Origin of the sequence: Streptomyces sp. NPDC050564 (assembly GCF_044457265.1) — a bacterium.
GTDB lineage: Bacteria > Actinomycetota > Actinomycetes > Streptomycetales > Streptomycetaceae > Streptomyces.
Genome location: NZ_JBITGS010000023.1, coordinates 115,344 through 171,833 on the forward strand (window position 1 = coordinate 115,344; position 56,490 = coordinate 171,833).

The 56,490-nt window shown below is 69.9% G+C and carries 49 protein-coding genes and 1 pseudogene (2 of these 50 running past the window's edge); 29 read left to right on the forward strand and 21 right to left on the reverse strand.

The genetic code is table 11. The features are described 5' to 3' along the window. The 5 genes in view from ACIBK0_RS32295 to ACIBK0_RS32315 are tightly spaced (at most 20 nt apart) and all read left to right on the forward strand, a layout consistent with a single transcriptional unit that may run on beyond the window. On the forward strand, positions 1-665 hold the 3' portion of the coding sequence (locus tag ACIBK0_RS32295; protein WP_399087685.1) for an ABC transporter substrate-binding protein. Its footprint begins 598 nt before the window's first position; 665 of the gene's 1,263 nt are visible here — the last part of the coding sequence; the start codon falls outside the window, past its left edge; the stop codon is at positions 663-665. 20 nt (positions 666-685) lie between these two features. Beyond that, complete coding sequence (locus ACIBK0_RS32300; RefSeq protein ID WP_399087687.1) at positions 686-1,651, forward strand: carbohydrate ABC transporter permease; 966 nt, start codon at positions 686-688, stop codon at positions 1,649-1,651. Beyond that, complete coding sequence (locus ACIBK0_RS32305; protein ID WP_399087689.1) at positions 1,648-2,541, forward strand: carbohydrate ABC transporter permease; 894 nt, start codon at positions 1,648-1,650, stop codon at positions 2,539-2,541. Before ACIBK0_RS32300 ends, ACIBK0_RS32305 begins: the two co-directional genes overlap by 4 nt. Before the next feature lie 12 nt (positions 2,542-2,553). Continuing rightward, positions 2,554-5,460, forward strand: coding sequence for a glycoside hydrolase family 2 TIM barrel-domain containing protein (locus ACIBK0_RS32310; protein ID WP_399087691.1), 2,907 nt, complete (start codon positions 2,554-2,556; stop codon positions 5,458-5,460). Then, positions 5,453-6,622, forward strand: coding sequence for an MFS transporter (locus tag ACIBK0_RS32315; RefSeq protein ID WP_399087693.1), 1,170 nt, complete (start codon positions 5,453-5,455; stop codon positions 6,620-6,622). Before ACIBK0_RS32310 ends, ACIBK0_RS32315 begins: the two co-directional genes overlap by 8 nt. Before the next feature lie 214 nt (positions 6,623-6,836). Here ACIBK0_RS32315 and ACIBK0_RS32320 read toward each other — a convergent pair whose 3' ends face one another. After that, a complete protein-coding gene (locus ACIBK0_RS32320) occupies positions 6,837-8,825 on the reverse strand; it encodes a calcium-binding protein (RefSeq protein WP_399087695.1) in 1,989 nt (662 codons plus the stop codon). 397 nt (positions 8,826-9,222) lie between these two features. On the opposite strand from ACIBK0_RS32320, the gene ACIBK0_RS32325 reads away from it, so the two are divergent. Then, on the forward strand, positions 9,223-9,375 hold the full coding sequence (locus ACIBK0_RS32325; protein ID WP_399087697.1) for an endo-1,4-beta-xylanase: 153 nt from the start codon (positions 9,223-9,225) through the stop codon (positions 9,373-9,375). Here the strand turns inward: ACIBK0_RS32325 and ACIBK0_RS32330 are convergent. Together ACIBK0_RS32330 and ACIBK0_RS32335 are read right to left on the reverse strand one after the other, a co-directional pair. Continuing rightward, positions 9,359-10,303 (reverse strand): helix-turn-helix domain-containing protein, encoded by a 945-nt coding sequence (locus tag ACIBK0_RS32330; protein WP_399087699.1) that lies wholly within the window; start codon positions 10,301-10,303, stop codon positions 9,359-9,361. The genes ACIBK0_RS32325 and ACIBK0_RS32330 overlap by 17 nt on opposite strands. A gap of 393 nt (positions 10,304-10,696) precedes the next feature. Beyond that, the gene (locus tag ACIBK0_RS32335; RefSeq protein WP_399087701.1) at positions 10,697-11,098 is read right to left on the reverse strand and encodes a hypothetical protein; all 402 of its coding nucleotides are present in this window, start codon (positions 11,096-11,098) and stop codon (positions 10,697-10,699) included. 20 nt (positions 11,099-11,118) lie between these two features. Here ACIBK0_RS32335 and ACIBK0_RS32340 point away from each other — a divergent pair, with 20 nt between their 5' ends. Then, complete coding sequence (locus tag ACIBK0_RS32340; RefSeq protein WP_399087703.1) at positions 11,119-11,307, forward strand: hypothetical protein; 189 nt, start codon at positions 11,119-11,121, stop codon at positions 11,305-11,307. A 115-nt stretch (positions 11,308-11,422) separates the two neighbouring features. On the opposite strand, the gene ACIBK0_RS32345 is transcribed toward ACIBK0_RS32340, so the two are convergent. Then, positions 11,423-11,866, reverse strand: a complete 444-nt coding sequence (locus ACIBK0_RS32345; RefSeq protein WP_399087705.1) for an ATP-binding protein — start codon at positions 11,864-11,866, stop codon at positions 11,423-11,425. Between the two features lie 153 nt (positions 11,867-12,019). Here ACIBK0_RS32345 and ACIBK0_RS32350 point away from each other — a divergent pair, with 153 nt between their 5' ends. The 6 genes and pseudogenes from ACIBK0_RS32350 to ACIBK0_RS32375 all read left to right on the forward strand — a co-directional run bounded on the left by ACIBK0_RS32350 (position 12,020) and on the right by ACIBK0_RS32375 (position 15,136). Continuing rightward, positions 12,020-12,856, forward strand: a complete 837-nt coding sequence (locus ACIBK0_RS32350) for a helix-turn-helix domain-containing protein (protein WP_399087707.1) — start codon at positions 12,020-12,022, stop codon at positions 12,854-12,856. Further along, a complete protein-coding gene (locus ACIBK0_RS32355; RefSeq protein ID WP_399087709.1) occupies positions 12,853-13,038 on the forward strand; it encodes a DUF397 domain-containing protein in 186 nt (61 codons plus the stop codon). The genes ACIBK0_RS32350 and ACIBK0_RS32355 overlap by 4 nt, the downstream gene beginning before the upstream one ends. Before the next feature lie 97 nt (positions 13,039-13,135). Then, positions 13,136-13,549: pseudogene (locus ACIBK0_RS32360) on the forward strand (alpha/beta fold hydrolase); the annotation flags it as partial. Then, a complete protein-coding gene (locus ACIBK0_RS32365; protein ID WP_399087711.1) occupies positions 13,461-13,697 on the forward strand; it encodes an alpha/beta fold hydrolase in 237 nt (78 codons plus the stop codon). The pseudogene ACIBK0_RS32360 and the gene ACIBK0_RS32365, both read left to right, overlap by 89 nt. A gap of 66 nt (positions 13,698-13,763) precedes the next feature. After that, positions 13,764-14,345: a TetR/AcrR family transcriptional regulator gene (locus ACIBK0_RS32370; protein ID WP_399087713.1), complete on the forward strand. Its 582-nt coding sequence runs from the start codon at positions 13,764-13,766 to the stop codon at positions 14,343-14,345. Then, positions 14,342-15,136, forward strand: a complete 795-nt coding sequence (locus ACIBK0_RS32375) for an alpha/beta fold hydrolase (RefSeq protein ID WP_399087715.1) — start codon at positions 14,342-14,344, stop codon at positions 15,134-15,136. Before ACIBK0_RS32370 ends, ACIBK0_RS32375 begins: the two co-directional genes overlap by 4 nt. Before the next feature lie 107 nt (positions 15,137-15,243). Here ACIBK0_RS32375 and ACIBK0_RS32380 read toward each other — a convergent pair whose 3' ends face one another. Together ACIBK0_RS32380 and ACIBK0_RS32385 are read right to left on the reverse strand one after the other, a co-directional pair. Next, positions 15,244-16,011: an isocitrate lyase/phosphoenolpyruvate mutase family protein gene (locus tag ACIBK0_RS32380; protein ID WP_399087717.1), complete on the reverse strand. Its 768-nt coding sequence runs from the start codon at positions 16,009-16,011 to the stop codon at positions 15,244-15,246. Beyond that, positions 16,008-16,466 carry a hypothetical protein gene (locus ACIBK0_RS32385; RefSeq protein ID WP_399087719.1) on the reverse strand — a complete coding sequence of 153 codons (459 nt, stop codon included), beginning with the start codon at positions 16,464-16,466 and terminating at the stop codon, positions 16,008-16,010. The genes ACIBK0_RS32380 and ACIBK0_RS32385 overlap by 4 nt, the downstream gene beginning before the upstream one ends. A gap of 114 nt (positions 16,467-16,580) precedes the next feature. Here ACIBK0_RS32385 and ACIBK0_RS32390 point away from each other — a divergent pair, with 114 nt between their 5' ends. Beyond that, complete coding sequence (locus tag ACIBK0_RS32390; protein ID WP_399087721.1) at positions 16,581-17,969, forward strand: hypothetical protein; 1,389 nt, start codon at positions 16,581-16,583, stop codon at positions 17,967-17,969. On the opposite strand, the gene ACIBK0_RS32395 is transcribed toward ACIBK0_RS32390, so the two are convergent. Both ACIBK0_RS32395 and ACIBK0_RS32400 read right to left on the reverse strand, forming a co-directional pair. Further along, positions 17,914-19,614, reverse strand: a complete 1,701-nt coding sequence (locus ACIBK0_RS32395; RefSeq protein ID WP_399087723.1) for a DUF2264 domain-containing protein — start codon at positions 19,612-19,614, stop codon at positions 17,914-17,916. The two genes, ACIBK0_RS32390 and ACIBK0_RS32395, sit on opposite strands and share 56 nt — an antisense overlap. 82 nt (positions 19,615-19,696) lie before the next feature. Further along, positions 19,697-20,773, reverse strand: coding sequence for a rhamnogalacturonan acetylesterase (locus tag ACIBK0_RS32400; RefSeq protein WP_399087725.1), 1,077 nt, complete (start codon positions 20,771-20,773; stop codon positions 19,697-19,699). A gap of 190 nt (positions 20,774-20,963) precedes the next feature. Between ACIBK0_RS32400 and ACIBK0_RS32405 the strand changes: the two genes are divergently transcribed. Then, on the forward strand, positions 20,964-22,640 hold the full coding sequence (locus tag ACIBK0_RS32405; RefSeq protein ID WP_399087727.1) for a rhamnogalacturonan lyase B N-terminal domain-containing protein: 1,677 nt from the start codon (positions 20,964-20,966) through the stop codon (positions 22,638-22,640). A 206-nt stretch (positions 22,641-22,846) separates the two neighbouring features. Here ACIBK0_RS32405 and ACIBK0_RS32410 read toward each other — a convergent pair whose 3' ends face one another. After that, positions 22,847-24,412, reverse strand: coding sequence for an RICIN domain-containing protein (locus ACIBK0_RS32410; RefSeq protein ID WP_399087729.1), 1,566 nt, complete (start codon positions 24,410-24,412; stop codon positions 22,847-22,849). A 254-nt stretch (positions 24,413-24,666) separates the two neighbouring features. On the opposite strand from ACIBK0_RS32410, the gene nthB reads away from it, so the two are divergent. The 4 genes from nthB to ACIBK0_RS32430 all read left to right on the forward strand — a co-directional run bounded on the left by nthB (position 24,667) and on the right by ACIBK0_RS32430 (position 28,457). Continuing rightward, a complete protein-coding gene (gene nthB / locus ACIBK0_RS32415) occupies positions 24,667-25,338 on the forward strand; it encodes a nitrile hydratase subunit beta (protein WP_399087731.1) in 672 nt (223 codons plus the stop codon). Continuing rightward, on the forward strand, positions 25,335-25,937 hold the full coding sequence (gene nthA, locus ACIBK0_RS32420; protein WP_399087733.1) for a nitrile hydratase subunit alpha: 603 nt from the start codon (positions 25,335-25,337) through the stop codon (positions 25,935-25,937). The genes nthB and nthA overlap by 4 nt, the downstream gene beginning before the upstream one ends. Continuing rightward, a complete protein-coding gene (locus ACIBK0_RS32425; protein ID WP_399087735.1) occupies positions 25,934-26,320 on the forward strand; it encodes a nitrile hydratase accessory protein in 387 nt (128 codons plus the stop codon). Before nthA ends, ACIBK0_RS32425 begins: the two co-directional genes overlap by 4 nt. Before the next feature lie 106 nt (positions 26,321-26,426). Next, positions 26,427-28,457: an autotransporter gene (locus ACIBK0_RS32430; RefSeq protein ID WP_399087737.1), complete on the forward strand. Its 2,031-nt coding sequence runs from the start codon at positions 26,427-26,429 to the stop codon at positions 28,455-28,457. A gap of 144 nt (positions 28,458-28,601) precedes the next feature. Here ACIBK0_RS32430 and ACIBK0_RS32435 read toward each other — a convergent pair whose 3' ends face one another. Further along, the gene (locus ACIBK0_RS32435) at positions 28,602-30,062 is read right to left on the reverse strand and encodes an APC family permease (protein ID WP_399087739.1); all 1,461 of its coding nucleotides are present in this window, start codon (positions 30,060-30,062) and stop codon (positions 28,602-28,604) included. Positions 30,063-30,186: 124 nt separating this feature from the next. On the opposite strand from ACIBK0_RS32435, the gene mmuM reads away from it, so the two are divergent. After that, on the forward strand, positions 30,187-31,113 hold the full coding sequence (mmuM, locus tag ACIBK0_RS32440; protein ID WP_399087741.1) for a homocysteine S-methyltransferase: 927 nt from the start codon (positions 30,187-30,189) through the stop codon (positions 31,111-31,113). Between the two features lie 232 nt (positions 31,114-31,345). Here mmuM and ACIBK0_RS32445 read toward each other — a convergent pair whose 3' ends face one another. From ACIBK0_RS32445 to ACIBK0_RS32475, 7 genes are all read right to left on the reverse strand, one after another. Then, complete coding sequence (locus ACIBK0_RS32445; RefSeq protein ID WP_399087743.1) at positions 31,346-32,989, reverse strand: carboxylesterase/lipase family protein; 1,644 nt, start codon at positions 32,987-32,989, stop codon at positions 31,346-31,348. 116 nt (positions 32,990-33,105) lie between these two features. Further along, complete coding sequence (locus ACIBK0_RS32450; protein WP_399087745.1) at positions 33,106-34,350, reverse strand: alginate lyase family protein; 1,245 nt, start codon at positions 34,348-34,350, stop codon at positions 33,106-33,108. Positions 34,351-34,380: 30 nt separating this feature from the next. Continuing rightward, positions 34,381-37,806: an alginate lyase family protein gene (locus ACIBK0_RS32455; protein WP_399087747.1), complete on the reverse strand. Its 3,426-nt coding sequence runs from the start codon at positions 37,804-37,806 to the stop codon at positions 34,381-34,383. Next, positions 37,803-39,341, reverse strand: a complete 1,539-nt coding sequence (locus ACIBK0_RS32460) for a glycosyl hydrolase family 28 protein (protein WP_399087749.1) — start codon at positions 39,339-39,341, stop codon at positions 37,803-37,805. The genes ACIBK0_RS32455 and ACIBK0_RS32460 overlap by 4 nt, the downstream gene beginning before the upstream one ends. 38 nt (positions 39,342-39,379) lie before the next feature. Continuing rightward, the gene (locus tag ACIBK0_RS32465; RefSeq protein WP_399087751.1) at positions 39,380-40,252 is read right to left on the reverse strand and encodes a carbohydrate ABC transporter permease; all 873 of its coding nucleotides are present in this window, start codon (positions 40,250-40,252) and stop codon (positions 39,380-39,382) included. Next, entirely contained in the window at positions 40,249-41,247 is a 999-nt protein-coding gene (locus ACIBK0_RS32470) for a carbohydrate ABC transporter permease (protein WP_399087753.1), read from the reverse strand. The genes ACIBK0_RS32465 and ACIBK0_RS32470 overlap by 4 nt, the downstream gene beginning before the upstream one ends. Beyond that, positions 41,244-42,593: an extracellular solute-binding protein gene (locus ACIBK0_RS32475; protein ID WP_399087755.1), complete on the reverse strand. Its 1,350-nt coding sequence runs from the start codon at positions 42,591-42,593 to the stop codon at positions 41,244-41,246. The genes ACIBK0_RS32470 and ACIBK0_RS32475 overlap by 4 nt, the downstream gene beginning before the upstream one ends. Positions 42,594-43,060: 467 nt before the next feature. Here ACIBK0_RS32475 and ACIBK0_RS32480 point away from each other — a divergent pair, with 467 nt between their 5' ends. The 7 genes from ACIBK0_RS32480 to ACIBK0_RS32510 all read left to right on the forward strand — a co-directional run bounded on the left by ACIBK0_RS32480 (position 43,061) and on the right by ACIBK0_RS32510 (position 51,728). After that, positions 43,061-44,074, forward strand: a complete 1,014-nt coding sequence (locus tag ACIBK0_RS32480) for a hydroxyacid dehydrogenase (RefSeq protein WP_399087757.1) — start codon at positions 43,061-43,063, stop codon at positions 44,072-44,074. 119 nt (positions 44,075-44,193) lie between these two features. Further along, the gene (locus ACIBK0_RS32485) at positions 44,194-45,282 is read left to right on the forward strand and encodes a LacI family DNA-binding transcriptional regulator (RefSeq protein ID WP_399087759.1); all 1,089 of its coding nucleotides are present in this window, start codon (positions 44,194-44,196) and stop codon (positions 45,280-45,282) included. Between the two features lie 390 nt (positions 45,283-45,672). Continuing rightward, positions 45,673-47,013, forward strand: a complete 1,341-nt coding sequence (locus ACIBK0_RS32490) for an ABC transporter substrate-binding protein (RefSeq protein ID WP_399087761.1) — start codon at positions 45,673-45,675, stop codon at positions 47,011-47,013. A 10-nt stretch (positions 47,014-47,023) separates the two neighbouring features. Beyond that, positions 47,024-47,908 carry a carbohydrate ABC transporter permease gene (locus ACIBK0_RS32495; protein WP_399087763.1) on the forward strand — a complete coding sequence of 295 codons (885 nt, stop codon included), beginning with the start codon at positions 47,024-47,026 and terminating at the stop codon, positions 47,906-47,908. Further along, positions 47,908-48,834, forward strand: a complete 927-nt coding sequence (locus ACIBK0_RS32500; protein ID WP_399087765.1) for a carbohydrate ABC transporter permease — start codon at positions 47,908-47,910, stop codon at positions 48,832-48,834. Before ACIBK0_RS32495 ends, ACIBK0_RS32500 begins: the two co-directional genes overlap by 1 nt. Continuing rightward, the gene (locus tag ACIBK0_RS32505; RefSeq protein ID WP_399087767.1) at positions 48,831-50,474 is read left to right on the forward strand and encodes a family 43 glycosylhydrolase; all 1,644 of its coding nucleotides are present in this window, start codon (positions 48,831-48,833) and stop codon (positions 50,472-50,474) included. Before ACIBK0_RS32500 ends, ACIBK0_RS32505 begins: the two co-directional genes overlap by 4 nt. A 192-nt stretch (positions 50,475-50,666) precedes the next feature. Continuing rightward, positions 50,667-51,728, forward strand: a complete 1,062-nt coding sequence (locus ACIBK0_RS32510) for a LacI family DNA-binding transcriptional regulator (RefSeq protein WP_399087769.1) — start codon at positions 50,667-50,669, stop codon at positions 51,726-51,728. Here ACIBK0_RS32510 and ACIBK0_RS32515 read toward each other — a convergent pair. Continuing rightward, complete coding sequence (locus ACIBK0_RS32515; protein ID WP_399087771.1) at positions 51,706-52,350, reverse strand: ThuA domain-containing protein; 645 nt, start codon at positions 52,348-52,350, stop codon at positions 51,706-51,708. The two genes, ACIBK0_RS32510 and ACIBK0_RS32515, sit on opposite strands and share 23 nt — an antisense overlap. A gap of 251 nt (positions 52,351-52,601) precedes the next feature. Between ACIBK0_RS32515 and ACIBK0_RS32520 the strand changes: the two genes are divergently transcribed. Next, positions 52,602-53,003: a VOC family protein gene (locus ACIBK0_RS32520; RefSeq protein WP_399087773.1), complete on the forward strand. Its 402-nt coding sequence runs from the start codon at positions 52,602-52,604 to the stop codon at positions 53,001-53,003. Here ACIBK0_RS32520 and ACIBK0_RS32525 read toward each other — a convergent pair. Together ACIBK0_RS32525 and ACIBK0_RS32530 are read right to left on the reverse strand one after the other, a co-directional pair. Further along, positions 52,986-53,672 carry a helix-turn-helix domain-containing protein gene (locus tag ACIBK0_RS32525; protein ID WP_399087775.1) on the reverse strand — a complete coding sequence of 229 codons (687 nt, stop codon included), beginning with the start codon at positions 53,670-53,672 and terminating at the stop codon, positions 52,986-52,988. The genes ACIBK0_RS32520 and ACIBK0_RS32525 overlap by 18 nt on opposite strands. 10 nt (positions 53,673-53,682) lie before the next feature. Continuing rightward, a complete protein-coding gene (locus ACIBK0_RS32530; protein WP_399087777.1) occupies positions 53,683-54,618 on the reverse strand; it encodes an AraC family transcriptional regulator in 936 nt (311 codons plus the stop codon). Positions 54,619-54,722: 104 nt separating this feature from the next. On the opposite strand from ACIBK0_RS32530, the gene ACIBK0_RS32535 reads away from it, so the two are divergent. Next, on the forward strand, positions 54,723-55,565 hold the full coding sequence (locus tag ACIBK0_RS32535) for an NAD(P)H-binding protein (RefSeq protein WP_399087779.1): 843 nt from the start codon (positions 54,723-54,725) through the stop codon (positions 55,563-55,565). A gap of 131 nt (positions 55,566-55,696) precedes the next feature. Here the strand turns inward: ACIBK0_RS32535 and ACIBK0_RS32540 are convergent, their stop codons facing one another. Beyond that, positions 55,697-56,490, reverse strand: the 3' portion of a protein-coding gene (locus ACIBK0_RS32540) for a YihY/virulence factor BrkB family protein (RefSeq protein WP_399087781.1). It continues 376 nt past the right edge of the window; only the last 794 of its 1,170 coding nucleotides appear in the window; its start codon lies beyond the right edge, outside the window; its stop codon occupies positions 55,697-55,699.

Genomic DNA, 56,490 nt, shown 5'->3' on the forward strand with positions numbered 1-56,490 from the left:
TCAACCCGATGATCTGGTCGGCCGGCGCCGACACCCTCGACGAGAAGAACCAGATCGCCTACCACACCGACGGCGTCATCGACGGCATCAAGAAGATGCGCAAGCTGTTCACCAGCGGCGACCTGCTCCTCGACGCCCCCGCTGACTACTGGGACCCCTCCGCGCTCAACCAGGGGCTGTGTGCCATGCAGTTCTGCGGCATGTGGGCGATGCCGCAGTTCCAGCAGACGCTCGGCGACGACATCGGGATCTTCCCCTTCCCGAAGGTCACGGACGACGGCAAGCCCTCTGTCTACAACGGTGGTTGGTCGATGTTCGTCAACGCCAAGGGCGAGAACGTCGACCTGGCCAAGGAGTACGTGAAGTGGCTGTGGATCGATCAGAAGAAGTACCAGGAGGACTGGGCCACCTCGTACGGCTTCCACATCCCGCCCCGCACCTCCATCGCCCAGTCCGCCACCAAGCTCAAGTCGGGTCTGCCCGCCGAGGGCGTCAAGCTCTTCAACGAGTACGGCCACTTCGACAACATCGGCTGGACCCAGGCCATGATCACCGCCCTCGAGGACGTCTTCGCCGACTCCGTCCGCAAGGGCGGCGACCCGGGGGCCGCTCTCGACAAGGCCGACAAGACGGTCGACCGCGAGCTCAAGAAGCTCTTCGGATAGACCGCCGGACGGACCGAGACATGTCGACGACCACTACGCGCGACCTCGCGCGCCCCGCCCCGGCCAAAGCCTCCAAGGGCCGGCCGCGGCGGGGTCTGCGGGGCAGCCGCACCTTCAACTTCTGGCTCTTCACCAGCCCGTTCCTCATCGGCTTGGTGATCTTCGTCTACGTCCCCATCGGCTGGAGCATCTGGCTCAGCTTCTTCGAGGCGCGCTTCACCGTCACACCGGACAAGTTCGTCGGGTTCGACAACTACCGGTTCATGCTGGACAACAACAACTTCGTCGGAGCCCTCGGCACCTTCACCGTCTTCGCCGCGTTCATCGTGCCGACGACCTGGGCCCTTTCGCTGGGCCTGGCGATGCTGGTGAACCGGCTGCGCTTCATGCGCGCCTTCTTCCGCTCGGTCTTCTTCCTGCCGACCGCGTGCAGCTATGTCGCCGCCTCGCTGATCTGGAAGATGTCCATCTTCAATGGCGTCCGCTTCGGCCTGGCGAACACCGTCCTCGGCTGGTTCGGCGTGGAGAACACCGCCTGGCTCGCCAACCCCGACCCGCCCTGGTACTGGCTGGTCATCCTCACCGCGCGCCTGTGGCTGCAGTCCGGCTTCTACATGATCCTGTTCCTGGCCGCGCTGCAGAACATCCCGCAGGAGCTCTACGAGGCCGCCGCGATCGATGGCGCCAAGCCGGGCTGGCAGACCTTCCGCCACATCACGCTCCCCCAGCTGAGGGCGACCTCGACGGCCGTGGTCCTGCTGCTGCTCGTGGCCGCTTACCAGGCCTTCGACGAGTTCTTCAACCTCCTGTCGAAGACCACCTGGGGCCGGCCGCCGCTCGTCGAGCTGTACTACACCGCCCTGGGCCAGAACCAAGACTACGGCGCGGGCAGCGCGGGCGCGGTCATGCTGACGCTGCTGATCGTCGTCGTGACGCTGTTCCAGGGCAAGATCATGGGCCTCGGAAGGGGTGACGAGTCCAAGTGACCACGACCGCACCCGAGATGAGAAAGACCGGAACGTCGGCCACCCGGCCACGCCGCTCCGGGCGCGGCGGCGTCATGAGCTCCACCGGCCTGTACATCGGCACCGGCATCGCCGCCTTCCTCTTCCTGGTCCCCTTCTATCTGCTGGTCCGCAACGCCCTTTCCACCGACCCCGACATCACCGGCGAGAACTGGAAGTTCTTCCCCACGGACATCCAGTGGGGCAACATCACCGAGCCGTTCCACGACACGACGGTCGACTTCGGCCAGTCGATGGTGAACTCCCTGGTCGTCGGCACCCTGCACACCATCGGCACTCTGCTGGTGTGCTCGCTGGCCGGCTACGGCCTGGCCCGCATCCCCTACCGGCACGCCAACAAGATCTTCTACGCCGTCCTGTTCACCCTGATGGTGCCGGCCGCCGTCACCTTCGTCCCGAGCTTCGTGCTGGTCTCGTCCCTCGGCTGGGTGGACAGCTACCGAGGTCTCATCATTCCGGGCCTCTTCAGTGGTTTCACCTGCTTCCTCTTCCGGCAGTACTTCCTCGGGTTCCCGAGGGAGCTGGAGGAGGCGGCACGCGTGGACGGGCTCGGCTACTGGGGCGCGTACTGGCGGGTCGTCGTACCCAACTCGCTGAACTTCTTCGCCGCGATCGCGACGATCACGTTCATCAACGGCTGGAACGCCTTCCTGTGGCCGCTGGTCATCGGCCAGGACCCGAGCGCCTGGACCGTCCAGGTCGCGCTCTCCTCGTACATGACCAACCAGACCGTCAACTACCACCTGATCTTCATGGCGACCGCCATTTCCATCCTGCCCCTGTTGTTCGTGTTCCTCTTCCTCCAGCGCTGGCTGGTGCAGGGGATCGCGCAGACCGGCATCAAGGGCTGAGCTAGGAGACCGATGTCTTTCCGCACCTCCCCCAAGCTCTCGGCTTCGCTCGACCAGGGGGGACCCCCATCTTCCATCGATTACGTCGAGAACGTCTCGCCCGGCAGCGGCGCGCTGCCGCCGCGGGCCTGGTACGCGTCCTCGGAGGCCAAGTCACTGTCATTGAACGGCAGTTGGCGCTTCCGGCTGTCCATGACCGCGGACGCGGAGGACGACTCGTTCGCCGAGCAGGGCTACGACGCCGGGGACTGGGCGGAAGTCTCGGTCCCCGGGCACTGGGTGCTCCAAGGCCACGGTGCACCGATCTACACCAACCACCTCTACCCGTTCCCCGTCGACCCGCCGCGGGTGCCGACCGAGAACCCGACCGGAGATCATCTGCGGGTCTTCGACCTGCCGTCCGACTGGCCCTCGGACGGCGGCGCAGTCCTCCGCTTCGACGGTGTCGAGTCCTGCGCCCGCGTCTGGCTCAACGGGACGGACATCGGCGAGTTCAAGGGCTCCCGGCTGCCGCACGAGTTCGCGGTCGGGCACCTGCTGAAGCCGAGCGGCAACGTGCTCGCCGTCCGGGTCCACCAATGGTCGGCGGGCTCCTACCTGGAGGACCAGGACCAGTGGTGGCTACCGGGCATCTTCCGTGACGTGACGCTGCTGCACCGCCCGGCGGGCGGCGTCCTCGACTTCTTCGTGCACGCGTCGTACGACCACCTCACCGGCGAGGGCGTGCTGCGCGTCGACTCCGACGTCGACGGCCGGGTGACCGTGCCGGCCCTGGACATCGATGTCGCGACCGGCGAGTCGGTGACCGTCGCGGTCCGGCCGTGGACGGCCGAAGTCCCCCATCTGTACGACGGCGTGCTGGCCACGGAGGGCGAACGCGTCCCGCTGCGCATCGGCTTCCGCACGGTCGAGCTGGCCGACGGCCTCATCAAGGTGAACGGCAAGGCGGTCCTCTTCAAGGGCGTCAACCGCCACGAGTGGCATCCGGAGAAGGGCCGCGCCCTCGATCTGGAGACCATGCGCGAGGACGTGCTGCTGATGAAGCGGCACAACATCAACGCGGTCCGCACCTCGCACTACCCGCCGCACCCGGCCTTCCTGGACCTGTGCGACGAGTACGGCCTGTGGGTCATCGACGAGTGCGACCTGGAGACCCACGGCTTCACCGAACAGGCCTGGCGCGACAACCCCGTTGACGACGAGCGCTGGACCCCGGCGCTGCTCGACCGCGCCGCCCGTATGGTCGAGCGCGACAAGAACCACCCGTCCGTCGTCGTCTGGTCCCTCGGCAACGAGGCCGGCACCGGACGCGGGCTCACCGCCATGGCCGAGTGGATTCGCGGCCGGGACGGCTCCCGGCTGATCCACTACGAGGGCGACATCGACTGTCGTGACACGGACATGTACGCACGGATGTACGCGAGCCACGCCGAGGTCGAGCGGATCGGCCGGGGCCTGGACGGCGGCACACTGAAGCGGCGTCAACTGCCCCTCATCCTCTGCGAGTACGGGCACGCCATGGGCAACGGCCCCGGTGGCATCGCTGACTATCAGCGCCTCTTCGAGTCGTACGACCGCATCCAGGGCGGTTTCATCTGGGAGTGGATCGACCACGGCATCAAGGACGAGCGGTACGGTTTCGCGTACGGCGGCGACTTCGGCGAGGAGCTGCACGACGGGAACTTCGTCTGCGACGGGCTGGTGTTCCCGGACCGGACGCCGTCGCCGGGGCTCGCCGAGTACAAGAAGGTGATCGAACCGGTTCGCATCCTCGGTGACGGCGAGGACGGGACCGTGCGCGTGACGAACGCGTACGACTTCGCGGATCTCTCGGCGCTCGCCTTCGAGTGGTCCTACCAGGTCGACGGCGAGACGGTCGAGACGGGTGCACTGACGGTGCCCGCTCTCGGCCCCGGCGAGTCGGCCGAGGTGAAGCTGCCGACGCCGCCCGCCGACGCGCGCGGGTCCGAGACACAGTGGACGGTGCGCGCGGTGCTCGCCGCCGGGACGGCGTGGGCACCGCGGGGTCACGAGGTCGCCTGGGCTCAACTGCCGGTCGCTGAACGCGCCGTGACACGCGTGGCACAGTCCGACGGACCGGTGCTCGGCGGGCGGCAGATCACCCTCGGCCCGGCCGCCTTCGACACCCGCACCGGTGCGCTGCGGACGATCGGCGGGGTCGACGTCACCGGTCTGCGCCTGGACGTGTGGCGGGCGCCGACGGACAACGACAACGGCGCGCACTGGCAGCCGGACGAGCGCTACGGCCTGCTCTGGCGCAAGCTGGGCCTGCACCGGATGCGCCACCGGCTGGACGCCGTGGAGCTGGGCGACGACGCCTTGACCGTACGCACCCGGGTGGCGCCCGCCGCCTGGGAGGTGGGCCTGCGCACGGTGTACCGGTGGACGTCCGACGGGACGCGGCTGCGGCTGACCGTCTCCGTGGCGCCCGAGGGCGACTGGACGCTGCCACTGCCGCGGCTCGGGATCCGCCTGGGGCTCTCGGGCTCGGCGGACCGGGTGAAGTGGTTCGGTGGTGGCCCCGGTGAGGGATATCCGGACACCAAGTCGGCTTCCAAAGTGGCGCGTTGGGAGGCGACGGTCGACGAGCTTCAGACGCCGTACGTGCGTCCGCAGGAGAACGGCGCACGGGCCGATGTCCGCTGGGCCGAGATCGGTGGGCTGCGCGTCGAGGGCGATCCGTCCTTCTGGTTCACCGCGCGCCGCTGGACGACCGAGCAGCTCGACGCCGCCGAGCATCTGACGGACCTGACGCCCGGCGACACGGTCTGGGTCAACCTCGACCACGGCCAGCAGGGCATCGGCTCGCAGTCCTGCGGTCCCGGCGCGCTGCCCCAGTACCAACTGCGGGCCGCACCCGCGGAGTTCTCGTTCGTCTTCTCGGAGATCCATGACTGACACCGTCACCCGTATCGCGGCCGGCCGGCTCTTCAGCCGTCCGGCCGCGGTCGCGTCCTGCGTCGCATTCGTCCTCATCGGCATGCTACAAGCGCTCTACGGGCCCGCGGTGCCAGGCCTGCGGGAGGAGTTCGGCCTGTCTCCGTCCGGAGCCGGTCTTGGCCTGAGCCTGCACTTCACGGGAGGGGTCGCGGGCGTCCTGACCTTCAACGCGATCCACTCCCGGATCAGCAACAGAGCGCTGCTGGCGGCGAGTTACGCGCTGATGGCGGCGGGCGGCGCGGGCTTCGCGTTGGCGCCGAACTGGCCCTCCGCACTCGCCGCCGCCTTCCTCGGCGGCCTCGGCTTCGGCGGTATCGACTACGGCCTCAATCAGCTCTTCGCGGTCGGCTTCGGCGACCGTTCGACGGCCATGCTGAATGTGCTGAACGCGCACTTCGGCATCGGTGCGGTGCTCGGTCCCGCGCTCATCGCGTGGGTGGGTCCCGACGACTACGGGTACGCCTTCGGGGCGTGTGCCGTGTTGGCGGCGGCGCTGATCCTGTGCACGGGCGGGGTGCGCAGCGAGGCGCCGGCCGCGTCCGAGGCCGCCGAGAAGCCCGCCGCCGGTGGGCTGCTCTCCCGTGTGCTGGTCGGCTTCCTCGCCCTGTACATCCTGAACGTCGCCGTCGAGGCGGGCGTCGGCGGCTGGGAGCCCACCCACCTGGAGACCGTTGGCTACAGCGCGACGGTCGCCGCCTCCGCCACCTCGGTGTACTGGCTGATGATGACGGCGGGCCGCTTCCTCGTCGTCCCGATCACGCTGCGGTACGCACCCGAGCGCATCCTCGCGGTCTGCGCGGCCGGAATGACGGCGTGCCTGCTGCTGGCGCTGACACCGGGGGCGGCGCCGGTGGCGTACGCCGGTGTCGGCCTGTTCATCGCACCGGTGTTCCCGACCGGTCTGCCATGGCTCAATCAGGCACTGCCGGGGGCCAAGCGGGCGGGCGCCTGGGTGATCGCCGCGTCGATGATCGGCGGGGTGGCGGCGCCACCGCTCCTCGGCGTGGGCATCGAGGCGTCCGGGATTCACGCGGTGCCGTGGCTGTTGACCATGTTGTCAGGCGCGTCGCTGGTGGCGACGGTCCGGCTGATGCGGCTGACCCGGGAGCGTGCGGCATGACGGGCGTGAACCGAGTCAACAGCTCTGCCGCTGTGAACCGGGACAGCGGCTCCTCCGGTGTGAACCGGGGCGGCGGCTCCTCCGGCGTGAACGGCAGCATCCAGGTCCGCGGCCTCTCCCGCACCTTTCACACCACTGTCCGAGACCGGGCTCGACGACGGGTGGGGCCCGGACCGGTGACCGGTCCGGGCCCCACCCGTCTCGCCGGTGTGCCCTACGGGCAGCTGATCCGGGTGTCCCCCGTGTCCGTCGTGCAGGTGTCCGTGCCGAAGCCGCCGTTGGCGGTGTCGTTGCCGGAGACGCTGTCGACGGTGTTGAGGTAGTCGTTGCCGAAGTTGCCGATCAGGCTGTCGTTGCCAGGGCCGCCGTTCAGGGTGTCGTTGAGGTAGCTGCCGTCGAGGCGGTCGTTGCCGTAGTTGCCGTACACGGTGTCGTTGCCATTACCGGCGTCGACGGTGTCGTCGCCGCCGAGGGCGCAGATCACGTCGTTGCCGGAGGTGCCGTTGAGGACGTCGTTGCCGCTGGTGCCGATGATCGTGCAGCCACGGGAGTTGTTGACGGTGGTGGTCGCCGTGGCGCTGTTGTTGCCCGGGGTCGGGTCGGTCTGGGTGGCGGTGACCGTGGCCTTGTCGGTGAGGGTGCCGGTGGCGCGGGGCTCGACCACGACCGTCACCGTGGCGTGGGCGCCGGGGGCGAGGGTGCCCAGGGCGCAGCTCGCGCTGGAGCCGGAGGTGGTGCAGGTGCCCTGGCCGGGCGTGGCCGAGACGATGGACGCGGCGGGTCCGGTGAGCGTGTCGGTGAGGAAGACGCCGGTGGCGGAGGTGGTGGTGCTGTTGTTGGTGACCGTCGCGGTGTACGTGGCCCGGTCGCCGATGCTGACGGTGGCGGGGCCGGTCTTGGTGACCGACAGGTCCGCGCCGGCGGGCGGCGGCGGGGTGCCGGTGCCGCCCAGGTAGCGGGCCAGGGCGCGGTGGTCACCGCTGTTGCCGAACGCGAGGATCCTGCCGTCGGACTGGAGCGCGAGGCGGTTCACGATGTCGCCGGCGCCGAAGTCGGTGGTCGTCTTCCCGTTGGCGGCGAAGCCGGTGTCGAGGGTGCCGTCGGCGTTGTACCGGGCCAGCGCGAAGTCGTTGCCGGCGACTCCGGCGGCGACGATCCGGTCGTCGGGCTGGAGCATGAGGTCCTGCACCGCGGAGTTGGTGCCGAAGTCGGTGGTCACGACGCCACCGGTGCCGAAGCCGCCGTCGAGGCTGCCGTCGACGTTGTAGCGCACCAGCGTGAAGCTGCCGCCGCTCGCTCCGGACGCGACGATCTTGCCGCTCGACTGCACGACCACGGTCCGGCCCCAGTTGTAGCCGCCGAGGTCCGTGGTGACGAGGCCGTCGCCGCCGAAGGAGGTGTCGAGGCTGCCGTCGGCGTTGTAGCGGGCCAGCGCGAAGTCGAAGGAGGTGGAGCCCGAGTAACCGGCGAGGACGAACTTCCCGTTGGGCTGGAGGGCCATGTCGAACGCCTCCGCACCGCCCACGCCCACGTCCGAGAACGGGAACGAGGTGATGACCTCGCCGTCGCCGCCGCCGAAGGTGGTGTCCGGGCTGCCGTCACGGTTGAAGCGGACCGCCGCGAACGCGCCGCCGGCCCGGCCCGCCGCGAGGATCTTCCCCTCGGGGCCGGGCAGCACCGCGACCGCCCAGCCGTCCTCGGCTCCACCGGCCAGTTCGGGGATGACGTGGCCGCCCTGCCCGAAGGTGGTGTCGAGGCTGCCGTCCGCGTTGTAGCGGGCCACCGTGAACCAGCAGCAGCCGCCGTTGTCCTCCCCGAACCTCTCGGTGTCGCCGACGACGACGATCTTCCCGTCGGGCTGGATCGTCACGCCCTGCGCCAGGTCCTGGCCGCCCTCGAAATCGGTGACCACCTCTCCGTCGCCGCCGCCGAAGGAGGTGTCGATGCTGCCGTCGGCGTTGTGCCGCATCACGGAGAAGTCGCTGTAGAGGGTGTCGGGGTTCTGTCGGGCGCCGACCGTGACGATCTTGCCGTCGGCCTGGACGGCGAGGTCCTGGCCGTCCGCGGGCGAGCCGCCGTCGATGGTGACCTTGCCGCCGCTGCCGAAGGAGGTGTCCAGGTCGCCGGGTGCGGCGAGGGCGCTGCTCGGCAGGGCCACGACGAGAGTGAGAGCGGCCGCGAAGGCGAGACCGGCCCGGCTCATGAACGAGCGGCGATCCTGCGGATGTCGGGAAGTAGGCATGGACATGCGCCCAGCTTCCGGACGCCCGTACGCCGTCCGCGGCGGCTGGCCACGGGCTGGGCTCACTGGTCGTCAGAGTTCCACCCGCCGGGGTGACGACGGCTGTTGCCCGCGCACTTCGCGCGAGCGCCTGGCTCGACCTGCCGGTGGCGCGGCTGATCGAGCAGCGCCTGGTGATCGGGGAAGGGGACCGCGTCGAGCTCGCCGTGATGGCACGGCAGTGGGGGTCGATCGCACCCGTTGCGGCCGGGGGTCGGCCCGCCGGGCTCGGCCCCCTGCCCGCCTCCTCCGCAGAACTCGCCCAGCAGTCCACCGACTACAAGACGGCCGGCGAGAACTGCCTGGGTGTCGCCGGGTCGTGGGCGTCACGGTGTGGGGCGTCAGCGACAAGTACTCGTGGATCCCGGGCACCTTCGGCGGGTACGGCGCCGCCCTCCCGTACGACGAGAACTACGCCGCGAAGCCCGCCGCGTACACCGGTCTGTCGAACGGTCTCAATCCGGCCGCGTGACCCGCCCCTGCCGCAGGTCGCGAGCCGTCTGTCCGTAGTGCGTCCGCAGGGCCCGGGCGAGGTGCCGGGGGTCGTGAATGCCCCAGCGGGCGGCAACGGCCGCCGTCGTACGACCGTCGTGGGCGGGGTCGAGGAGATCCCGGCGGACGCGTTCCAGGCGTTCGCGGCGCAGCCAGGCCGCGAACGAGACGTCACCACGGCGGAACAAGCGGTGCAGCTGGCGCGGCGAGATGCCGTGCGCGGCGGCGACCGAGTCGACGCACAGCGACGGGTCGGCGATGTTCGCCAGGGCATAGACACGGATGCGGTCCACCAGGTCCGTCTCCGTGTCCATCCGGCCGGGTGTCCCGTCCGTGAACGCCGCGAGCAGCAGGGACACCAGCGCGTCGCCCACGTGGGCCTGCGCGGGACCCGTCAGTTCGTCGAGGTGGCTGCCGAGGCCCTGCAGGAAGGCGGAGAGCACCGCCTGCGCCCCCGTCTCGGCCGGCAGTCGCCGGGCCGCGTGGCGGGCGACGATGTCGGCATGGCGGCCCAGCTCGGTGCGCGAGATGCCGACGGCCATGACGTCGCAGCCGTCGGCGACCGCGAGCCGGTACGGCCGTGTCATGTCGAAGACCACCAAGTCCCCGCCGTGTGCGCGGGATTGATGCCCGCCCTGGTCCACCGCCGCGGGCGACTGCGACCGGTGCAGGGTCACCTTCAGCAGTTCGGGATCGGACGACGTGATCGCCCGGGAGGTACGCGCGACTAGGTGCCCGGAGCCCCGGATCCGTGCCACCGCCGCGCGCCCCACCGTCGCCGCGTCGATGTCGGCCCGGAACGCGTCCGCGCCCGGCGCCGTCACGGCGAGCGGTGCCAGGATCGTGGACGCGGCGGTCTGCAACTCGCCGATGCCGGCGTGGTGGATGTGTAAGGCACCACCGTTCATGGAGCCGCTCCCTGCCTGCTGCGTACCTGCCCGTGACTTTGTCGGTATATCGATTGACGTAAGCGGGAGTTACCCGGTTCCGGGGGGAATCGGGAGACGGCCAGGGCGGAAATCGGGAGACGGCCCGGGCGTGCATCGGTGACGGCCCGGACGTGAAGGGGAGAGGGCAGCCCGCCCGGACGCCGGGAGTCCGCCGGGCAATGAATCGGTGACGGGCGGACCGGAGTCCGAAGACGCCGGGGCGTAAATCGGAGACGGCCCGGGCGCGATGTGGAGACTCGCCGGGCCGTCGCTTCCGTAGCGTGACTCGTGGGGGAGCAACGTCGGCTGGAACCTGTACCACAGTTCCAGCCGACTGCCCTCGACCGCCCGCTGCCCCCCCGTCGTCCGCCCTCAGTGGTCCGCACAGCAGGGCGTGGGCTCCGGCACCTCGAACGGGACCAGCGCCCCGCCCGCGGCCGGCATCGTCGTCAGGACCAGGTGCCCCTCACGCCACTCCGGGCGTACGTGGTCGCGGGTGACGATCCGCCGCTCCGGCTCGGGACCGTCGGGCGCGCCGAGTACGGCGACCCGGTCCACGGCGGAGCCGGCCAGCAGCCGGGCCACGGTCACCGTGCCGGTGAGGGCCTCGGACCCGCCGTAGAGCACAGCACGGCCACCCGTGCGCGCCGCGTGCTCGACGGCGGCCCCGGCGGCCAGGTCGGCGGGACCGTGCCGCTCGGCGCCGAGGGCGACACCGAACTCCCGTTCCGCGAGCCGCTGAAAGGCCGCGCGGGCGGCACGCTCCGACGGCACGGCGAAGGACAGTGCCGTGTGTGGGTCCCCCCCCCGTCGCGCACATGGTGCGTGCAGCCCAACACGTCATCCACCGCGCCGAGTTCGACAGCCAGGTCGCGCAGCAGGTCGTCGGCCTCCCGCAGGGCTCCCACGAGGCCGGTATCGACTCCGACGACGTACTCGTTCCGCTCGGTCACGACGGCAGGACCCACACCGGGTTGGAGTAGAACCACAGGTCCTTCCACGGGTCGGCGTCGCCGACGACGAACAGGGGACAGCCGGCGCCTGATCACCGGGCGACCTGGGCGGCGGGGTAACTGGCCCTGCCTGCAGGCGTGTTGATCATCCGATCGCCCGTTGCGTGCGGACTTCCGCCCAAACGACCTTGTACGCCCCTCCCGTGCGGGGCTCCACTCCCCACCGCTCCGCGATCGCCGCGACGAGCAGCAGCCCGCGCCCGTCCTCGTCGTCCGACGGCTCCTGGAGAACAGGGAGCCGGTCCGTCCGCCCGTCGGCCACCTCCACGCGTACGACGCCGTCGCCCAGCAACAGCCGCACACGAAAGCCGCGCCCGCGCACGCGCCCATGCCGTACGGCGTTCGCGGCGAGCTCGGCGACGACGAGGGTCACGTCCTCACTCACCGAGCTGTCGTACGCGAACCCCCATGCGTCCATCCGATGCGCGACGAGCCGCCGCGCGAGCCGGGACCCTCGCGGGGTGGAGCTGTAGAGCTGAGTGAACGTGCGTACGGTGACGGCTACTTGGGCTTGGGGCTCTCCTGACATGCGACAACGGTCCCGTGGAGCACGGGGGTCGACCAGCTCCGCCACTCGTACAAAGCGCGGTGTACGAGTTCACTGACTGGACAGTTCTGGTCACCGTGCGTAACCCTTGGTGACTCGGCGGGGTTGGCACCAAGAAGCTCGGGGGTGCCCGGCATGACCGACAGCACCATCAGCATCGACAACGCGACCGAGACCGAACCGCCCGACACCCTGAAGGCGTTCGGGGCGGTCCACAAGGCCTTCCGCAAGCGGGCGGGATACACACAGGAGGAGTACGCGCCGCTCGTGCAGTACCAGCCGTCCACGGTCGCGTCGATCGAGCAGGGGCGACGCTTCCCGCATCGCCGGTTCGTCGCCGAAGAGGTCCTGGACGCCTTCGGAGTCCTGAAGGGGGTGTACAAGCACGCGGGGAGGGAGAAGGGCCTGGCGTCCTGGTTCCGGCCGTGGGCGGAGCTGGAGGAGCAGGCGATCAGCCTCTACACGTACGAGAACCGGCTGGTTCCGGGGCTGTTGCAGACGGAGGGGTATGCACGCACTCTTTTCCGCGAGCGGGTACCCGTGCTCACGGACTCGCAGATCGAGGCCCAGATCGCGGCTCGCCTGGAGCGCCAGTCTCACCTCGGGGAGCGGCCCAACACGGCGTTCAGCTTCATCGTCGAGGAGTTCATCCTCACGCGAGGAACAGGCGGCACAGAGGTCACGCGCGGATTGATCGATTCCATCCTGGCGGTCACCGAACAGCGCAACGTGGAGGTGCAGGTGCTGCCCATGACGCGCAGCGTCCACGCCGGCCTCGACGGCCCCATCCGGCTGCTGGAGACCCCCGAGAACGAGTGGTTCGGCTACTGCGAGGGCCAGGAAAGCGGCCAGTTCATCGCCAATCCGAAAACGATCAGTGTGCTTCACATGCGCTATGCGAAACTTCGCTCACAGGCCCTCACCCCGGAGGACAGCCGATGCCTGCTGGAGCGGATGCGAGGAGCACTATGAGCACCACCGAACTGGCCTGGTTCAAGAGCAGTTACAGCGGCAGCTCCGGCGACGACTGCGTCGAAGTCGCCACCTGCCCCACCACCATCCACATCCGCGACTCCAAGAACACCCGCGGCCCCCAGCTCGCCCTCTCCCCCACCGCCTGGACGGACTTCGTCGAGTTCGCCGCGCGTGGCTGACCAAGTACGGCTCGCTTACCGGGAGTCGGGGAACCCTTTGGCCCCGCCCCTCGTGCTGCTGCACGGGCTGACCTCGGACGGCACGGCATGGGACGAGGTGGCGGCCCGCTTCGCCGCCACCCACCGCGTCCTCGTGCCGGACCTGCGGGGCCACGGCCGCAGCCCTCACCCCGGTACGTACTCCTTCGAGCTGATGCGTGACGACGTACTCGCGCTCCTCGATGAACTCACCCTGGAAGAGGCGACGTTCATCGGTCACTCACTGGGCGGCGTGGTCGCGTACCTGCTGGCGGCCCGGCAGCCGGGCCGGGTCGCGCGGCTGGTCCTGGAGGAGACTCCGCCCCCCGGTCCCGCTCGGCCTCCCGGCCCCGCAGCGCCCTTCGGGTCCGCTCGAGTTCGACTGGGCGGCCCGCCCCGCGATCGTGCGGCAGCTGAACGCTCCGGACCCGACGTGGCGGGAGGCTCAGAGGACCGTCCAGGCCCCTGCTCTGGTGATCGCCGGCGGTCCCGGGAGCCATCTGCCCCAGGACGAGATGGCGAAGATGGCGACGCGCTTCCCGAGCGGCCGACTCGTCACGATCGCCGCAGGTCACCTCGTTCATGCCGTGCGCCCGGAGGAGTTCTGCGCGGCGGTGGAGGAGTTCCTCTCACCCCCATGAACCTGAGCGTATTAGGTTGTAACCTAGACACCCTAGGTTCAGCCGAGCAGCAGGTGGTGGTGTCACATGGCCCGTGCCGGGCTCACGACCGAACGCGTCGTGACGGCGGCGGCCGACCTCGCGGACGAGGTCGGCTTCGAGAACGTCACCGTGTCCGCGCTGGCGCGGCAGTTCGGGGTGAAGGACGCGAGCATGTACTCGCACGTGAAGAGCGTGCGGGAGCTGCGCGAGCGGATCGCGCTCCTCGCGGCCGGCGAGATGATCGACAAGATCGCCGCCGCGGTGGCCGGGCGCGCGGGCAAGGACGCGCTCGTCGCCTTCGCGGGCGCCTACCGGGAGTACGCGCTGGAGCGGCCGGGGCGATACCGGGCCACGCATCTGCAGCTCGACCCCGCCCTCGCCGCCGAGTCCGACGCGGGCCGGCGCACGGCAGAGGTCACGTACGGCATGCTGCGGGCGTACGGGCTGTCCGAGCCCGACCTCACCGACGCGGTACGCCTGCTGCGCAGCACCTTTCACGGCTACTGCAACCTCGAGGCCATCGGCGGATTCGGCGCTCCCCGTGACGTACAGGCGTCCTGGGAGCGCGCGTTGGACGCCCTGCACGTGGCCCTGGAGCACTGGCCGGACGAAGGACGGCGGTCATGAGTGAACCGCACTACGACATCTGCGGCAGCGGACCGGTGCTGCTGATCATTCCCGGTGGGGCCGGTCACCCCATGGGCCTGGAGGGCGTCACGGAGCGTCTCGCCGAGCGGCTCACCGTGGTGACGTACGACCCGATGGGACTGTCCCGCGGGCCGTTGGGCGGGCCGGTGGGCGACCAGCGGGTCGAGGTGTGGAGCGACAACGCCCACCGGGTTCTCGAAGCGGTCCTCCCGGACGGCGAGTCCGCGTACGTCTTCGGCACCAGCTCCGGCGGCATCGTCGCGCTGGACCTGTTGGCCCGGCATCCGGAGCGACTGCGGCGGGTGGTCGCTCATGAGCCGCCGAGCGTCGAGGTACTGCCCGACGCGGCGCGGCAGCGGGCGATGATCGGGGAGGTGCACGACATCTGCCGCGCGGAGGGTGTGGGGCCCGCGCTGGAACGGCTCACCGCGGGTCTGGAGGACCGTACTTGGGAGGGCCGACCGCTCCAGAAGACCGGGGAGACCGCCATGGACACCCCCATCGGCATCTTCCTCGCCCACGTCCTGCGCCCCTTCGCCACACACGCACCGGACCTGGACGCCCTCAAACCGCTCTCCACCCGTCTCGCCCTCGGAGCGGGACAGGACTCGCGAGGGCAACTCCCGCGTCGTACCGCCGAGGTGCTCGCCGATCTCGTCGGCGCAGACCTCGTCGAGTTCCCCGGCGGTCACCTGGGCTGCCTGGAGCACCCCGTCGCCTTCGCGGACCTGCTGGCCCGGACGCTCACTCGGCCGGGCCGAGCGGAGTAGTCACCGCGTTGCTGAGGCACTGATGAAGGCGGCGCGTTCGCAGGGAGAGCGCGCTGGTCGCGGCCGTGTCGACCTTCAGCGCGGTGTATCCGGTGGCTCCGGCGGGGCTAGGCGTGGGGGCCCGCTGCGCTGAGCGCCTGCACGTCGGCGTACGTAGGCGTGACGCCTCGCGGCGGCCGTCCCGCCCGGATGTCCACGGCCGTGTCCACGGCCGCGCCCAGCGCCCGGCGGTACAGCAGGGAGCCGAGGCTGACCCTGCGTACGCCGAGATCGCCGAGTTGGGCGACGGTGGGCCCCAGGGGTGAGTAGAGGATGTTGAGCGGCACGTCGAGGGTCTTCACCAAGGCGGCTATCCGGTCGGCGTCGCTCAGGCCGGGAGCGAACACCCCGTCGGCGCCCGCCTGTTGGTAGGCGTCGAGCCGGCGGTATGTCTCAGCCTGGCTGCCGTCGCCGAGCCAGTACGTGTCGGTGCGGGCGTTCACGAAGAGGTCGGGTACGGCGGCCTTGACCGCGGCGATCTTCGCCACGGCCTGCTGCACGGGCGCGAGGCGGTCCTCGATGTTGATGCCGACCACCCCGGCGTTCGCCAGTTCGTTCGCCAACTCCGCGACGTCGTCCGGGTCTTGGCCGAACCCGTCCTCGGCGTCGACCGACAGGAGGAACGAGCCCGCACCGAGCTGTCGGGCCAGTCGCAGCGTCAAGTCCCTGGTTGCCGCCGTACCGTCCGGCAGCCCGGCGGCAGCGGCGACGCCGAGACTGGTGGTACCGATCGCCTCGAAGCCCTGGGCGGCGAGGGTCGCCGCCGAGGCATGGTCCCAGGCGTTGGGCAGCAGCAGCGGTGTGTCGGCGTGGTGGAGCGCGGAGAAGGCGGTCATGCCTGCCTCCCGACGGCATCCGCGTAATACGTCGAGCCCTTGAGGTGCGTGGCCAGCTCGCGGAACGTCCAGCCCTCTCCCGGGGAGTCGTCGAGCTGATCCTCGGTCAGCGTGGCGAGCCGGTTCGCCCAGATGCGGGCAAGGCGCGTGAGCCGGCTGCGCGCCTCGTCGAGGTCCTCCTGTGTGAACGGCGCGAGGTCCGCCTCCGTGGTGCTCGTCGACGCGTGCCAGCGGTCGGGCTGCGGCGCCTCACCCACGAGCCGGGCCTCCAGTTCGGCCAGGTGGTCGACGAGATGATCGGCGACGCGGCGGATCGCCTTGTGCGGGGTGTAGACACGGTCGTCGACCTGCGCGGGCTTGCCGTCCCACGCGATCCAGGTGGCCGCGAGGCCGAGGACGTGGTCGACCATGGCGACGACCGCCTCGGCCGGTGTTTCCTTCGGGGAATCGGTCATGCCGAAACGCTAAGCGCGGAACACTTCGGTGCCTGCCGAACCGTAGCCGCCACATCAGCCACACCCCTTTGAGGGGCGGGGCAACCTTTCGACCGTCGGCGGCGACTGCCTGACATGACCAACGCAAGACGCACCACTACGCACCGCCGTCGCCGGATCGCACGCAAGCCCGTGGTGGGCGCCCTCGCGGCCGCGGGTCTCCTCGCCGGAGCGTGGTACGCGACCGCCAACGGGGCGACGACGGCCACCGACAGCCTCGCTGTCACCCACACGACCGTGAGCCTCCCGGCCAAGTTCCCTTATCTGTCCGCCGGTTACAACAACTCGCGCGAGTGGACCCGCACCGCGACCGCCGTGGCGCCGAACGGCACCCTGCGCGTGGCCTGGCCCGCCTCCGACGGCATCCATGTCACGCCGCTCACCGCGGCGGGCAAGCGGTCCGCCGCCGACACGGTGGTCAAGGGCGCCAAGGAGGTCGGCGGACTCGTCGCGCACAACGACGGCTTCGCGCTCCTGACCCGCGTCTCCGACACGAACAAGTGGAAGGAGACGGCGGCGGCCCTGGTCCGCTACACCAACGGCAGACAGACCTTCCGCACGAAGCTCACGGGCACCGCCTCGCACGACACGGCACCGCTCCTCGACGGCCAACTGACCTGGAACGGATCGAAGTACGGCAGCTACTTCGTCGTGCACGGCGCGGGCGGCGCCGCCGACGGCCACTACGGCGACAAACTGTCGTACATCAGCGCCAAGGGGACCAAGCTCAGCGGTGGTTGGAGCTGGGGCTGCAGCCACAACGAGGGCATCGCGCTGCACGCCGAGACGTCCGGCGCCTTCACCTCGCTCTGCTTCGACGACTGGCGCTCGGGCCTGTTCGTCTCGACCGGCATCGGCGCTCCCGACACCGCGCCGGTCGTGCAGCGCGAGCAGTGCTGGGCGGGCTACTGCGGCGGCACGTTCGCGAGCCGCACCGGCGACCTGGTGAAGTCCTCGACCGGCCGCTACGCCACCGCCTTCGGCTCCCGCGGCGCCGCCTCCGCCGCCGAGAATCCGGACGACGCGAGCGGCCGAGGCTGGACCGTGAAGCCGAAGACGAGCACCCACCAGGTGGCCATCGCCTTCCTCAAGAACCGCAACACGCCCTCGGGCAAACCGGTCTACCTCACCAACACCCCCGGCACCGAACGCGTCAACGTCCACGTCGCCCCCTACGGCAAGGACCGCCTGCTCGTCTCCTGGGAGTCCCTGAAGAACCCCAAGTGCACGGCCGGCACCTGCACGGGGACCTTCACCGGCACGCACCTGCGTCTCATCGACTGGAACGGCAAGTTCCAGAGCACGGACAAGGTCGTGACGGACCGGATCACGGGGGACATCGCGGTGTCGGCGAACGGCGCGCTCACCTGGGCGTACGCCCCGGTCACACCGTCCTACACGAGCGCGCTCACAGGGGCGTCACCGACCACGACGACTCTGCGGATCGCGCGTCTGAAGTACTGAAGCAAAAGCGCGCCGACTCACCCGAGGCCCAGTTCACGCCGACCTCGTAGTCCCCCTCGACCTTCACGGACACCAGCTCCGTGAGAGGCAGGGGATCGGGGTCCGCGGTGAGGCGGGCGAGGGCGACGAAGAGTGTGGCGGCCTCTGCGGTGACACCGGTGGAGTCCGACAGGCCGTGCACAGGGAGGAGTTCGGATCGTGTGCCGTCTCCGGGCGGCCATCCCGTGACGCGCACCGGAGTCCCGGCGGCGGCCCCCGTCACCAGATGGGCGCGCACCTCCACCGCGCCCCGGGCGACGACGAGGCTGGTGACCCGGATGCCGTCGGCGACCGTGTGGCGGGACGCCGCCCAGCCTTCGCCCACCCCCAGCGGCTCGATGTCCCTGCGGCTCGCGTCGTCGCCGACGATCACGCTGTTGTCGTACGACGGTGATGGCTCCGTCGTCGTCGAGTACGCGAGCCGCGTGTAGTACGGGTCGTAGCGGACGTCCTCGCTGCCGTGGTTGTGGAGGCGGACCAAGCCGTCGGAACCGGTCGACTGGAGAAGCCAGTTGGGCGGGCCGACCGGGGTGACGGCGTCGGCGCGGTCCGTCGGGCCCGGCTCCTCGCGCGCCGTCCAGGCCTCGTGGCCGGCCGGCAGGAGCAGCCCGAGGAAGGCCTTGCTCGCCCAGTAGGGGGAGGCCGGGCCCGAATAGTCCTGCAGGAGCGCCTCGTCGGGGCCGTGCCAGCCGAGGGTGAGCAGGCCGCGGTCGTCCACGGCACCCCGGTCGAGGAAGTAGCGCAGGGCACCGGAGGACAGGCGTCGGGTCTCGCCCGGCGAGAGGGGTGTACGGCCCGTGAGGGCGCCGAGCCACAGCGGTGCCGTGGTCGCGAAGCGGTAGGTCAGGGAGCGGCCCTGGAGCATCGGCGCGCCGTCACCGCCGAACAGGCGGGCGTAGTCGGCGAGATGGGCTTCCAGTCGTCCCCCGTACAGCTCCAGCAGGTCGGCGTCGTCCGCCAGCCACGCGTGGAGCACCGGATACAGGTGCATCGCCCAGCCGTTGTAGTAGTCGAACTTGCGGCCGTCACCGTCGGTGTACCAGCCGTCGCCGACGTACCACTGCTCGATGCGCTCCAGGCCGCGGTCGATCGCGGCGCGCGAGGCCTCGGGCTCGTGGCCGATCTCCTGGAGGAAGCCGCCGACCGTCACGGGGAACAACTCCCAGTTGCAGGGCCAGGCTTCGGCCGTCAGCGCGTCGCCGAGCCAGGCCGCGGCCCGCTGCCGTACGCCGTCGTCGAGGCGGTCCCACAGCAGCGGCCGCGTCACCCGCAGCGCGAGGGCGATCGATGCGGCCTCGACGAGTGGCTGGCTGCGGTGCTCCACGCGGGGCCAGACGCCCGCCGTGCCGGCGGCGAGGCCGTCCGCGTACCGCTCCAGGACCTTCTCGTCGCGGCGGAAGGCGGCGAGGAGAAGCGTGCGCGCGTAGCCCTCCAGGCCGTCGGAGAGCCTGCCGGACCAGCTCGTGTGCGTACCCGGGAGGTGGTAGAGCGCGCCGTCCCCGGTCGCGTACGGCGCGACGGCGGCGAGCAGGGAGTCGGCGACCCCCTCCCAGTGGGCGCGGGTGTATCCGGTGTACGGGCTGAGGGTGCGGTCCTCGGGTGGCATCGGTCAGGTCCTGTCTCGGTCGGGAGATGCGGAGGTGCCAGTACCTGGGGCGCCCCGGTTCCGGTCGGGACGCCCCAGGAGTTCATCCCACCCTCACCAGGCCGTCCGGCACCAGGTGTTGGGCGACGAGTTCGTCCCGGACCAGACCCGCATACACCGTCGCGCCGTGCACCGAGGTGTGGGTGTTGTCCCGCTTCTCGTTGTAGAGGTAGATCGCCTTGGAACCCTCGACGCCCAGGGATTCGACGAGGGTCTTGGTCTTGGCCGTGAGGTCGATCAGCGGGACATCCTCGGCAGCGGCGACCGAGCGGATGACGGCGGGGTGGTCGACGCCCAGGCCGTTCACCAGCAGCGCGGTGTTGTTGTTCAGGGTGCCGTCCGCGTTGAACCAGCGGCGCACGATCGGGGTGACGAGGACCGGCTCGCCGCCCTGGGCGCGCACGCCCGCGACAAGCGTTTCGAGGTTGGCGCGGTACGTCGCCTCGTCGGTCGTCTTGTCGTTGTGGGCCAGCTGGATGAGCACCAGGTCATGCTTGCCGATCAGCGGCTGGACGGTCGGGAAGAGCGCCGGGGTGGCGAGGTAGGTGACCGTACTCTCGCCGGAATCAGCGTAGTTGGCGACCGACAGACCCTTACGGAGGAACTGCGGCAGCTGCTGGCCCCAGCCCGAGTACGGGTCGCCCGGCTGGTCGCACACCGTCGAGTCGCCGACCAGGAAGATCTGGCGGGTGGGCAGGGGTGCACCTCCTGCACGAGCGACACCGAGGGCCGGGGTCACCCGGATGTCGGCGAGCGCGGGAGCCGAACCGCCGATGACGAGGTCCAGGCCGGGGGTGCCCTCGGGGCCGGTCGGCTCGCCCTCGGGGGTGCGGACGTTCACGGTGAAGCTGCGGGCCACGGTCCGGCCGGCCTCCGTGGCGGTCTCGGGGAGCAGCGAGCGGCGGGTCTCGCCGCTGATGGCGGTGCTCGCCGCGGCGTCCCCGCCGAGGACGACCCGGACGTCGTACGTACCGGGCGCCACGTCGAAGTGACAGGCGTTCGCCGCGCAGTTCTCCAGACCCAGGGCGCGCGGCCCGCCATGCGCCTGCGCCGGCGCGGCCGACAGGGCAGTGGCGGCGGCCATGAGCGACACAGCGGCGGTGACGGCGAAACGTCTCATTGCGGCTCCTCCGACAGGGCGACAAGACCTGGCCGCTGGACCGTACCGCTCTTTGGCAAGCGCTTTCTAGAGTGCGGCTCGATTTCACACGACTGCCAACTCCCGAGATGCGAAAGCTCTTTCGCGAAGTCGATTCAACTGTCACTCTGCCAAACACCCGCACCCCCATATCTCCGAAGGAGGCACCCCCATGTCCGGATCCGTGAACAGAGCGGTCCGACGCCGTACCTTCGTGCTCGGCAGCGCGGCAGCCGCCGGTTCGGCGGCGCTCGCCGGACCGCTCGCCGAGTCGGCGTCCGCGGCGAGCTTCGGCTGGAGCGACGACGGCTCGAACTACGTCGTCGACACCGGCGCCAACCTGGTCTTCAAGGTCAGCAAGACCAACGGCGACCTGACCTCGCTCGTTTACCGCGGCACGGAGTACCAGGGCTACGGCGGCAAGAACTCGCACGTCGAGTCGGGGCTCGGCACCTCCACCGTGACGATCGCGCAGTCCGGAGCGACGATCCTGATCTCCGTCGCATACGGCACGCTCAGGCACTACTACGCAGCCCGCAGCGGCGAGAACAACGTCTACCTGTGGACCAACAAAGCCGATACGTCGGTGTCCGCGACCCGGTACATCGTGCGTGTCAAAGCGGGCCTGTTCCTCAACGACGAACCCGACTCCTACACCTACGCGCCCACCACCATCGAAGCCTCGGACGTGTTCGCGAAGTCCGACGGCCAGACCCGCTCGAAGCACTACGCCAAGCTCCGCGTCATCGACTACGACCACATCGGCTGGAGCACCGGCAGCGTCGGCCTGTGGATCGTGCGCAGCAACCACGAGAAGGCCTCCGGCGGCCCGTTCTACCGCTCTCTGCTGCGCCATCAGAGCGCCGACGGCGGCGGCCTGTACGAGATCCTCTACTACGGCGAGAACCAGACCGAGGCCCAGCGCTTCGGCCTCCAGGGCCCGTACGTCATCGCCTTCACGGACGGCGGCGCGCCCTCCTCCTCCCTCTACCCGGGCACCCTGACCACCTCGTGGGCGGACTCGCTCGGCATCTCCGGGTACGTCGCGGCGAGCGGCCGGGGCCGGGTCGCGGGCGTCGGCATCACCGGGCGGAACACGGCGTACCCGTACACGGTCGGGCTCGCCAACTCGGCCGCGCAGTACTGGGGTTCGGCACGGGCGTCCGACGGCTACTTCTCGATCGGGGGTGTGCTGCCGGGGACGTACACGCTCACCGTCTTCAAGGACGAACTCGCCGTCCACACGGCCTCGGTGACGGTGACGGCCGGCGCCACGACGACCCTCAACACGATCGCGATCCCGTCCTCGAACGACCCGAGCAACGCCGACGCCATCTGGCGGATCGGTGACTGGACGGGCACGCCCGGCGGCTTCAAGAACGCGGCCCTGATGACGTACGCGCATCCGTCCGACGTACGTGCCTCCGCCTGGACGGGGAACGTGGTGATCGGCGGCGGCAGCGAGACCGCGTCCTTCCCCGCGTACATCTGGAAGGACGTGAACAGCGGACTGCTCGTCTACTTCAAGCTCAACGCGGCCCAGGCGGCGGCCGCGCACACCCTCCGCATCGGCGTGACGACGGCGTACGCGAACGGCCGGCCACAGGTCACCGTCAACAGCTGGGTGTCCTCGATCCCCTCACCGCCCACGCAGCCGAGCACCCGGTCACTGACGGTCGGTTCGTACCGAGGCAACAACTACACGTTCACGTACAGCGTTCCGGCCAGTGCGTGGCTCACGGATGTCGGCCAGTACAACGTGCTGAAGATCGATGTGGTGAGCGGTTCGGGGACGACGAGCTACCTCAGCGCGGGCACGTCCATCGACGCGATCGACCTGCTGGCCTGAGTTCCGCTGCCCGGCACTGTTGTCCGTGGTGCCGGGTAGCGTCCTCCCCCATGAGCGACGAGAAGACCGGCGTGCCCGGGCCTGTTCCGCCCGACCGGCTCACGATCGTGCCGGCCAACGAGGCGTCGTGGGACGATCTGCGGGCGATCCTCGGGACCACCGACTACCCGGGGAAGTGCCAGTGCCGGCGGCGCCGTGCCGAGCGCTCAAGTGCCGCGTGTCCACTGCTGGTTGGTGCCTCCGTTGCAGGTGTATGTGATCAGTGCGGCGGAGTTGGCGGTGGAGGCGCCGGAGACGTCCAGGCATTCGCCACTGGCGCGGGACTTCAGGAGGACGTAGCTGCCCGAGGTGGTGACCGACCACTGTTGGGTGGTGGCCGAGCTGTTGCAGTTCTCCTGGGTGACGTCGGTGGCGTTCTCCCGCACGCACAGGGAACTGCCCCGGCCCATCAACTGGTAGTAGCCGCTGCCGACGGACTTGAACCAGAACTTCTGGTTGTTGCCGCCGTTGCAGGTGTACTGGCTGAGCGCGACACCCGTGACCAGTGACTGGCTGGGCACGTCGGCGCACTTGCCGGAGTGACGGGCCGTCAGCGTCTCGTACGTGGCGTTCGTCCCGCTGATCGTCCCGGCGGCCGTGTCGACCGTGATCTCCGGGTACCAGGACATGGACATCGTGGTGGCCGTCGGGAAGGTCAGCGGCAGCCACACGTAACGGGAGTCGTTGACGGTGCCGCCGAAGGAGTTGCCCCAGCGGTCGCCCATGTACAGGTACGACGTACCCGCACTCCCCTGCACGGGAAGGACGTACGCGGTCTGTGAGCCGTACGCCGTCGAGTCGCCGACGTTCGTCATGGCCGTCCAGGGACCCGTGATGTTCGTCGCGGTGGCGTACTGCTGCTGGTTGGGGTTCCAGCCCGTGGCGCCCGACGTCAGCATGAAGTAGACCCCGCCCCGCTTGAAGAGGGCCGGGGCCTCGCGATGCCCGCCGACCCAGGGGTTGGCGACCAGGCTGTCGATGCCGGTGTAGTCGGCCGTGAGCTTGTAGATCTGCAGGTCGTAGTTCTCACGCGCGGCCGACGCCATGTAACCCGTGCCGTCCGTGTCGACGAAGACCGTGATGTCGCGGGACATGTACTGGCCGAGCGGCTGGAAGCTGCCCTGGTAGGTGTAGGCGCCGTCGACCGTGTTCGAGACCGCTACGGCGGCGCGCGCCTCGCTGTAGTCGGTGCCGTTCTCCTTGTGCATCCACATCACGAACTTGCCGGTGGACGCGTTGTACATGACCTTCGGCCGCTCGATTTTGGCGCTCACCAGCTCGGACGAACTGGATTGGCTCAGCACGTGGTTGCGGAACTCCCAGTTCTTCAGGTCGGTGGAGCGATAGGCGTCCACGTACTGGAAGGTGTTGTCGGCGTTGCGATGCTCGCCGAACCAGTAGTAGTAGCTGCCGACCTTGATGACTCCGCCGCCGTGCGCGTGCACGGCGGCGCCCGAAGTGTCTGTGAACTGGGCGCCGTTGGTGATGGTCTGCGGTGCGGCCTGGGCGGGCCCGGCCGTGGCGAGAGCCCCCACCACGGCGAGACACAGGGCGACGAGGATCGCGTACAGGCGTCTCGTCCTGGGGGCCCGCCTTGCGGCGGTGCGGATGAGTTGCGCGGGGCGCTGTTCGCCGTGGCGCGCATCGTGGAGTGCGTCGTGGTGTCCGCCGTGTTCGTCGAGGTGTGCGTCGTCTTCGTCGTGGTGTTCCTGGTGTCGTTCGCTGCGGCTCATGCGGTGACCGTCCGTCCGATATGTCGAACCGAATTTGTCATTACGAACGCTGCGACCGCCGAAAAGGTAAGCGCGTACTACGGCGAGGTCAACGGGTCGGACGGGACGGGAGTTGTCAGCCGGGGCGGCGGCCCGAGGCCAGGCGGGCCGCCTCGGCGTAGGCGTCGTCAGTGTCGTCATCGCGGCACGGATGGCACCTGCCGCATACGATTCAGGTAGCTAGTCCGTTATGCGGCCATTTGAGGAGTCGCGCCATGGAAGGCATCGCCGATATGGGCGGCACCCCGGGATGGGGTCCCGTCCAAGCGCCGAGGCGTGATGAACCGGTCTTCGAGGAGCCCTGGCAGCGCCGGGCATTCGCGCTGGCGATTCTCTCCAGCCGCATTGCGTGCGACGGCGTCAACCCGGACGCCTTCCGGCACGCGCACGAGCGCCTGAGCCGAGCCGCCTACCTGGACGACGGCTACTACGGGCGCTGGCTCAACGGCGCGGAGCTGATGCTCACCGAAAGGACCGTCCTGGCGCCGGGCGCGATCGACGCCCGCGCCCGCAACCTGCGCGGCGAACACGTGGTGGAGCCACCGATCCCCGAGCCCGCCCGACCCGACTACGCGCCGACCGCCGAAGGCTCGCTGCGCTCCGTGGACACCGCGCCGGCCTTCGCCGTCGGCGAGCGTGTACGGGCCAAGGGCAGGCCGGTGCCCGGGCACACCCGTCTGCCGGGCTACGTACGGGGACGTACAGGCACGGTCGAGGTCATCCAGCCCGCCGCCGTGCTGCCGGACACCAACGCCCACTTCCAGGGCGAGAACCCGCAACACGTCTATTCGGTGGGATTCGACTCGCACGAGCTGTGGGGCGCCGACGCCGAACCCTTCACGCTCACCGTCGAGCTGTTCGAGAGCTATCTGGAGCCCACCTCATGACCACCACCCCTGGCGGACCGGGCGAGACTCTTCCCGTGGCCCTTCGCACCGAGGCGCTCGAGCAACTGCTCACCGAGCGGGGCCTGATCGACCCGAAGGTGATGGACGGGATCATCGCCACCTACGAGACCCACGTGGGACCGCTCAACGGCGCCAAGGTCGTCGCCAGGGCATGGACCGACCCGGAGTACCGGCGGCGGCTGCTCGACGAGGGCACCGCGGCCATCAAGGAGCTCGGCTTCTCTGGGCCGCAAGGCGAGCACATCGTCGTGGTGGAGAACACCGCGACCACTCACCACGTGGTGGTGTGCACGCTGTGCTCGTGCTACCCGTGGCCGGTGCTCGGCCTGCCGCCGAGCTGGTACAAGGACCCCGCCTACCGGGCACGCGTGGTGAAGGAGCCTCGCACGGTGCTGTCCGAGATGGGACTCGACCTCGACGACGACGTGCGGATCACCGTCCACGACTCCACCAGTGAGGTGCGCTGGCTGGTACTGCCCGAGCGTCCGACCGGCACTGAGCACCTGTCCGAGGAACAGCTCGTGCCGCTGGTGACCCGGGACGCGATGGTCGGCGTGGCCAAGGTGGCGGCGCCATGACCGCGCCGCTGGACATCGAGGGCCCGGCCGCACCCCCGCGCTCCAACGGCGAGTTGGTGTTCGCCGAACCCTGGGAGAGCCGCGCCTTCGGCATGGCCGTCAGCCTGTACGAGGCGGGCGCGTTCACCTGGCCGCAGTTCCAGGCCGCGCTGATCGCCCGCATCGCCGCCTGGGAGATCGTTCCGGCACAGGACGAGCCGTACGACTACTACCGGCTCTGGCTGGCCGCCCTGGAGGACGTGCTGGTCGACCTGCGCGCCGTGTCCAGGGACGAGGTCACCGCACGCACTCACGCCCTGGCGCGACGCCCCCCGGACCACGAGCACCGAGGCGACCACGACCACCCGGACGGCCACGAGGACGAGCACGACCACGCGCACTGAAAGTTTTTGTTATCGGGGGGCGTCAGGGGCCGTCTCCGGTGATGTGCGCAGTCATAGACCTCAGAAGTCAGCAGCCGTCGCCGGGCTCCTCGCGGCGGTCGCCCTCATGTGCAGTGCTCCCACCGCGGCGGCGGCCGGCGGCCGGGACGTCACGGTCGATGTGCTCGCGGGCCGGGACGTGACGCTCACCGGCGACACGGTGGTGAGCCTACCGGCGGGGACGACGACGTACGACGGGGTGTTCCGTGGCGAGGGCGCGCTCACCGTGCGGGGCAGCGGGACGCTGGTCCTGACCAAGGACAGTGACTTCACGCTCCCCGAGGCGCGACAGCGGCAGACGGTGAAGACGCAGGGCGGCAACCACCCGTACACGACGGTGTCCACCCCCGACCCGCCCGCGGTGACGGTGGAACGCGGCGCGACTCTTCAGTACGGGACGGGCGGTGGGACGGGCTTGATCGGTCATTTCCCGTACAACACACCCGGCTATCAGCTCAACCAGCTGAACGTCCGCGTCGACGGCACCCTGCGCCTGTCACTCACCCGCACCTTCAGCATCGGCACGATCAGCGGATCGGGCCTGGTCACCCAGCCCCGCCACCTGTGGGGCACGCTCGACCTGGCCGGAACCCACCCCTTCTCAGGGGTGATCGACAACGGCACGGGCATGGCGGTGGGCCGCCCCGAGTACCCCGTGGCCCTACCGAACGCCCGCGCCATTCTCAACCAGGGCTCCTGGATCATCGACACCCCGCTGTACCGGACGATCACCCTGCGCCAGAACTTCTACCAACGCGAGTACGGCAGCGACGTCAACGTCCACACGCGCCCCGGCAGCAAGGTGGTGCTCACCGGCCAGTACAGCTACAGCGACCGGGGCGGCGACACCCACCCCTCACTGAGTGACCCGGGCATCAACTGGCGCAAAATTCCCCATGACGTGAACAAGCGCGGCACCAACATCGAGGGTGCGAACGTCCAGTGGGGCGACGGCACGACCCACGAGATCTTCATGCCGGGCACCAAAGACACCGTCTATGTCAATCTGCACGAGGCGAGCGGACGGCGCTCGCTGCTGACGTTCGCCTACAACGGCCCGGTCACGCTGGGCGCCCCCATCGGCGGCGGCAGATACCACGACACACTGGCCGCACCCGGCGCGGGAGACGTCGTGATCAAGGGGACGCGCGGCAACGACGTGACCTTCGCGGCGAAGCAGTACTACGACGGGTCGACCACCGTCGAGAAGGGTGCGGTGCTGCGGTTGGGGTCGGGCTCACCGGGCGGGGACGGTTCGCTGATGACGGGCACGGCGCGACGGCGCGTGGTGAACGACGGTACGCTGATCCTTCGCAACACCTCAACTCCCGTGACTCTCAGCCGGGTTGGCGGAACGGGCGGGCTCACCCAGTCGGGCGCCGCGACGACGACACTGACGGGTGGCGAGGTGACGTACACCGGGACCACGACGGTCACGAAGGGCACGCTCGCCCTGGCCGGGGGCGCCTCGCTCGCGCACAGCAAGGCGATCCGGCTCACGTCGCCCGGCGCACGCCTGGACGCCCGCGCGACGGGCCTGCGTCTGACGAGGTCGCTCACCGGCAAGGGCACGGTACGGGGCGCGGTGACGAACGAGGGCGTCGTCGCCGGCGCTCTCACGGTGACCGGCGACTACACCCAACGCGCCAAGGGGGAACTGGTGCTCCGCGGCAAGCCATTGAAGGTGACCGGAGCCGTCCGCCTCGCCGGCGACCTCGACCTCTCCGACGCCGCGACCGATCCCGCCCGCGAGATCACCCTGCTGAATCACACGGGCCATGACAAGACCACCGGCAGCTTCGCCCACCTCCCCGAGGGCGCCACCCTCGAGCTCGCCGACACCACATACCGCATCAGCTACCACGGGGGCGACGGCAACGACGTGGTCCTCAAGGCGACTTCGAAGCACCGCGCGGCGAGCCCGTCGGCCTCCGCGGCTCCCTTCGTGCAGCACACCGCCCTCGGCAAGGACGAGAGCACGCGCGCGTGGTGGCCGCTCCTGCTCGTGCCCATGCTGCTGGGCGCACTGGTCGTGCCCTCGGCCCGGCGGGGGCGCGCGCGACGCCGCGGCGGACGACGGCACGCCGTCTCCAGGTGACGGTCAGGGCGCGCGCCGCGCAGTGATCGGCCGCGCGGCGTGCGCGCCTCGGCCAGGGCGGGCGGGAGTGGTGCGGGCGCGGTCGTAGAGCTCGGCGTCCTCGTCGAACACGGCACGCAGCATCGCCCACCGCCGGACAGGCCCCTAGGCCTCGGCTCCCGCCTCTCGGCGTCCGCGCAGCCACACGTAGACCGGAATTCCTGCGAACAGGAACAGCACCCCTTGGTACACGGCCGCGTAGCCCGCCCCCGCGATCAGCCAGAACGAGAACGCGAAGGAGAGGGCGGCGACGATCAGATCGCGGGTGAGGCCCGCGGGGCGTACCCGGTCGCGGGTGCCCTTCGCCAGCCAGTAGAGCTGGGCGGCGGCCGACAGCAGATACGGCACGCAGCCGGTGAACGTGGTGATGAGCACGAGGACGCGGAAGGTGGTGTCCGGGCCCGCCGTGTAGTTCAGGGCGATGAGCAGCGAGCCGAGGACCGCGCAGGCCAGCACCCCGAAACCGGGGACACCGCCCTTGCCGACACGGGCGAACCGTGCCGGGAAGAGTCCGTCGCGGGCAGCCGCGTACGGCATCTGCGCGGCCATCAGGATCCAGCCGTTGAGGCAGCCCACGATCGAGGCGACGGCGACGATCGCGATGACCGTGCCGCCCCAGTGGCCGCCGGTGATCGTGTTCACGGCGTCGGCGAAGGGCGCACCTGACTCCACGAGTTTCGCGTGCGGGACGAGACCGAAGACCGCGACCGTGCCCAGGATGTAGACGAGGGTGGAGCCGAGCGTGCCGAGGACGCCGGCGCGGCCGACCGTGCGCTCGGGGTCGCGGACCTCGCCCGCGCTCATCGCGGCCGACTCGACGCCGAGGAAGCTGTAGAGCAGCAGGGCCGCGGAGGCTGCGAGGGCGCCGGAGACGCTCTGCCCGGAGGTGTTGAACGCGCCGAAGTTGTCGGTGTCCATGAAGAAGAGGCCGACGGTGGAGACGATCAGGAGCGGCACGAACTTCAGGATCGTCGAGATCACCTGGACCGAACCGACCCAGCGGGTGCCCGTGAAGTTCGCGGCCGCGGGCAGCCAGAGTGCGGCCATCGCCACCACCGCTTCGAGCACATGACTGCCGTGCAGGGGCAGCAACACGTCGACATAGCCGACGACCGCGACCGCGAGCGCCGCGATGCTGACCCAGGTCATCGTCCAGTAGGACCACGCCGACAGGAACCCCGCGAACTCACCGAACGCGTCGCGCGGGTACACGTACAGCCCACCGGTGACGGGGCTGCGGCGGGCCAGCTTTCCGAAGAGCAGTGCCAGCAGCACCGCGCCCACGGACAGCACGAGGAACGCCAGCAGACTGACCGTGCCATACGGAGCGACGGTCGCCGGCAGCGCGAAGATGCCGCCGCCGATGATGTTGCCCATGACGAGCGCCGTGGCGACGGTGAGGCCGAAGCCCCGCCGGCTGGGAGACGGCGCGGTCTGCTCGGGTCGAGCGACCTCTTGGAGCTCTGCGCCCTCTTCGGTCCCAGGGACCGGTTCGGGCCCAGGGACCCCTTCGGGCCCAGGGACCTCTTCGGGTTCAGCGACCTCTGTGGTGCCGGTGGCAGTCATGACACTTCCGCGTTACTGGGGTGGGGAGGAGCGTGATCGTAACCCCGCGTCCCACATCGTGGGCGGAATGTTCATCTGATGGACAGAATCGGGCACCGATCCCCGCATCGACTAGCGTCATGTCATGACCAGCAACACCCCCCGCACCCTCACCGAAGCCCTCTCCGCGGGACCCGTCGTCCTCGACGGCGGCATGTCCAACCAGCTCGAATCGGCCGGGCACGACCTGAGCGACGAGCTGTGGTCGGCGCGGCTGCTCGCGGAGCGGCCCGAGGCGATCGTCGAGGCGCATCTCGCCTACTTCGAGGCGGGCGCGGACGTGGCGATCACGTCCAGCTACCAGGCAACGTTCGAAGGCTTCGCCAAGCGCGGGATCAGCCACCAGCGGGCGGCCGAACTGCTCGGAATGAGTGTGGAGTTGGCCCGGGAGGCCGCGCGACGGGCCGCCGCCGAGAACGTCACGCGACCGCTGTGGGTCGCCGCGTCGGTCGGACCCTACGGCGCGATGCTCGCGGACGGCTCGGAGTACCGGGGCCGGTACGGGCTGAGCGTCGACGACCTGGAGCGGTTCCACCGCCCCCGCCTGGAAGTCCTGGCCGCAGCCGCGCCCGATGTGCTCGCCCTGGAGACCGTGCCGGACGCCGACGAGGCGCGGGCGCTGCTGCGGGGGGTGCGCGGGCTGGGCGTCCCGGCGTGGCTGTCGTACAGCGTCGATGGCGAGCGTACGCGGGCCGGGCAGCCCCTGGAGGAGGCCTTCGCCCTCGCCGCCGACGCGGACGAGGTGATCGCGGTCGGAGTGAACTGCTGCGCGCCCAGGGATGTGGACGCGGCCGTCGCCATCGCGGCGCGGGTGACGGGGAAGCCGGTCGTCGTGTACCCGAACAGTGGTGAGGTGTGGGACGCGGAGGCTCGTGCGTGGGCCGGGCGGTCCACGTTCACCGCGGAGCAGGTTGCCGGGTGGCGGCGGGGTGGGGCCCGGTTGATCGGGGGGTGCTGCCGGGTGGGACCGGGGGCGATCGCGGGGATCAGGGAGACGCTGGCGCCGGCATAGGGTTTATCGCCCCCCTGCCCCTACCCGACCCTTCCCGGGGCTCCACCCCAGACCCCGCCCTCAAACGCCGGAGGGGCTGTCTCCAGCCCGTCCGGCGTTTGAGGGCGAGGCCGTCAAGGCCGAAGCGGGGGTCTGGGGACGGCAGCCCCCAGGTACGGGACGGGCGGGGGGAGGGGGCGAAAAACCCACCGCCGCCATCAGCCCACAGAGCTGCTGGGCGGAGGCGCCGACGTCACGGCCGACGAGCACCGCCGGAGCGACGGAAGCGCCGTACGGCTGACAGCGATGCCCTGTTTCGGGCGAGCGAATCGGCGGCAGGGCGCGATGCGTCTGTGGATTCCGGAGAGCCGACCGATCCGGTCGATTCCGCGTCCCACAGGGCGAGTTCACGATCACGCGGTCCGTGTACGGTGTGCGGTTCGCCGATGCCGGTTCCACCGGTTCCACCGGATCCGCCGAAGACACGGACCGGGTGCGAGGCGTCCCAGGCGGCCCACCCGGGATCGCCGTCCACCGCGAACCGCACCCACGCCGAGTGCATCGCGTCGGCGAGCTCCTGCGGGGCGCCCGGACCCGCGAGTTTCGCCGACTCCGGCACATCGGCGGTGTCGAAGACGAAGCCCAGCTCCAAGGCGTGGCAGGCACCGAGGTCCGGCACGTTCGACGGCCACGCGAACTCGTAGACGTACGAAGGGGATTGGCGGGCCGACGCGTCCGCGAGGCGGTGCAGCGGCACCCGGAGAAGGTGATCGGTGACCATCTGGCCCACGAGGTCCGCCGTGCCCGCGTCCGGATGGAGGGCGCGATAACCGCGGGGCACCTCGTGGCCGCAGTGGCAGCGGGCCATCGCGCCGGCCAGGGCGACCGGACCGAGCCGGTCGACGCGCTCCAGGAGCCCGCCGGGCACCAGCCACAGCCGGTACTCCTCGCTGGTCCAGCCCAGGAGGAGGTCGACGTCCGGCGCGGCGCCCTCGACGAGGGCCTCCAGCGGGTCGCGCGGAACCAGGTCGCCGTCGACGACGATGCCGAAGGCGGGGCCGCCGAGCACCGGACTGCTGAGTTTCCCCACCTCGGCCTGGGTGCGCAGGAGAAGGTCGCGGTCCACGGCGGCGAACGCCTCCGCGGTCGCCGGGACCTTCAGCCGGGTGGCCATCCTGCGCACCATCCGGCGCACCTTGTCGCGGTCGCTCGCCTCGGGCGGCCCGCTCTGCAGGACGGCACGATGGAACAGCCCCGCGGCGCGCGGGCTGGCCAGCAGGGAGCCGATGCTGATGGCGCCGGCCGACTCGCCGAAGACGGTGACCCGGTCGGGGTCACCGCCGAACCGCGCGATCGCATCGCGCACCCACTCCAGCGCGGCGAGCTGGTCGCGCAGCCCTGGGTTGGCGGGCGTGTCGGGGAAGAGGCCGTAACCCTCGACGCCCAGGCGGTAGTTGATGGACACGAGCACGACGCCGTCGCGGGCGAAGGAGCGTCCGTTGTAGACGGGCACGGCCGAGGAGCCACGGGTCAGGGCCCCGCCGTGGATCCACACCATGACGGGGAGCCGGGCGCCCGGTCCCGGCTCCGGTGTCCACACGTTGAGGTTGAGGCAGTCGTCGCCGGGCACGGCGGGGTCGGCGAGGAGCCGGGCGAACGCCTCGGAGTACGGCGGCTTGGGCGGCGTCGGTCCGAAGGCGCCCGCGTCACGTACACCCTCCCAGGGGTCGGGCGGCTCCGGGGGCCGGAAGCGGCGGGGGCCGAACGGGGGTGCGGCGTAGGGGATGCCGCGGAAGACGGCGATCCCGTTCTCGTACCGGCCGCGCACCGCTCCGTAGGGGGTGGCGACCACCGGATCCTTCGTCTGCGACTCCGAGTCCTCCGCGCGCACCGCCATGCGACCACCAGCTCCTCGCCGACTCGCGAACCGTTCACATCAGAGCATCACATCACTTCCGGGTATTCCTTCGGACGTCATTCCAGTGGACATGCTTTGTGTGGGCGTGAACGGCCCTATTTGGCGTACATCAACGTGCCGAAGCCGAGCTGGTCGAAGCCTCCGCTGTTCGGGCCGTAGTCACCGCCGCCGCCTTCGGGGCGGACGCTCTCGGCCATGGCGGTGATGTACGGGACCGACAGCCCGCGGCGGCGGGCGTAGTGGTAGTGCAGGATGTCCCAGACCGGCCTGAGCTGGCCGCGGCTCGCGGAGGAGATCACGGTCTGCGACTGCTGGGCGCAGTTCTGGCCCGTGCCCCAGGTGTACGTCGTGTAGGGAACGTCCTGGCCGAGGTTGTACTTGGCGACGTACTGGGCGGCCTTCATGAAGCGGTTGTTGTCGTAGCCGTACAGGTCGTCGCCCTGGGACCAGGCCATCTCGCAGAAGGCGCCCAGCTGGCCGATGCCCATGATGGTGTGGCCCTGGTCCCGTCCGGACTCCTGGTACTGGGCGAGTCCCTCGCTCTCGTAGACGAAGGGGATGGCGTGCGTGAGGGAGCCGTTGCCCGCGCCGTTCTTGAAGTAGTCGACCGCCTGGTCGTACTTGGCGCCGTCGTCGCACAGGATGCCGATGGCCAGGATCGAGTTCATGTTGCACAGATCCCAGTTGGCCCAGTAGTTCGTGATGCAGGCGTCGTTGTGGCCGGTCAGGAACTGGTTGTTCAGCGGGTAGAGGACGTCGAGCATCATCGTCTTGAACCGGTCGAGGTCGAACCCGCTGTAGCCGCGCATGAGTTCGGCGGCGTTCGCGAACTGGTAGCCATAGATCCCGGCCGCCAGAAAGCGGTCCGCGTTGCCGGTGACCGTGGTCAGCGTGGACGACCAGGCGTTGAGGATCTTGACGGCGGTGTCGCCGTTGGCGGTCGTGCCCGCGATCTTCCAGCGGAGCGCGTTCTGGTACGCGGCGTGGATGTCGTTGTACAGGATGCCGTAGTTCTCGCCGGTGCCGCCACGGATGATCGTGGCCTTCGGGTTGGGGGTCCAGGTGCCGGCCGAATGACTGTTGGCGGTCAGCCGGTTCCAGCCGGAGAGCCAGGGGTCGTCGCCCGCGGCGACCCGTACCTTGGCCCGGTTGAGCTCTCCATAGGCGTGCAGTAGTCCGGGGTGGGTGAAGGTCGCCGGTGCGGCGTCCGCGGTGCCACCGGTCACGGCGGCGGACGCGCCGACGCAGAGGGCGGCGGTGAGGCCACCGGCGGTCTTCAGCAGACCGCGGCGGCTCACCTCTGCTGTGCTGGAGTGCGCGTGGGGGTTGCTGCGGCTCATTGCTGTGCATCTCCAATCAGGTGGGGGGATCTAGGTGATGCTCACCTCGTCGAACTCGGTGGTGCAGCGAGCCAGGGGGTCGCGCGAGCAGACCACGAGGCCCACGTAATAGGGGCCGTCACCGAAGCCGGGGATCTCGCCCGCGGCGATGGACGCCCAGCTGGCGCCGTCATCGGTGGACACGGCGGCGGCGAAGGCGGTCCCGGTCCGCTTCAGCCGCAACCGGCACGGGAGTGCCACGGTCCCGTTGCCGGTGAAGGTGGAGGCGCCCGCGACGGTCTTACGGAGCATGAGCTGCGGCGTCCCGGCCGCGCCCGTTCCGCCGCTGGTCATGATCGCCCCGGCCGCCTGGTCGAACGGCGACAGGGATTTGGTCATCAGCAGCCCCACCCGGTCGGCCGTCACCGCGCCCGCACGGGACACCAGCCGGGCGGTGGACTCGCAGTCGCCGGTCACCGGACGACGTACGAACTGGCCTGTCATCCCTTGGCCGTTGACGTTCAGATCCGAGCCGGATCCGCGCACGACGAACATTCCCGCGTCATGGCTGGTGATCCCCGGGGTGCGCACGGCCACCACCCCGTACGTCCCCACCTCCCGCTCGTCGAGCACGACATCGCCGAGATCGCCGTACGACCAGGGGGTGGGCGGCGGTGTGCCGACGGTGATCGTGAGGGGGCCGGTGGCGTCACCGGCCGCGTTGCCCGCGCCGGTGGTGACGGTGAACTCCCCCGTCCCGGCGGGCGTCCCTGAGACAAGTCCGGTGCGCTTGTCGAGGCGGAGTCCGTCGGGCAGGCCGTCGGAGGTGAAGCGCACGGGCTCGTGCGAGGCCCGCAGCAGATGGCGGAAGGCGACACCCTTGTTGGCGAACGCGGTGGCCGCGGAGGTGAGGACGGGCACGGAGGGTATCGGCATCCGTGCGGCGGCGGACTCCGAAAGCGGGCCGCGCCCGGCGCAGTTGGTCTTCGCGACGACGTAGTGGTACGTCGTGCCCGGCGCGCCGGTGGCGTCGGCGTACCGGACGCGGGTACCGAAGCCGATCGGGCCGACCCCGGTCGCGACGGTCTCGAACGGGCCGTCGGCGGCTGTCGCCCGCAGCACCTTGTATCGCGCGGAGAGGTCCGGGTCGGTCCAGGCCAGCTCGACGGCGTCGGCGCCGCCGGCTGCGTGCAGATCGGTGGCGGTGCGCGCGGGGCGCGACACGGACCAGACCTCACCGGATGCGAAGGTCACGCTGACGTTGTCGAAGGCGCCGGTGCCGGTCTCGGCGTACTCCTCGTCCACGCCCAGGCAGGAGGTGAGGACGATCCCCGCGTACGTCGTGTGGCCCAACTCGACCCCGGTGGAGCCGACTTCGGTCCAGCGGATGCCGTCCGGGGAGATGGCCCCGGTGCACCGGTCGCCCTTGCGGGTCACGCGCACCCAGTACGGCGTCCGCAGCCGGTAGCCGTCGCCCGCGCCCTCGACGTACGGGGCCTGAAGCGGGGTCGCCGACTCCGGCAGCGTGCCGAGATCGGAGATCGGAAAGGACGCGGAGGTGGTGATGGCCTGCTGCTGGGACGGAGGTACCGGTGTGCTGCCAGTGGCGGCGACCAGCGCCCCGGCGGAGGGGCGTACGGTCCACACGCCGCTCCAGGTGTGCAGCGGCAGCCCCTGGATCAGCATCGAGGCGTGCGGGGCGTCCGAGTCCAGGGAGTCGCGGACGGTCACGCCGATCTTGGAGTACTGAGAGCTGAGCGGCCACACGACCCGCGCGGTGACCGTGCCGTCGCCGCGCAGCGGCAGGTACACCAGGCGACAGGTGTCGGCGGTGCCGCTCGCCTCCAGTACGAAGCGCTCACCGTCGAAGACGGCCGATCCCGGGATCTTCACGTCACCGATGTCCCGGGTCGACCACGGCTCCGGGAGCCTGCCGACGGCCACGGCGCAAGCCGAACTTCCGCTTGTCCCCTTGGAGTTGGCGGCAGTGACTGTGTAGTAGTAGGGCCGTCGCCCGCGCGCGTCGAGGTCCGTGTACGTCGGCAAGGCGACGTCGGTGGCGATCTGTTCGTACGGCCCCTCGGGCCGGGTGGCCCGCAGGACCGTGTAGCCGGTCGCCCACGCTGAGGGCAGCCAGGACACGGCAACCGAGTCACCCCCTGCGACCGCGGTGACGCCCGCGGGAGCCGTGGGCACGGCCGCCGAGGGGGCCGTCGCCCCGGCGTAGGCGAAGGTGCCCCAGCTGGGCAGGTCGTCGTTGCTGCCCTCGATGAAGCGGGCGCCTCCGGTGCCGCGGAAGACGGCATTCTTTGTGTACGGCGCGTCGAGACCGCGTACGCCCGTGTAGTGGGCGTAGTACATCTCGTAGATCGGGGGCAGGGTGCCGCGTGCCTTGTCCGAGACGACGGTCTTGATGTACTTGCCGGTGCGGTCCAGGTCCGGGGTGAAGGGGACGTCGCCCCCGAGGTTGTAGCGGGCGTCGTACTCGGCGTTCGCGAGGATGCGGTGGTCGTCGAAACCCCACAGGTCGACACCCTGGTTCCAGGCGACCTGGGCGGCGTCGCCCAGCAGGCCGACGGCCAGTTGTTCGTGACCCTGGTCGCGCCCGCTTTCCTGGCCCTGGCCGGTGTCGGTGACGACGCGGTGCAGGACACTGCCGTTGCCGGCGCCGGCCGCGGCGAAGCGCAGCGCGTCCTCGAAGAGCGTGCGCTCCTCGCAGAACACGCCGATGGCCAGGATGGTCTGGAGGGATGTCAGGTCCCAGTTGCCATTGGCGTAGAGCATGTAACCGGACACGGCCGGATACCAGACCGTCAGGAAGGACCGCTCGCAGCGTGCGATGTCGTCCGCGTCCCAGCCGTCGTAGTCGCTGTGCCGCAGGAGCTCTGCCGCATTGACGAACTTGAAGGCCTGGAGGCCGGCGCCGAGCGGGCCGTCGGCGCCCGTGATCGCGGTGAGCGAGGCAGACCAGGCGTTGAGGATGTCGCGGGACTTGTCGGCGTGTGCCCGGTCGCCGGTGACGGACCAGATGAGGGCGTTCTGGTAGGCGGCGGCCGAGTCGGCGACCGCCTGGTTCATGAAGTTGGAGGGACCGCGGCCCCACGAGGTGATCTGGCCGGTGTTCTGCACGATGTACGACGACGAGGAACGGGCGTGGGCCGCCAGCGCCAGGTAGCCGTCGTGGATGGGGGACTGTTCTGCGGCGACCGCGGCCTTCATCCGGGCGAGGTCGTCCGCGCTGTGCAGCAGTCCGGGGTGGGCGAAGGTCCACAGGCCGCCGTTGCCCTGTGCCCGTGCCGTGCCGGGCACGAGAAGTCCGCTCGCGCCCGATGCCAGCAGGAGGGCCGCGGCGCCGCCGAGGAAGCCCCGGCGGCTGGGCCCTGCCCGGCGAATCAGGTGGGCTTCCGGCGACTGCGCCCGGTCAGGTGCGGCCCCGGCTGGATCCGCCGGGCAGGGCATGGGTGCGGGGATCGTCATGACGTCGCGGCCGCCCCGGCCTCGGCGGTGGTGAGGAACCTGAGGTTCGTCACGTGCTCGTTGTAGTACCACTGCACCGTGTCGGTGGTCAGGTACCACTTGGGCTTCTTCATCGAGTCGGCGACGACCGTGCCGTTGATCACCAGGTTCTCGAAGGTGACGTCGTCGATGCCGTGATCGGCGTCGTAGCCGAGGAACAGCGACGGGTTGGCGCGGGTGCCCGTGTAGCTGAGGTTCTTGACGTAGACGTCCTGGATACCGCGGCCGACCGAGGTGTTGTACTTGGTGTTGTACATGACCCGCATGTGGATCACCTGGCCCCAGCGGAAGTCCTCGATGCGCACGTCCTCGATGCGCACGTTCTTGATGAGGTTGGAGTCGCCCGGGTTGAGGGCGATGCAGCCCTGGTAGCCCATCTGCGGCTCGCGGTGGTCGAGGATGTCGAGGTTCTTGAAGACCAGGTTCTCCAGCGTCTCGGGCGCGTCGGTGTTGCCGTGCGTGCCGACGTTGACCGGGTGCGCGACGTCCGCCCACAGGGTGCAGTTCTGCACGGTGATGTCGCGGGTGTCGCCGTAGTAGTCCCAGCGGTGGGCGTAGATCGCGATGCAGTCGTCGGAGTTGCGCAGGAAGCAGCCGTCGATGACGACGCTGCTGCTGGAGAAGATGTCGATGCCGTCGCCGTTGCCTCGCGAGCTGAACCCGCGCAGGTGCTTGATGTGGACGTTCTCGCTCTCGCCGAGGGTGGCGATGTAGCCGCCGCCCGGGTTCATGACGATGACGTCCTCGATGCGGATGTTCTTGCTGCCCTCGCAGAGGATGCCGTTCGCCGTGCCTCCGTAGACCATGCCGTGTCCGGTGAGGGAGGCCTTCTCCACGTCCTTGAAGTAGACCTGGCCGATCAGGACGGCGCCGCCCGCCAGATGGACGGTCTTGCCGCTGGGGACGGTGAGGAGGCCACCGGGGACAGTGGTCACGCCGGGGCCGACGTAGAGGACGTCCGGGTCGTCGGCGGAGGGCGGGTTGGGGTCGATGTGGTTGGTGAACAGGTGCAGGCAGTCGAAGATCTGGTCGTTGATCTGGACGACGACGTCGCGCGGCTCGTCGAGCGTGAAGCGCAGGGTGTCGCCGAGCAGTTCGAACTTGATGCCGAGCGCGTCCGGTCTCACGCGGGCCTTGGTGGTGCCGCCCTTGAGGTAGGTCACCTCGATCTCCGCTGAACCACGGAAGTCGAAGTACACCATCGAGGTGTCGTAGACCTTGCCGGAGCCGGTGGTGGGGTTGATCTCCTCCAGCCGGGGCCGCCAGATGTCGAGGGTCTGCCAGTCGCCGTCCGGGGCGGTGCGGACCCGCACCTTGAAGCTGGTGTTGGTCGGCATGGTGGACGGGCGCGGGTAGGTGACCAGCTTCGGCGCGAAGGGCGCGTCATCGGCCGCGTCGGCCCGGGCCGCCGTGGCTGTCAGCCCGGACAGACCGGCGGCTAGCGCGGTGGCACCGGCCGCCTGGAGGGCCGTACGACGGGACAGGGGCGTGTTCATGCATGACTCCTTGCGAAGGTGAAGAGAGAGGGAGAAGGTCACTTGAGTCCCGACGTCGACATCCCGGCGACGAACCCGCGTTGTGCGACGAGGAAGATCAGCAGGATGGGCACCACGTACATCACGGAGGCCGCGGCCTGGAGGTTGGCGACGGGCGTGCCTGCCGAAGTGACGTAGGTGGTCATGACGGCGACGGCGAGGGTGGTGTGGTCGGTGGAGAGCAGCAGCTGCGGGGCGATGTAGTCGCCCCAGCTCCAGGTGAAGGCGATCACGAAGCTCGCGGTGAGCACCGGCCACGACTGAGGCAGGAAGATCCGCCAGAAGATCCCGGCGTAACCGCAGCCGTCGACGATCGCGGCCTCCTCCAGCTCACGGGGCAGGCCGGCGAAAAACTGCCGGAAGAGGAAGACCAGATAGGGGGCGGCGGACAGGCCCCAGAACACCCATGGCCAGTAGGTGTCGACCATGCCGAGCTTCGCGAAGATCAGATAGGTCGGGAGGAGCGTGATGAGCTGGGGCAGCATCATCGAGCCGATCAGGATGCCGAACAGCGTTTTCTTGCCGGGTGCGTTCAGACGGGCGAACCCGAAGCCGACCCAGGCCGAGCTGAGGGTGACCAGGGTGGCGTAGAGGAAGGCGATGACGAGGGAGTTGCGGGCGTAGCCGAGGAAGTCGATCAGGCTGAAGGCGTCCGCGAAGTTGTGCCACTGGACGTGCTCGGGCAGCCAGTGCACGGGCGAGGCGGCCAGTTCGGCAGGGGTCTTGAGACCGCTGATGACCAGCCAGCCGAAGGGGCCGAGGAACAGCCCGGTGAGAGCGACGAGGACGGTGTAGAGGACCAGGCGCTTGACGCGTATCCGCACGCGGACCGCGGACGCCGAGGATTTCGTGGGCAGGCTGGTGGCGGTCACTTCTTCGCCTCCGGGTCGACGTTGTAGAACACCACGCCGGACGTGGACTTGAAGATGAGTCCGGTGACGATGAGGATCAGGACGAAGAGCACCCACAGCAGTGCGGAGGCGTAGCCGTAGCGCCCGAGCGCGAAGTACTGCCCGAACACGTGCATCATGTAGAGGTAGTTGGACTGCGGCAACGCGGTGACGCCTGCCGTGGTGCCGTCCGGCGACAGCAGCAGCGGCATGATGGTCTGCACCGAAGCGATCACACCGGTCACTGTCTGGAAGAGCAGCACGGGTGAGAGCAGCGGCACGGTGATGCTGCGGAAGGTCCGCCAGGCGCTCGCCCCGTCGATGCGGGCCGCCTCATGGAGTTCGCGGGGGACGTCCTGAAGACCGGCCAGCGAGATGATCATGATGTTTCCGGCGGCCCACAGCACGGTCATCAGCAGCACGTACCGGGCGTAGGGGTCGGCGAGCCAGCCGCGGGCGTCGATGCCGAAGAGCTGCAGGACGCCGTTGGCGGCACCGGAGTTCTGGTCGAAGAGGGACTTGAAGGCGAGGCCTGCGCCCACCGGCGGCACCACGGCCGGCAGATAGAGCAGGGTGCGGAACAGGCCGCGTGCCTTGAGCGGCCTGTTGACCAGGACAGCGAGCCCGAGCCCGCCGATGATCGACAGCGGCACAGAGGTCACCGCGAACAGGCCCGTGCGGCCGAGGGCGTCCCAGGTCTGCGCATCGGAGAACAGCTCGCGGTAGTTGCCGAGCCCGACATACCGCCAGTGCGGCGAGATGCCGTCGAACGTGGTGAAGCTCAGCCACAGCGCGTACGCCATGGGGACGATCGTCAGCAACAGGAACCCGACGATCCAGGGCGACGTGAACAGGTAGAACGCCCGGTGTCTGCGCGCGGTCATGGAGGACCGCGGCCGATCCGTGGCCCGAGCCCGTCCGGCGGTCGCGGTCGAGCCCGGCCGGTCACCGACGGAGGAGATCTGGTCGACCGTCATCCCACTTGCTCCTTGCCGCGCTTGAGCTGCTCGTTCATGACCGAGTTCAGGCGCCCCGCCAGGGTGTCGACGGACATCTGGCCGTTCATCGCGGCCGGGGCGATCTGGTTGAAGAGGGCGTAGAGCGAGTCCGCCGAGGCGTAGGGCGTGAAGGCGATGACCGAGAAGTGCTTCAGCTCGGCGTTCTGCACCTTCAGCACCCGCTTCTGGTAGTCCTCCTGGGCCGGCATGAGCGAACGAAGGGACTTCAGCGTGGGGATGCCCCAGCCGCTGGAGGCGCGCTCCCTGGCCGGCGTCTCGCCGAAGAACCACTCGAAGACCCGCCACGCGGCGTCCTTGTTCCGTGCCTTCTTCGGCATCCACAGACCGGTGCCCGCCTGGCATGGGCTGACCCGCGGGCCGCCCTCGAAGACCGGGGCGGGTGCGAGGCGGGACAGCGGCGCAAGCTTCTTGTCGGCGTTGATCACGCCGCCGAGCCAGTATCCCGAGTTCGACATGGCCATCCGGTTCGCCTGGTAGCTGGGACCGTCCCAGGCGTTGGGGTCGGGCTGGATGAGGCTCGGCCCGACCTTGGCCCGGCAGTAGTCGATGTACCAGCCCAGCGCCTTGCGGGCCTCGGGGGCGGTGAAGTCGACCCGGGAGAAGTCGTCGGTGAAGAGACTTCCTCCGGCGGCCACCGTCAGGCTCGCCAGCAGATTGGGGGTGAGCACGCCGTTGTAGCTGCCGCCGAAGACGGTCGTCTGACCGTTCTTGCGCCGGGTGAGCCGCTCGGCGTCCTCCAGCCACTCCTCGTACGTGACCGGCTCGGTCTCCGGCGGGTAGTCGACACCCGCCTTGTCGAACAGGGCGGTGTTGTACCAGTACATGGAGTCCTGGGAGAAGTCCTTCGCCATGCCGTAGCGCGGGCCCTTGCCCTGGGTCCGGCCGTCGTAGCGCCACAGGTCGTTGACGGGATCCAGGTCATCGAGCTTGAGGACACCGCTCTTCGCGAAGTACGGGTCCAGCTCCTCCATCACGTCCCGCGCCGCGAAGTACGGCGCGTCCACGGCACCGACACCGCGTACCAGGTCCGGCGGATTGCCGTTGGTCATCATCCCGATCAGCTTGGTGATGTCGTATCTCACCGTGACGATCTTGACGCCGAGGTCCTTCTGAGCCTCCTTGATCAGTTCCGGCGAGATGTCATCGGGCTTCACCATCAACGTGACGGTCTCACCGGAGCCGCTGACCCCGGTGGACACCTGCAGGGCACAGCCGCTGAGTGCCGCCACACCTGCCACGGCGCCACCCGCCGACATGGCGAGAAACAGGCGGCGACTGGGGGGAGCACCGGCGTGCGAGGGCATGGGCGCCTCACCTTCCGCTTCGGGGAGCACAGAACAACTCGGCGGCGGTAACAGGTAGCAACCGGTTACTACGACCAAGTGGCCAGAGCTTCTTCCTGTCCGGAAAGCGCGTCAAGAGTCTCGGCAGACTTTCGAAAACACTGCACCACTTCGATGGCACGACCCGTCAGGCCCCAGGATCACCACGCAACTTGGGACGGACACCCGGGGAACAGGCCTCTTGTCCTGGTCAGGGCGCAGGCTGTCACGAGAACTCCCCGCGGCACCGGCGGCCGCCGAACGACCGCCCTCGTTCCCGGCAGGACTCCGCACCTGCCGTGCTCACCGCTGTGACGTGGGCTTTTGGGACCAGAACGCACCGAAAGGTTCCCGGCCCCGCACCCCCTCACGATGATTGACCCTGGCTCCTCTGCAGATCTACGGTAGAAGACGCTTTCAGAAAATGTTTCCAGCATCTCAGGAGAGACATGCCCAGCGCACAGCTGCCGAGGGCCGTGTTCGCCATGGATCCGGTGCACCTCCCCCTGCTCTTCCCCCCGCCCCTCATGACCCGGCTCCAGCAGACGGCCGAGATCGACACCGCGCTCGTCGTCCAGGACTTCACCACGCCCGCCGCCGCGTCCGCGCTGTCCCGCGCCGAGGTGCTGATCACCGGCTGGGGATGCCCCCGCCTCGACGCGGAGGCCCTGGCGGCGGCACCTCGGCTGCACGCCGTCCTGCATGCCGCCGGCTCCGTCCGCTCACTGATCGGCGAGACCCTGTGGGACCGCGGCGTCACCGTCTCCAGCGCGGTCACCGGCAACGCGCTGCCGGTGGCGGAGTACACGCTCGCCATGATCCTGCTGGCCGGGAAGGACACCTTCGCGCACCGCGAGCGCTTCAGGGACGCGCACGCCTACCCGTCTCGCGCCGAGACCGCGGCCACGGGCAACCTCGGCCGCCGGATCGGGATCATCGGCGCCTCGCGCGTGGGCCGCCGACTGCTGGAACTGCTGCGGCCGCACGACTTCGCCGTCTCGCTGTACGACCCCTACGTGGACACCGCCGAGGCCGCCGCGCTGGGCGCCGAACTCCTGTCGCTGGAGGACCTGCTCAGCGGCAGTGACATCGTCAGCCTGCACGCCCCGGACATCCCCGAGACCCACCGCATGCTCGACCGTGAGCGGCTCGCCCTCATCAGGGACGGCGGTGTGCTGATCAACACCTCCCGAGGCGCCCTGGTCGACCCGGCCGCGCTCACCGACGAGCTGGTCTCGGGCCGGCTGAACGCCGTCCTGGACGTCACCGAACCCGAGCCACTGCCCGCGGCGTCCCCGCTGTACTCCCTGCCCAACGTCTTCCTCACCCCGCACATCGCGGGCTCGCTCGGCAACGAACTGGAGCGGCTCGGCCGCATCGTCGTCGACGAACTGGAACGTCTGGTCGCGGGACTGCCGCCGGAGCACGAGGTGCGGCACACGGATCTCGTCCGGGTCGCCTGATTCCGGCCGTCCACGAGCTGTCCTACCTGGAGTAACGATGGGATACGGTTTCAACACCGGCGCGGGCGGGGCCTCGGAGCGTCCGGTGATCGGGCCACTACGGTGAAGGAGCCGCTACGGTGAGTCAGCACAAGGCGCCGGCAGACGTCGGACGGGCGACCATCCGCGATGTGGCCGAACGCGCCGGCGTCTCCGTGGCGAGCGTGTCGCGCGTCCTGTCCGGCAACTACCCGGTGTCGGAAGAACTACGCCGCCGGGTGATGAAGGTCGTACGGGACCTGGACTACGTCACCAATGCCCACGCCCGTTCCCTGGCGGGTGGCGGCACGCCCACGGTGGCCATCCTCATCAACAACATCACCGGTGCCGCCTTCGCCCACGTGGCCAAGGGAGTCGAGGGCGCCGCCACGCTGCGCGGCTGGCTCTCACTGGTGGGCACTACCGGCGACGACCCGGAGCGGGAACTCGCGCTGGTGAACCTCATGCGCCAGCAGGGCGTCGCCGCCGTGGTCCTGCTGGGCGGCGCGTACGACTACGACGAGTACCAGCTGCGGATGGCCCGGTTCGCCCGCTCCCTCGACGCGGCCGGCTCGCACCTCGTGCTGGTCGGCAGGCCGCCGCTGGAGGGCGCCGTACCGGCGACGACGGTCGACTACGACAACGAGGGCGGTGCCTACGCGATGGCCAGCCACCTCCTGTCCGCCGGCCACCGGCACGTCCTGGTACTGCCGGGCCATGCCGAACTCACCACCGCGCAGGGCCGGTTGACGGGTGCCCGGCGGGCCTTCGAGGCGTACGGGGTGCCGTTCGACCCGGGCATGGTGCGCCACGGCCCGTACGACTACGAGCACGGGTACGAGGCGGTGGAGGAAAGCCTGCGGCAGGGGCTGGACTTCACGGCGGTGCTCGCGGGCACCGACGTGGTCGCCGCGGGCGCGATGCAGGCCCTGCGCGCGGCCGGGCTCAGGGTGCCCGAGGACGTCTCGATCGTCGGCTACGACGACATCCCGCTGGCCTCCCAGCTCACCCCTCAGCTGACGACCGTGCACGTCCCGTACGAGGAGATGGGCCGCGTAGCGCTGCGCGCCGTGGCCGACCGGCGCGAGGCCGGCACCGGCCGCCGCAAGGGCAGCGATGGCGACCACCTGGTACTGGGGACCCATATCGTCGTACGGAACTCCGTTCAGCCCCCGGCCCGGCGTTCATAGGACGCACGCGGCGTAACGGGCACGGGCAGCATCGTTTCGTAAGCGTTTTCCAAAGTGTTTTCAGGACCTGCCAAGGTCGCACGAGGGGCTCACCGGACCCCGGTCGGTACTTGTCGACATGGCTCTGAACTGCACAGACTCCTGGGCGGCGAGCGCAGTCGAGGCGCAGTCCGCGATAACCGCGCGGACAACCCGGCGTAACAAATTTCGACGGACCCCTTGCTGCGGCGGATCGATCGTCCTACCGTCCCAGCAAGCGTTTACTACAGCTTCTGCTTGGCCGAGCCCCCGCAACCGCGAGCCGACGGTTTCCGGCCGCCGTTCCTGGCCGGCACCGAGCCGCCGTCCTCTCGTTCTGAGAACGCCTACTTTCCGAAGGATCACGGTCAGATGAACTTCACCAGCCCCCGGAGAAGGTTCGCCCACGCCACCGTCGCGGGCCTCGCGCTGACAGGTCTGCTCTCCGCTTGCGGCGGATCCGGCTCCGGGGACGACGCGTCCTCGGGGTCTTCCGGTCCGGTCACCCTCCCCTACTGGGGCTGGGCCAATGGCCAGGAGGCCGTCGTCAAGGCCTTCAACGCGAGCCACAAGAACATCAAGCTCAAGTACACCAAGGTCACCGACCAGCTGACCATGCAGAAGCAGCTGACCAACGCGGTCAAGGCCGGCAACGCGCCCTGCCTGGTGCAGAACACCGCCGAGTACGTGACGGCCTGGGTCTCGCAGGGCGCGCTCGCCGACATCACCCAGTACGTCGCCTCCAGCAAGGACAAGTTCAACACCGGTTCCTGGGCCACCGCCCAGGTGCAGGGCAAGGTCTACGGGGTTCCCACCGCGTCGGCGCCCGCCTTCACCATCTACCGCACCGACATCTTCGAGAAGTACGGCTTGAAGGCGCCGGCGACCTGGGACGACTTCATCACCGCCGGCAAAGTGCTGAAGAAGCACGGGATCAAGGTCACCAACTACGCCGGTGAGGACCCGAGCACCCTGGAGGTGCTCTCCATGCAGGCAGGGGCGCACTGGTACGCCATCGACGGCAACGCGTGGAAGGTGAACTTCCAGGACGCGGGCACCCTCAAGGCCGCGAAGGTGATCCAGGAGATCATCGACAACAACCTCAACTCCAAGCTCTCCTTCGCCGATTACGCGGCCGTGCAGCGCAACTACGACGACGGCGGCACCGTGACCCGGCAGATCTCCACCTGGCAGATGGCTGGCATGGTGCAGAACTTCACCAAGTCCAACGGGAAGTGGGCGCTGTCTGCGTGGCCGACGTTCAACGGCGAGGCGGCCAAGACCCCGGCCGGCACCAACCAGAGCGGCGGGGTGACCCTGGTGACCAAGCAGTGCAAGAACCAGAAGCAGGCCGCCGAGGCCGCGCTGTGGATGTCCACGAACACGGGCGCGGTCAAGACCATGGCAAGCCCGACGACAGGAAACGGCGTGATGCCGGCGCTGGCGGACAGCAACGCGTACGTCGACGAGGCTATCTCCGACAAGCTGCTCGGCAAGAACTACGAGCCCGGCAAGAAGGTCGTGACGGACAGCCTGAACACCGTCACCACGGACTGGGTCTTCGGCCCCGACTGGACCGCGATGTTCACCGAGCTGCAGAGCGGCTGGGCGAAGGTCATGAACAAGGAACAGAAGGTCACCGACCTGCTGGCGCACATGCAGGAGTGGACGGTCAAGGACCTGAAGTCCCGCGGTATCAACGTCAAGGGCTGAGGCACGACGGATGATTCGCTCCCAGCGCTGGAAGGGCGCCGCCTTCACGGTGCCCTTCCAGCTCGGCTTCGTCTTCCTGTACCTGCTTCCGATCGGCTACGCCGTCTACCAGTCGCTGTTCGTGGAGCAGCAGTCCGGACTCGGTCTCGGCGGCGCGACGCGGAAGTTCGTCGGCCTGGAGAACTACCAGCAGGGTCTGACCGACTCGGCGTTCATGAACTCCGTCCTGCGGGTGGTGCTCTTCGCCTGCGTCCAGATCCCGGTGATGCTGTTCATCAGCCTGGTGCTGGCGCTCCTCCTGGACGCGCTCACCTCGCGGGTGGCCGGCCGGTTCCGGATCCTGCTGCTGGTCCCGTACACGATCCCCGGGGTGGTCGCCGCCATCGTGTGGATCAACCTCTACAGCCCTGACGTGGGCCCCCTCACGCCGTTGGGCAAGGTCTTCGGGTTCGACTGGAACTTCTTCGCGCCCTCGATGGTCTGGCCGTCCATCGGCAACCTGCTCACCTGGCACGGCATCGGCTACAACATGGTGATCCTCTACTCGGCGCTCCAGGGCGTGCCCCGCGATCTGTTCGAGGCCGCGCGCCTCGACGGAGCCTCCGAGCTGCGGATCGCGCTGAGCATCAAGGTCCCGTTCGTGCGCGGTGCCCTGGTACTGACCGGCATGCTCTCCATCATCCAGATGCTGCAGATCTTCAACGAGCCCGCGCTCTTCAGGAACGTCACTCCGCAGACCGTCGACGACAGCTTCACCCCGATCATGATCATCTACAACCAGGCGTTCAACGCCGGCAACTACCACTACGCCGCGACCCTGTCGGTACTGCTCGCCCTCATCCTCGGCGTCGCCTCCTTCCTCTTCTACCGGCTGACCTCGAAGGAGGCCGACTGATGATGCTGGCGGACTACCGCAGCAAAGACGACACCGAGCGGCCCCCCGCCCGCACCGTCCGGCGGCTCGCCCGTCCGGACGCCGCCTCGCGCGGGCGGGGCGGCCAGCGCTTTCTCCTGATCGGGCTGATCCTCGCCAGCGCTTACAGCCTGTTCCCGGTGTGGTGGCTGATCGTCGCCGCCACCAAGGACCGCACGGCGCTGTACCAGAGCAACGGCCTGTGGTTCTCCGGCATGCACCTGTGGGACAACCTGCGTCAGGTCTTCACCTACCAAGACGGCATCTTTCTGCGCTGGACCGCCAACTCGTTCCTGTACGCGGGCGTCGGCTCCCTCGGCGGCACCCTCATCGCCCTCGCCACGGGTTATGGTCTGGCCCGTTTCGACTTCCCCGGGCGCTCTGTGGTGTTCGCCTGCGTGGTGGGCTCGTTCCTGATCCCGATCGCCCTGCTGACCCTCCCGCTGTACCTGATGTTCTCGGAGATCGGGCTGGTCGACACCCCCTGGGCGATGCTGATCCCCTGCCTGATCAACCCGTTCAGCGTGTACCTGGCCAAGGTCTACACCGAGGCCGCGATCCCCTTCGAACTCATGGAGGCGGCCCGCCTGGACGGAGCCGGTGAACTGCGCATCTTCTTCAGCATCGTGCTGCGGATGATGACGACGGGCGGCGCCACGGTGTTCCTGCTGGCCTTCGTGAACACGTGGAACGCCTTCTTCCTCCCGCTGACCGTGCTGCGCGGCAAGGAGAACTGGACCCTCAACCTGGGCCTGTACAACTGGTCCGGCACGCGGCTGGAGTCGGGCGTCGACCTCACCGGCCTCGTGCTGACCGGCGCGCTGCTGTCCATCGTGCCGATGGCAGTCATGATGACCGCGATGCGCCGCTACTGGCAGACCGGGGTCACGCTGGGAGCCCTCAAGTGACCTTGCTGCACAACCCCGTCCTGCGCGGCTTCGCCCCCGACCCCTCGCTGGTGCGAGTCGGCGACTGGTACTACGTGGCGACGAGTTCGTTCGAGTGGTTCCCGACGATTCCCGTCCACCGGTCCAGAGACCTGGCGCACTGGGAATACGCGGGTCATGTGCGAGGCGCGGTCCCTGGAGACTCGCTCGCCGGGGTCCCCGACTCCGGTGGCGTCTGGGCGCCGTCCCTGAGCTGGGACGGTGAGCGGTTCTGGATCGTCTACTCCGTCGTGCGTTCGGTCGGCACGCCGTACTTCGACCTGGACACCTACGTCACCACCTCCCCCGCTCCCGGCTCCGCTCGAGCGGGGGGACCCCCAGGGGACGCCGGCGGGAAGTGGACGGCCCCGCGCCGCGTCGCGAGCCACGGCTTCGATCCCGCGCTCTTCCACCTCGACGGACGACTGTGGCTGCTCAACATGCAGAGCGACCACCGCCCCGGGGGACAGCGCTTCGCCGGGATCGTCCTGACCGAGCTGGACCGCGACACGCTCGCCCCGATCGGCGACACGCACCTGCTCCTGCAGCACGAACGGCTCATCGAGGGGCCCAAGCTGCTGAGGCGCGACGGCTGGTACTACCTCGTACTCGCCGAGGGCGGCACGGGATTCGAGCACGGAGTGCTGGTGGCGCGCAGCCGTTCCCTCACGGGTCCGTACGAACTCGACAGCCGGCCCTTGCTGACAACACGGGACGACCCCTCGGTGCCGTTGCAGAAGGCCGGGCACGCGGAGCTGGTCGAGACGCCGGACGGCGAGTGGTTCCTCAGCCATCTGACGGCCCGTCCGCTGCAGACGCCGCACGGCCCCCGGTGCACGCTCGGCCGGGAGACCGCGATCCAGGCCGTGGCCTGGGGCGCGGACGGCTGGCCGAGGCTTCGGCACGGGGGCCGGCACCCCGCAGTGGAGGTCGAGGTACCGACCCGTCCCGGCGCGCGGTCGCCCGAACCCGTCCCACCCGCCGATCCGGCCGACGCGTTGTCGTGGCCGTGGAGCACCCCGCGCGCGTACCCGGATCCCTCCTGGGCCGACGCCGCGAGCCGCCCCGGCTGGATCCGGCTGCGCGGCCGACACGGCCCGGAGTCCCTGTGGGCCCAGAGCCTGCTCGCCCAGCGCCTCACGGAGCACCGTGCGCAGGCGGAGGTCACGGTCGAGGCCCGGCCACGGACCTTCACCCAGGCTGCCGGGCTGGTGCTCTGGTACAACACCGAGTCCTATCTCAGCCTCGACCTGACCTGGGCAGAGCCCGGGGGCGAGGCGCAGCGGGGCCAGCAGTGGCGGGGCGGTGGCCGCACCGTGCTCAGCCTCGTGGAACGCGACGAGGAGGGCACCCGGCAAGCGGCCCTCGTCGACGTCGACGCGCAGGCTCCGGTCACCTTGGGTGTGACGGTCGACGGCGCCGAGGCGCGGTTCTGGTTCGTCCGGGACGGGGTGCGCACACCGGTCGGCCCTCCGCTCGACTTCAGTCGCCTGTCCGACGACTACGGGTCCCGGCTGCGGTTCACCGGCGCGATGGCCGGCATCCACGCCCGGGACCTCGTCGACGCGTCGTTCACCGCCGACTTCACCGACTTCCGGCTCGTGTGCACGTCGCCCCAGTGACCTCCTTTCAGTGTTCGAGGTTTCGAAAGTTTTGACCGGGGTGATCCTGCGAATTCCCGCCTCTTCACGCCGTGTTGAGGTGGGCCTAGTGTAGGAAGCGCTTACCATGTGCTGCTCTCTTCCCCTCTTCTGCGAGCAGCGTGACGCGAAACTTTCGATGGCCCTCGGGCGGGCCGGAGAGGTGGTCTCTCGATGGCCCGTAGCGGGAGCGCGAGCGTGGCGGCCGGACCGACCCTGGCAGTCGTGGCGCGTGAGGCCGGAGTGTCCGTACCGACCGCGTCGAAGGTCGTCAACGGCCGGGAGGACGTGGCGCCCGAGACGCGTCGCCGCGTCACCGAGGCCCTCCACCGGCTCGGCTATGTGCGCAGACCGCGCGTCGAGGCGTCGAAGACGCCGGGCCTGGTCGACCTCGTGGTGCACTCCCTCGAGAGCTCCTGGTCGGGCGCGGTGCTGCACGGCGTGGAGGGCGCGGCGCACGACGCGGGCCTGGAGATCGTGGTCTCGGCGGGGCTGACCCGGACCAGGGGCGGGCGCCCCGAGCGGGGCTGGCTGGACAAGCTCACCACCCGGGGTTCATCCGGAGTGCTGTTCAACCTGGCCGAGCTGGCTCCTTCCCAGCACACCTGGCTCGACCAGCACCGAATTCCGTTCGTGATGATCGACCCGGTCCTCGAACCGCCGCCGGGTGTCGTGTCGGTGGGCGCGGCGAACTGGCAGGGCGGCCTGCTGGCAACAGAGCATCTGCTTTCCCTCGGTCATGAGCGCATCGCCGTCATCGGCGGCTACCGCCGCAAGATGTGCAGCAGCGACCGGATCGCCGGCTACCACTCGGCCCTCGCCTCGGCCGGGATCCGGCACCGCCCCGAGTACGTGCGCTACGGCAGCTTCAACGAGGGCGGCGCGCACCGCCGCACGCTGGAGCTCCTCGACCTCCCCGAACCGCCCACCGCCGTCTTCGTCTGCTCCGACACGATGGCGCTCGGCGTCTACCAGGCCCTGGCCGAGCGCAAGTTGAGCGTCCCCGACGACATCAGCGTGGTCGGCTTCGACGACCTTCCCGAGTCCCGCTGGGCCACCCCGGCGCTCACCACCGTGCGCCGGCCGCTCTCCGAGATGGCCGCGACGGCCCTGCGCCTGCTCGTCCGCATGATGGCGGGCGAGCAGCCGGAGAGCACGCGTACGGAGCTGTCGACCCGCTTGGTGGAGCGGTCGAGCACGGGCCCGGCAGCGACTACCTCTTGGTCACCCAGGTAATACCGCCGAGCAGGTGCGCGCGGAAGTCCGGATCCTCGTACGCCTCGGGAGCATGCCCGAGTGCGGTGTAGAAAACCCGGCCCGTGCCCTGCTCTCGGCACCACACGAGCGGATGGTCGTCGCCCATGCCGCCCCCCTCGTACGAGGATTCGTCGGCGGAGGCGAGCACCCGCACCGAGCCGCGGGGGCTGGCCCGGAAGTCGTACCACTCGTCCGTGAACTCCCAGACGGGCGGCAGGTGTCGGGTCGCCGGATGCCCCCGGTCCTCGACGACGGCCTTCCCCGGCTGATACTCCGGGTGCCGGTCGAAGCGCGCGCCGAGCAGTTCGCCGTAGTAGGGCCACGCGTACTCGGTGCACGCGGCGGCGTGGACCCCGACGAACCCGCCGCCGCCCTCGACGTACGCCGCGAGACGGTCGCGCCCCTGCGGCGTCAGCACCTCCCCGCTCGTGGAGAGGAAGACGACCGCCGCGTACGCGTCCAGGGGCCCTTCGAACGCCGCGGAGTCCTCGGTGGCGTCGACCTCGAACTCTCCGAGGGTGCGTACGGCGGCGATGGCGTCCGGGATGGAGTCGTGGCGGTAGCCCGTGGTGCGGGTGTAGACGAGCAGGCGCGGGGACACGGCCTGAGCGTATGCCTCAGGCGGCTGGAGCGCGAGGCCCGCGGGCGGCGGACCTGGGGGTTTTCGCCCCCTCCGCCCCTACCCGTCCCGTACCTGGGGGCTCCGCCCCCAGACCCCCGTATCGCGCAGACGCGCTCGTCCTCAAACGCCGGACGGGCTGAATATCTCCAGCCCCGGCCGGCAAAGGGCGCCCCACGGGGGTGTCCGATTCGTTCAAGACTCACCCCCGACCCCCTGCCTACCGTGACCTCATGACTCCACGATTCGATGTGATCGGGCTCGTCGTGTCCGACATGGCCGCCTCCCTCGCCTTCTACCGCCGCCTGGGGCTCGTCTTCCCCGAGGGGAGTGAAGACCAGCCGCACGTCGAGGCCGAGCTCCCCGGTGGGCTGCGCCTCGCGCTCGACACGGAGGAGACGATCCGGTCGTTCCACGCCGGGTGGCGGCCTCCGAACGGCGGCGGCCGGATGTCCCTCGCCTTCCTCTGCGACAGCCCGGCGGAAGTCGACTCCGTGTACGAGGACCTGGTCGGCGCCGGTCATCACGGCGAGCTCAAGCCGTGGGACGCCTTCTGGGGCATGCGGTACGCGGTCGTGCACGACCCGGACGGCAACGGCGTCGACCTGTTCGCCCGGCTACCGGAGACCCAGTAGCTCTCGCGCCGACATCCCCGCCAACTCCCGTACGTCCCGTGCAAGATGGGCCTGGTCCGCGAATCCGGCACGGGCCGCCGTCTGCGCGAGCGGCACCCCGCTCCGTGCGAGCGCGAGGGCCCGCTGCAGCCGCAGCACCCGGGCCAGCATCTTCGGCCCATAGCCGAACGCGGCCAGTGAGCGCCGGTGCAACTGCCGTGCGCTCAGGCCCAGTTCATCGGCGACCGCGGCGACCGGCCGACCCGCGTCGAGAGCCGCGACCACGCCCCGCAGCAGCGGATCCGGCGGGTCCGCATCCGCCGCACGCTCCAGGGCCACCTCTTCCAGGGCGCTCACCGGGTCGGCGGCCTCATCGACCTTCTCCGTGAGGCGCCGCACCCGCGCGGCGGGCCACAGGTCGGCCAACTCGACGCGCCGGTCGCGGAGTTCATCCGCGGGTGCGCCCAGCCACGCGGGCGCCGTACCGGGGTAGAAGCGCACGCCCGCCCAGCCACCGGGCGCACCGTCGGGAACGTATGCGCGGGTGTCAGGACCGGCGACCAGCAGCCGCCCCTCGGTCCACAGCAGATCCATGCAGCCGTCGGGCAGAACGGCCGCCACCGACGGACCGGCGATCGAACGGGACCACACCACCGCGCCCGCGAGCCTGGATGCACGCTCCTCGTACACGTACGTCAGGCTACGCCGCCCGCGTCCGGTGCTCCTGTGGGCTGACTCCGTACACCCGCTTGAACGCGCTGGAGAGCGCGAACGCGCTGCCATAGCCGACGTGCCGGGCGATCGAGTCGAGGGTGTCATCCGTTTCGCGCAGGCGGTCGGCGGCCAGGGCCAGGCGCCAGCCGGTCAGGTAGGTCATCGGGGGCTCGCCCACGAGTTCACTGAAGCGCCGGGCCAGGGCGGCCCGCGAGACCCCGGCCTTGGCGGCGAGAGTCGCCACCGTCCAGGGGTGGGCCGGGTCGTCCTGCACGAGCCGCAGCACCCGGCCCACGACGGGGTCGGCGAGAGCCTGGTACCAGGCAGGGGCGGCGGCCTCGGGGCGGGAGAACCAGGCCCGCAGCGCGGCGATCATCAACAGGTCGAGCAGCCGGTCGAGGACGACCTCCTGTCCCGGCTCGTCGCGCACCATCTCCTCGGCGAGGATCGGCGTCAGCGGGCACTCCCACACGTCCGAGGTGAGCGACAGGAGTGGAGGCAGCGCGTCCAGCAGCCTGCCGCTGACCTCGCCCTGCATCATGTACGTCCCGATCAGCAGCACCGTGGAGCCGTCCAGCCGGTCGCCCCAGCTGCGTACGCCGAGGTCCCAGTGGCCCTTGAGGGAACGCCCGTCGGGGTAGCTGCACTCGCCGCCCGGAAGGATCACCGCCTGTGGCGCGGTCGCCGGGTCGTCGGCGCAGATGTACGGGTCCGGGCCGCGCGCGATGGCCAGGTCGCCCGCCTGCAGCCGCAACGGCTCTCCGCCGTCCGGTACGACCCAGGCGTCGCCGCGGACCACCAGCATGATCGTCAAAGGGGCGCGGTCCTCGACGCGTACGCACCACGGCGGGTCGAAGCACGCACGGATCATGAAGGCGCCACGCGCGCGTGGACCCTCCAACAGGCCTGCGAGTGCGTCCATGGCGTCAGCGTAAACGCCGTCCCTGACCCTGTCGTAGACGTGCGCTTATGGGAATGAGCCGTTCAGCGATGGGCCCTTGCCGCGCACGGCAGTTCACTGGCTACATGATGGACAACACGGCACGTACGCACGACATGACGGTACTGGTCACAGGGGCTTCGGGGCGGACAGGGCGCCGGGTCGCACAGGCCGCTCGGGCGGCCGGTCTCACGGTGCGGGCCGCGTCCCGCGCCCAGGGCTTCGACTGGGACGACCCCACGACATGGGCGGACTCCCTGCGGGGCGCCGACGCGGCGTATCTCGTCCACCCCTCCGACGTCGGCTCCCCCGGGGCCGCCTCGGCCATCGGCGCTCTCGGGCGGCAGGCGGTCGATCACGGCGTACGGCGGCTCGTGCTGCTGTCGTCGCGGGGCGAGGAGCGGGCCCGGCCCACCGAGGAGGCGCTGAAGGCGTCGGGCGCGGACTGGACAGTCGTACGGGCCGCCTGGTTCGCGCAGAACTTCAGCGAGGGTCCGCTGGTGGAGGGGCTGCTCCACGGAGAGCTGGTCTTCCCTGCCGGTGAGGTGCGCGAGCCCTTCATCGACGTGCGGGACATCGCGGACGTCGTGGTGGCCGCGCTGACGTCCGGCGACCGGTACGTCGGCCAGGACCTCGCCATCTCGGGGCCCCGGCTGCTGACCTTCCGCGAGGCGGTCGCGGAGATCTCCGAAGCGACGGGCAGTGAGCTGACGTACACCCCGGTGACAGCGCGCCAGTACGGCGCCGACCTGGCGGGGTTCGGGGTGCCGCCCGAGGAGGTCGAGTTCCTTGTCGAACTCTTCGAGAGCCTCCTCGACGGCCGCAACTCCTACCTGTCGGACGGCGTCCAGCAGATCCTGGGCCGCGAGCCCCGCGACTTCACGGATTTCGCGCGGGAGGCCGCGGCGGCCGGAGTCTGGAAGGCCTAGACGCCGTGCATCGGTGCTCGCGCGTCCGGCCCGGGGGGTCCTGGGGTGCCCTCGGGAGAGCACAGCCCGGATTTCGCGCCGGGGCCGTGGCGGCGGGGAGTGTGGAAGACGTGGAAGACGTAGCGGGGGTGTCACTCCCCCGGAGGGGGCTCGTCCCCGTTCCGGTGCGGATGGTGATGCGTGCTCTTCGCATGCGTGCGCAGCCGGGACGTCACGTCCTCCGGGGGCAGGAAGCGAGACCAGCGCTCCGGGAATTCGGAGGGCATGTCCGGGTCGTCGGGGTCGATGTCGGCGTCGTAGGAGTGGGCGGCGGCCGCGCGGGCGACGTACTCGGCCGCCTGCTCCTGGCGCAGGCGCTCGTTCGCCGCGCGGGCGGCGGAGGTGGCGGCGGCCGGCCAGACACGGTCGATGGCGGCGTTGACGGCGGCGCCGACCAGGACCGCGAACGCGGACACGCCGATCCAGAGCAGGACGGCGACGGGCGCGGCGAGCGAGCCGTAGATCGTGGGGCCCTCGACCGTGTTGGTCAGGTAGATACGGAGCAGGAAGCTGCCGAGCACCCACATGGCGAGGGCCACCAGGGCGCCCGGCACATCCTCGACCCAGGGAGAGCGCACCGGCACGGACACGTGGTAGAGCGTCGTGAGGAAGGCGACCGACAGCACGATGACGACAGGCCAGTAGAGGATCTGCACGACGGTCGTCGACCACGGCACGAAGTTCACCACCGCGTCCGGGCCCGCCACCATCAGCGGCAGCGCGACCGAGCCGATCAGCAGCGCCACGATGAAGAGCAGGAACGACATCACGCGGGTCTTCACGATCCCGCGGGTGCCGTCGAGGCCGTACATGACGGTGATCGTGTCGATGAAGACGTTCACCGCGCGGGAGCCCGACCACAGGGCGAACAGAAAGCCGAGGGAGA

What these genes read in the sequence shown, in the direction of transcription:
- ACIBK0_RS32300 (WP_399087687.1), top strand. Translation starts at nt 686, where the DNA reads ATGTCGACGACCACTACGCGCGACCTCGCGCGCCCCGCCCCGGCCAAA.
- ACIBK0_RS32310 (WP_399087691.1), top strand. Translation starts at nt 2,554, where the DNA reads ATGTCTTTCCGCACCTCCCCCAAGCTCTCGGCTTCGCTCGACCAGGGG.
- ACIBK0_RS32315 (WP_399087693.1), top strand. Translation starts at nt 5,453, where the DNA reads ATGACTGACACCGTCACCCGTATCGCGGCCGGCCGGCTCTTCAGCCGT.
- ACIBK0_RS32320 (WP_399087695.1), bottom strand. Translation starts at nt 8,825, where the DNA reads ATGAGCCGGGCCGGTCTCGCCTTCGCGGCCGCTCTCACTCTCGTCGTG.
- ACIBK0_RS32330 (WP_399087699.1), bottom strand. Translation starts at nt 10,303, where the DNA reads ATGAACGGTGGTGCCTTACACATCCACCACGCCGGCATCGGCGAGTTG.
- ACIBK0_RS32345 (WP_399087705.1), bottom strand. Translation starts at nt 11,866, where the DNA reads ATGTCAGGAGAGCCCCAAGCCCAAGTAGCCGTCACCGTACGCACGTTC.
- ACIBK0_RS32350 (WP_399087707.1), top strand. Translation starts at nt 12,020, where the DNA reads ATGACCGACAGCACCATCAGCATCGACAACGCGACCGAGACCGAACCG.
- ACIBK0_RS32355 (WP_399087709.1), top strand. Translation starts at nt 12,853, where the DNA reads ATGAGCACCACCGAACTGGCCTGGTTCAAGAGCAGTTACAGCGGCAGC.
- ACIBK0_RS32370 (WP_399087713.1), top strand. Translation starts at nt 13,764, where the DNA reads ATGGCCCGTGCCGGGCTCACGACCGAACGCGTCGTGACGGCGGCGGCC.
- ACIBK0_RS32375 (WP_399087715.1), top strand. Translation starts at nt 14,342, where the DNA reads ATGAGTGAACCGCACTACGACATCTGCGGCAGCGGACCGGTGCTGCTG.
- ACIBK0_RS32380 (WP_399087717.1), bottom strand. Translation starts at nt 16,011, where the DNA reads ATGACCGCCTTCTCCGCGCTCCACCACGCCGACACACCGCTGCTGCTG.
- ACIBK0_RS32385 (WP_399087719.1), bottom strand. Translation starts at nt 16,466, where the DNA reads ATGACCGATTCCCCGAAGGAAACACCGGCCGAGGCGGTCGTCGCCATG.
- ACIBK0_RS32390 (WP_399087721.1), top strand. Translation starts at nt 16,581, where the DNA reads ATGACCAACGCAAGACGCACCACTACGCACCGCCGTCGCCGGATCGCA.
- ACIBK0_RS32395 (WP_399087723.1), bottom strand. Translation starts at nt 19,614, where the DNA reads ATGCCACCCGAGGACCGCACCCTCAGCCCGTACACCGGATACACCCGC.
- ACIBK0_RS32400 (WP_399087725.1), bottom strand. Translation starts at nt 20,773, where the DNA reads ATGAGACGTTTCGCCGTCACCGCCGCTGTGTCGCTCATGGCCGCCGCC.
- ACIBK0_RS32405 (WP_399087727.1), top strand. Translation starts at nt 20,964, where the DNA reads ATGTCCGGATCCGTGAACAGAGCGGTCCGACGCCGTACCTTCGTGCTC.
- ACIBK0_RS32410 (WP_399087729.1), bottom strand. Translation starts at nt 24,412, where the DNA reads ATGAGCCGCAGCGAACGACACCAGGAACACCACGACGAAGACGACGCA.
- nthB (WP_399087731.1), top strand. Translation starts at nt 24,667, where the DNA reads ATGGAAGGCATCGCCGATATGGGCGGCACCCCGGGATGGGGTCCCGTC.
- nthA (WP_399087733.1), top strand. Translation starts at nt 25,335, where the DNA reads ATGACCACCACCCCTGGCGGACCGGGCGAGACTCTTCCCGTGGCCCTT.
- ACIBK0_RS32425 (WP_399087735.1), top strand. Translation starts at nt 25,934, where the DNA reads ATGACCGCGCCGCTGGACATCGAGGGCCCGGCCGCACCCCCGCGCTCC.
- ACIBK0_RS32430 (WP_399087737.1), top strand. Translation starts at nt 26,427, where the DNA reads ATGTGCAGTGCTCCCACCGCGGCGGCGGCCGGCGGCCGGGACGTCACG.
- ACIBK0_RS32435 (WP_399087739.1), bottom strand. Translation starts at nt 30,062, where the DNA reads ATGACTGCCACCGGCACCACAGAGGTCGCTGAACCCGAAGAGGTCCCT.
- mmuM (WP_399087741.1), top strand. Translation starts at nt 30,187, where the DNA reads ATGACCAGCAACACCCCCCGCACCCTCACCGAAGCCCTCTCCGCGGGA.
- ACIBK0_RS32445 (WP_399087743.1), bottom strand. Translation starts at nt 32,989, where the DNA reads ATGGCGGTGCGCGCGGAGGACTCGGAGTCGCAGACGAAGGATCCGGTG.
- ACIBK0_RS32450 (WP_399087745.1), bottom strand. Translation starts at nt 34,350, where the DNA reads ATGAGCCGCAGCAACCCCCACGCGCACTCCAGCACAGCAGAGGTGAGC.
- ACIBK0_RS32455 (WP_399087747.1), bottom strand. Translation starts at nt 37,806, where the DNA reads ATGACGATCCCCGCACCCATGCCCTGCCCGGCGGATCCAGCCGGGGCC.
- ACIBK0_RS32460 (WP_399087749.1), bottom strand. Translation starts at nt 39,341, where the DNA reads ATGAACACGCCCCTGTCCCGTCGTACGGCCCTCCAGGCGGCCGGTGCC.
- ACIBK0_RS32470 (WP_399087753.1), bottom strand. Translation starts at nt 41,247, where the DNA reads ATGACGGTCGACCAGATCTCCTCCGTCGGTGACCGGCCGGGCTCGACC.
- ACIBK0_RS32475 (WP_399087755.1), bottom strand. Translation starts at nt 42,593, where the DNA reads ATGCCCTCGCACGCCGGTGCTCCCCCCAGTCGCCGCCTGTTTCTCGCC.
- ACIBK0_RS32480 (WP_399087757.1), top strand. Translation starts at nt 43,061, where the DNA reads ATGCCCAGCGCACAGCTGCCGAGGGCCGTGTTCGCCATGGATCCGGTG.
- ACIBK0_RS32490 (WP_399087761.1), top strand. Translation starts at nt 45,673, where the DNA reads ATGAACTTCACCAGCCCCCGGAGAAGGTTCGCCCACGCCACCGTCGCG.
- ACIBK0_RS32495 (WP_399087763.1), top strand. Translation starts at nt 47,024, where the DNA reads ATGATTCGCTCCCAGCGCTGGAAGGGCGCCGCCTTCACGGTGCCCTTC.
- ACIBK0_RS32500 (WP_399087765.1), top strand. Translation starts at nt 47,908, where the DNA reads ATGATGCTGGCGGACTACCGCAGCAAAGACGACACCGAGCGGCCCCCC.
- ACIBK0_RS32510 (WP_399087769.1), top strand. Translation starts at nt 50,667, where the DNA reads ATGGCCCGTAGCGGGAGCGCGAGCGTGGCGGCCGGACCGACCCTGGCA.
- ACIBK0_RS32520 (WP_399087773.1), top strand. Translation starts at nt 52,602, where the DNA reads ATGACTCCACGATTCGATGTGATCGGGCTCGTCGTGTCCGACATGGCC.
- ACIBK0_RS32530 (WP_399087777.1), bottom strand. Translation starts at nt 54,618, where the DNA reads ATGGACGCACTCGCAGGCCTGTTGGAGGGTCCACGCGCGCGTGGCGCC.
- ACIBK0_RS32535 (WP_399087779.1), top strand. Translation starts at nt 54,723, where the DNA reads ATGATGGACAACACGGCACGTACGCACGACATGACGGTACTGGTCACA.